The sequence below is a fragment of the Streptomyces sp. NPDC047049 genome (assembly GCF_040643995.1).
Lineage (GTDB): Bacteria > Actinomycetota > Actinomycetes > Streptomycetales > Streptomycetaceae > Streptomyces > Streptomyces mooreae.
Map to the genome: position 1 here is coordinate 1 of NZ_JBEYVM010000014.1, position 57,225 is coordinate 57,225.

Sequence of the window (57,225 nt, forward strand, 5' to 3'; positions counted from 1 at the left end):
ACATTCCGAACCCGGAAGCTAAGCCTTTCAGCGCCGATGGTACTGCAGGGGGGACCCTGTGGGAGAGTAGGACGCCGCCGAACAAATTTTGATAAAGCCCCTCGGGAATGACACTTCCCGAGGGGCTTTCTCGCGTTCTGGGGCCGTTCGGCTCTGCCCCCCGCCCTGGAGGCCCACCGGTTCAGCGCGAGGCGCTGGTCTTCATCAGGCTCATCAAGGGCCGGGCCGCCTGCGTACCCAGTGGCTGAGACGGAAAGCCCCCGAACGGCGCTTTCTCCGGCGGCCCCCGAATACCCAGTCCAGCGTGCTGAGCACCGCGCTTACCGCCGACCGGCACGATGGCAGTCAGTGCGCACCGCCAGGGTCGCCCTGATCATTCCACTAAAGGCTGTCCCGTAAGTCGATGTTGGCCTCGGGCATGCTGGCGGTCGTTGCCGCGCTGGAGCGAGTCCGGGATGGGGAGCCTGAGTGCTTGAGCTGCGCTGTGAAGCTGTGCGGTGGGTGGACGACGAGCCGTTCCCCGGCATCGTCGAGGTCCGGTTCATCGATGCTGCGGGACAGTCCTGGTCGCTGATCGACAAGTGCGTGATGTTCGCGCAGTTCGGTGAGCTGACCCCCGATTCCGACTACCCCGTCGAGGTCACGGTGGCGTGCGTGGTCCAGGGCGACGCCGAGGCGATGGCCGGGGACGGGGGCGTGACGGTCTCCACCTCGCCGCACGGCGTCACGACGCTGGACGGATGTGAGGAGTTCACGGTGAGGTGGGACCAGCTCATCCGCTGAGTGCGAGGTTGTGGAGCCGCGCGACGCCGAGCATGGCGTGGTGCACCTCGGTTCCGCGTAGGCGACAGTCGCGGAGGATCTTCCAGCTCTTCATCCGCGAGAAGACGTGTTCGACCCGGGCGCGGGCCCTGCGGTGGACGGCGTTGTCGGTTTCCTGCTCGGGGTGAAGTGTTCCTGGCCGCGACGGCGTCGGTGCGGGATGAGCGCCCCGGTGCCCTGGTAGCCGCCGTCGGCCAGGACCGGTGCGTCCCGGCAGGCACGGTCGACGCCCGACTCGGTGAAGGCTCGGCATTCGTTGCGGTTGCCGGGCAGCGGCAGGCCGACCGCGACCACAAGTCGGCTGTTGCCGTCGATCACGACCTGCTGGTCGGTGGAGTAGCGGTAGTTCTTGCTGGAGGCTGCGATCGTACGATCCCGGGTCGGCACGAGGGTGCCGTCGACGATCAGCACGGTGTCCTGCCGCGGACGGCGTGCGGGTGAGATCGCCGGCAACGGCGCGAGGTGGTCCAGCACCCGGTCCGCGGCGGACTTCGAAATCCCGAACAGCGGCGCAACCTGCCGCAACGTCAGGTTGGTCCGCCAGTAGGTGGCCACAAACAGCACCCGATCGTCCAGGCCGAGCCGCCACGGCCGGCCGCGCTGGACGTCACCACCACGTCGGCGGACCAACGCGACCAGCTTGCGGAACTGCGACTCGCTCAGTCCTGAGAACGGCTCGATCCACATCGGATCACTCGCCGAGATCACCCCACCCATGACGGAACCAACGCGGAACCACGCCAGCAGTTACGGGACGACCTTTAGGCCCGCATATCGGGCAGGCTCTCGGTGACGGCTTGCGCGTAGTCAGCGAGGAGATGCGTCAAACGGTCATGCTGAGCGGAGAGTTGGTCATACTCGTCGATCTCCGCCGGTGTCCAGCGCGCCCCGGTGTCTTCCAACTCCGACATACGCAGTCTGGCCATGGCAGCACTGACGACTGCCCGGGTCACGTGCAATAGGCGGTCCGCGGTTTCGCTCGGGGCGCGGACGAGGAGGGCGTCGAGTTCGCTGCCGAGGCCGGGAAGCGCCGGGATGCCGAGCTCAAGCCAGCAGTCTCCCCAGAGACGACGGCGCCGCGCCTCCGGATCGTCGTCGTCCACCACTTCGACAGCGCCTGTGTCGTTCCGTCGAATGGACAGGCCGGAGCGGGCTGCCAGGTCGGTGATCATGGTGGCGAGGTCATCGCCGTTGCCGGGGACCGCGCCCGGCTGGGGTGCGCCCAGAAAGGAGCCCAGCTCCAGCAGCTTCCGCGCCTGCTCGTCCACGCCAGGCAGGACCGCCAGGTCGTCTTCGAGCATCAGGGTGTCCGGTGCGGCCGCGCCCAGGCGTGCGTATGGCATGGGTGTCCCGTGGACCGCGGATTTCCATGCCGTCACGGCTGTGTCCACCCACCAGCAGACGAATTCATGCGCGGCGTCCCGGTGTGCCTTCGCGCACCGGATGGCCAGCCCCAGACGGACGGAGAGGAGCGTGTACTCCGCGTCGTACTGCGATCCCTGGCCGTTGGCGTGCTGCTGGATGCCGGCTTCGTTGAGCTCGTTCAGCCCCTCCATGCGTTGCTGCTCGGCTTGCGACTCCTTGAGGAGGACGGCTGAGCAACGTGCCAACGCGGACAAGGCTTCGTCGATCTCAGGCGCGGTCATGGCCTTTGCTGGGGCCGGCCTGGGGGTGGGGAACGAGGGGTGGCCACTCACGTCGGACTCCTGGAGGGTGAGGAGGTGAAGGGCGAGGGGGCTCTTGGAGGCTCTCTCAGTAACGGATATCAGCGGACAGTAGTCGTGGGGGCGACAGGGCGTAACCGAAATGGCGCAAGATGAGGTGCGCCCCCACGTCGGGTGCGGGTCGGAGCCTTCTCGGCCTGCGTGAGCAGTGTGAGACAGCGCTGAATACCAGGCCATGCAGCAAGGTTTGAAGTGGGGTGACCCGGCTACCTCCTATGAATGTCGGCGGCGCGGCCGATTGCTCCCACCGGGGGCATTGGAGCTGCTGTTCGGGGACGGGGCGTGGTGCCGACCGAGGCAGCGGAATGCGCCGGCTCAACGCACGGGCGAGGCTGGTGCGCCGTCGAGGGTGCGCTGGCCGACTGCCTGGTGGAGGATGGTGGTTGCGTTGTCGCTTCGGCGTCGGCGTCGGCGAGCACGGTGGTGAGCGCAGTGGTGCGCGGCTCCCAGGCGGGGCGCCACGGACGCGCTCGGTGTGCGCCGGCACTGTCTCTTGGAGGCGGTGGGCGAAGCGGCGCTCCTTTGGGGGACCGATCACGGCATCTCCGGGTCAGGAACGGGTCGCCGATGTACTCCTGGAGGATCCGACCACCGCCGGGCCGGACTGGGTGGCGCGCGGTCACTGACCACGGGCTGACCGGGTGGTGTCCCTGATGCCCCTGTGGTCACCGGCACGGCTGTCAGTGCCGCCAGGTACCCTCGGACACATCGTCAACGCGGCCCGACGGGCTTCCGCTCCACCGCGGTGGAGTCTCGAAGGACACGCCCCCACCCGCACGAGTCATTTCGTGCTGCCTGGGGGAAGTCCTTGCTGTTCCGCGCGTCCGCGAAAACGGTCGCTGTCATGGCACTCGACGGTTCGCTGTTCCCGCACCCCACCGACCAGTTCGTCCACATGCACGGCTACCGGCCCACCACCTCGGAGGTGCGTTCCTGGGAGCGCAGCATCCCCGTTCTGGCCACCGCGCTCAACGACGCGGGCCTGGGGGACGTGGAGGTCATGCTGGAGTACGCACTTCCGCTGAACAGTAAACGCGCCGACGTCGTGCTCGCCGGAGTGCATCCGGTGACAGGGGAATCGTCATACGTCGTAGTGGAGCTGAAGCAGTGGAGCCAGGCCGTACCTGATGAGGACGACCCGGTTCTGTGCCGTATCGACGCGTACGCACATCCGGTCCTCAACCCCATAGAGCAGGTACGGCGCTACTGCGAGTACCTGGTGAACTTCAATGGGGCGGTGGCCGAGCACCCCGGCCGTATCAGCGGAGTGGCGTTTCTCCACAACGCCACCGAGGCCGGCGTCAGTGGTCTGCGCGCGATAGGGCTCGACGACCGCAGTCAGCTGTTCACCGGTGATCGGCGGGGAGAATTCCTGGATCACCTCCGCGCCAGGCTCAGCGACAAGCACCCGGGCGCCGGCGCCGCCGACGAACTGCAGGCGGGTAAGACCGTCCCCTCGAAGCAGTTGATGGCAGTCGCGGCCCAAGAGGTACGTGAACGTGAGCAGTTCGTCCTTCTCGACGAACAACAGGTCGCGTACCGATGCGTGCTCAACGCTGTGCGCAGGGCGAAGCGGTCCGACCACAAGGAGATCGTGGTCGTCACCGGCGGTCCTGGCACGGGTAAGAGCATCATCGCGCTTTCCCTGCTCGGCGAGCTGTACCGGCAGGGCGTTCCGGCCCTGCACGCCACTGGTTCCCAGTCCTTCACCAAGACGATGCGGAAGGTCGCGGGTGCCCGTAAGCGCGAGGTGCAGGAGCTGTTCAAGTACTTCAACAGCTTCATGGCCACAGAGGACAACAGCCTCGATGTCCTGATCTGTGACGAGGCCCACCGCATCCGTGAGACCTCCGCCAATCGCTACACGCCCGCGGCCCGCCGCACCGGCAGGCGGCAGATCGACGAACTCATCGACGTCGCCCATGTCCCCGTCTTCCTCCTGGACGAGCACCAGGTGGTGCGACCCGGCGAGATGGGCACCTTGGAGGAAATCAAGGCGGTTGCGGCAGCCAGGGGCCTGGACTGCCAGGTCGTGCCGCTGGAGAGCCAGTTCCGTTGCGGCGGCAGCGATGCCTATCTGCGCTGGGTAGTGCGGCTACTCGGCCTGGAGCCCGGCGGCCCGGTGCCGTGGGAGCCGGACGATCGCATGCGGCTGCTGGTCGCCGACAGTCCGCGCGAGATGGAAGCCTTCCTCGACGCCCGCCGGAACCAGAACAACAGCGCCCGTATGTCCGCCGGCTACTGCTGGCGTTGGTCCCCGGAACCCAGGCCCGGCGCTCCACTGCCGGCTGACGTCGTCATCGGAGACTGGGCCCGCCCCTGGAACCTGCGAGGCGACCGCTCCGTGTCCGGCGCGCCTCCGTCCGCCCTGTGGGCCACTGATCCTGCGGGCTTCGGACAGATCGGCTGCGTCTACACCGCTCAGGGCTTCGAATACGACTGGTCCGGTGTCATCATCGGCCCAGACCTGGTCTGGCGCGGCGACCGATGGGTCACGGACCGCACGGCGTCCAAGGACCCGGTCTTCAAGAAGTCCACCCCGGAGTCCGATGTGGACCGACTCATCCGCAACACCTACAAGGTGCTGCTGACCCGAGGAATGATCGGCACGATCGTTTACTCACCGGATCCGGAGACCCGGGAGAAGCTGCGGGGACTGGTGGGTGGCTGTCTGGAACGGGAACACACCGTGGGCTGAACGCAGGACGGCAAGCCTGGCAGGAGAGGGCCGAAAAGGGCCCTCTCGCTCGGCATCGCGGCGTATGCCGACCCACTACCCGGAGCCCTCGGGATCTGCATGCCCTCTGGGGTACTCGGCGCTCCATGACTTCCGCTTGCCACCGGGCATCGCCGGCCTCACGCAGCTGGTAGAAGGCCCCTTGCGGCCACCGTCCAGAACAGGCCTCACGCCCCTGACGGCGTGATCCGGCCACAATGCCTGCGGTCATGGCCGACAGCGGTGCCCAGTTTCCCGGTAAGCGGCCGCATCCCTAAGATTTCCGGTACCGGTTGCGGCCCGACGGGCTTCCCACGAGGACATGCCCCCACCCGCACGAGTCACTCGTGCCCAGGGGGAACCACCTCGTGTCGATGCTGCTGCTGAAGTTGGCGGCTGAAGATTTGCTTACGTTGAATGCAAGGCGTTGTATGGTGCCGCATCTCGCCGCCCGATGGCGACACTTCCGTGGGGCCGAGGCCTCGCTGACGGAACGTTCCGCGTGGGCGGAAAGCCTGGTGAGCCTTGCCAATGACCTGGTCGCCGCCGGTCGCGGGAAGGTGGAGATGATCGTCGAGTGCGCTGCCACGCTCGACGAGGCCGAACGGCCGGGTGAGCCCCGACTCATCGATGTCGTTCTCGTGGGCCATCATCCGCAGGAGCGTCGACTGTCCGTACAACTGGTCGAGCTGAAGCGTTGGTCGATGGTGACCAGGGTGGAAGAGGCCACCGCGGAGCTGGTGCACGTACCGGGGATGGGCAGGAAGAAACACCCTGCCGTCCAGCTGCGTGAATATTACGAGGCTTTCACGAGCAGCAGTGGGCCGCTGAACGGGCTCGAATTCGAATGCGGCGGATTCGCTTACCTGCACAACGCCACCGAGGCGTCCGTGCGGGCGCTGATCGACGTGGATGCGCCGACCGGCGCCTATGCGCAGGTGTACACGAACGACCGGCGCGAAGAGCTGCTGTGCGATCTCCGGAGGAACTTCGCAGAGGAAGGAGGCGCCTCCGCGGCCGAGATGCTCCTGCGGAGCATGGGGCTGCGCAACACGCCTCTGCTTGATGCCATGATTCGTTCCCGTGGAGACGACACCGTCTTCACGCTGCGCGGTCGGCAGAAGACGGTCGCTGACCAGATCCTGGAAACCGCTGGTCAAGCCCTCCCGGACCCGCAGCGTCCCGCCCTCGTCCCGGACGAACGGCGTGTGGTCTTCTTGGTGACCGGTGGCGCCGGCACCGGCAAAAGCGCCATCGGCCTTCAGATCAAAGCGGAGTTGGAGGCCCAGGGCCGGACGGTCAAGTATGCCAGCGGCAGCAGGGCGTTCAACGGCGCGATCCAGGAACACGTTGGCTACGGCGACCGGCAGTTCAGGGAGAGCTTCACCTACTTCAGCAGCTTCGTCACCCCGCCGGACCCGCCACTGGACGTGCTGCTCTGCGATGAAGCGCACCGCCTGCGGGACCGCTCGACCAACCGTTTCTGGAAGCCCGAACAGCAGGGCACCCAACCGCAGGTGGACGAGCTTCTCGACGCCTCCCGCCTGACGGTGTTCTTCCTGGACGAGGGCCAGTCCGTGCGGCCGAATGAGGTGGGCACCGTCGGTCTGATCGAGGACGCGGCGGAACGACACGACGCACGACTCGTGCGATACGGCCTCCAGGAGCAGTTCCGGTGCGGTGGCAGCGACGCCTACATCCGCTGGGTGCGCGCCGCCCTCGGGGTGACGGATGGCGCGCCGGAGCAGTGGACACCGGACGGTCTGATGCACGTCGAAGTGGCGGATACCCCGGAGGAACTCGAACGCATCATTCGCTCCGAAGCCCTGGCCGGCGCCTCCGCACGCATGGTTGCGGGCTACTGCTGGCCCTGGACGAAGCCGCTCGGCAAGGAGAAACGGTTGGAGGCCGACGTCCGTATCGGTGACTGGCACAGGGCGTGGAACGCGGACAGTGACACGTTCTGCCAGAACGACGCACCGCCGTCGAAGATCTGGTCCGTGCATGAGAACGGCCTCGACCAGATCGGATGTGTCTACACGGCACAGGGCCTCGAGTGGGACTGGTGCGGCGTGATCATGGGTGAGGACATGGTGCGCCGCGACGGCCGATGGGTGTTCCGCCGGGGCAAGGAGCGCAAGGGCCTGGAACCGGGCGTCAAGCGCGTTGACGTACCCGGCTCGTTCGACCCGAAGGTGAGAGCCGGAAGTGTCGATGACGAGGAGTTCGCCAGGCTCGTGCGACATGCCTACCACGTGCTGATGACCCGGGCCAGCCGTGCGACCGTGCTCTACTCCACGGATGAGGAGACGCGGGCCTACCTGAAGGAACTCGTCGGTGAGCTCCAGATCCACGGGCTGCGCCCCACCTGGGAGAACCTGCCGTCTGAGGCACGCATTCCGCACCTGCCGCGGCCCCGGAGGGGAAGGCGATCCCGCAGGAATCGGAGCAGGCCGGGTACACAGGAGTCGGATCTGCGGCTGTTCTGACTGACCAAGTCGACAATGCGGAGTGGCGGGCTCTCCGGGCCCGCCACATGCCTGTGTCAGAAGAACAGGCCAGCTGCCGCGGTCAGGGCCGCCACCACGAAATTGGCGATGACACTGACAGCGACGTCGACCAGGATCTCGCGAACCCGGTTACGACGTGCAGGCTTGTACTCAACGGGGTTCATGTGTCACCACTCCTTGGCATGAGCTGGAAGCGGCAGGGATCGCCCTACCGGGCATCCGCACTCACACCACGTTCAGTACGCGGTGGAAACCACTCGTCAGTCACAGCCGAGGATCGGACCGAACACCGCCGACGTACCCTCCGGGAAGGTGCGCAGCATGAACAACATTAGTACAGACGTGTGTTGAGCGTGATGGATTCCTGGCCGTCGTCCGGCCGGGATCACGTCGTCTGATGGAGCCACCATGGCCCGCTTGCGCGCAACCCACTGATCCGGCAAGTCTCTTCTTCCGTCCAGGGTTTCGCTGAGGATCAGGAAGAGGACCATGTTGCTTCCGGCGTGGGCCAGGCTCGCGACCCAGACGCTGCCGCTGCGCTGGTACAGCCACATGAGAATGATCTCCTGGAGCTGGAAGGACAGGGCCCACACCGCCAGGCCGATCTCCACATTCGTGAACTCGACGTAGCCGCTGAAGGCCAGCGGAAAGTGCCACACGACTCATATCAGCCCTGGGGCGATGATGGACGGCACCGTACGGCCGCCGAAAAGGCGCGGTTCGAGGTAGCTCGTTCAGCAGAATTCCTCGCCCGTGGTTGGCGAGCACGGGCGTTTTTCTTTCGTCTTTTCGAGAGGGAGACAGGTGGGGGAGGGCCCGCCACCCGGGTTCGGAGTGCGGCCCTTGCGGGGGTTTTCTTCTTCCTATCAATTTTTTTGTGGCGGACTCTCAACTCAACTCTCACATCAGGCGGAGGGGCTTCGCATCGCTGTCGAGAGCGAATGCTGGGTCCCCCTAGCTCGGGGTGCGTTCTGGCGCTTTCGGGGGAGGCGGCCGGGGGAGGTGCCGGGGTACGGTCCGGCCGTGGATAAATCAATTCGCCCGCTTTCGTGCGGGGCTGGGTTCCGGCACTGGGTGTATGCGGTCCTTGGCGCGGCCTTGAGCCTGCCGCCGCTGACGGCGGCGCTGCTGTTCGCGCCGCCGAGGTGGTCGGCGGGGCTGCGGGTGCTGGGCTTCGTGTGTGCGTTCGCCGTGGTGACGGTGGCCATGGGCGCGCCGCTGTCGGCCAGGCGCGCGAGCGTGCGGCTGGCCAACGGGCTGTTGGGGGCCGGTCTGCCCGCGCCGGTGGACACGACGGCGCCGCGCTGGGTCAACCGGCTGCGCACCGCGGTGTGGCTGGTGCCGCACATGGTGCTCGGTGGGATGGTGACAGCAGTCTCGTGCCTTGCAGTGTTCGGAGCCGTGGCGTTTCCCTCGGTCTGGCTGGGCCGTGAGGAGCGCATGACCGTCTTCGGATTGTCCCTTTGGATCGGGGAGGGCTGGCGGGGCATGTGGACGTTGTTGCCGGCCGTGGGATGTCTGGCGCTTGCGGCCGGGGTCACGCTCGGCGGCGCGGTGCTCCTTCGACGGCTCGCGCCGGTGCTCCTCGGCCATCGGCCCGGCGAGCGGCTGGCCGCCGCCGAGGAGCGGATGAACCTGTTGGCACAACGGAATCGGCTGGCACAGGAGTTGCACGACTCGATCGGCCACACCCTGACGGCGTCCACGATTCAGGCGGCGGTGGCCGTGGAGCTGATGGACAGTGACCCGGCGGGAGCCAGGCGCGCCCTGACCAGCATTGAGGAGACATCACGGGCCGCCATGGACGATCTTGATCACGTGCTTGGCATGCTGCGGGAGGAACGGCCGTCCACAGTGCCCCGGCCGACCCTCGCGGATCTCGATGCTCTGGTGGAGCGAGTCCGTGGAGCCGGCGCGCAATTGACAGTGCAGGTTCAGGGCGACCTGGCCCGGGTGCCGACCACGGTGTCGAGGGAGGCGTACCGGGTCGTCCAGGAGGGGCTGACCAATGCGCTGCGCCACGGGGGCAAAGCCGGGATCCGGCTGCGTACGACGGTGGCGGGCGGGTGGCTGGAGCTGGAGCTGACCAATCCGGTCGGTTCGGGGACACCTCCGCGGCAGCGGACCGGGGGGCAGGGGGGCCAGGGAGTGCAGGGGATCGAGGACCGGGTGCGGTTGATGAGGGGGACTACGCACGCCGGGGTACTGGAGAACGGTTGCAGCGACGGCAGGGCCTGCAGCAACGGCGGCGACTGCGGGAACTGTGGCGGCTGTTGGGGTGGTCGGGACGCGGGGGAGGCGCGGTGGCGGCTCTTGGTCCGGATACCGCTACGGTCGGCGTCATGAACGCCTCCACAGTGCCGGGCCCGGATGCTGACCCGCCCGTGACCGTGCTCGTCGTGGACGACGATGAACTGACCCGCACCGGCTTGCGGACGCTGCTGTCGGCCAAGCCCGACGTGGATGTTGTGGGGGAGGCCGACGACGGCGCCGAGGTGGTTGCCGCGGTGACCCGGCTGCGACCGGACGTGGTGCTGATGGATGTGCGCATGCCGCTGGTGGACGGGATCGAGGCCACCCGGCGGCTGCGGGCGCTGCCCGACCCGCCGAAGGTCGTGGTGATCACCACGTTCGAGAACGACGAGTACGTCTGGGACGCCCTGCGGGCCGGAGCCAGCGGGTTCATCCGCAAGCGCGCCCCGTCACAGCAGATTGCGCACGCCATCCGGTTGGTGGCGGCCGGGGACTCGGTGCTGTTCCCGGACGCGGTCCGCCGGATGGCCGCGGTGCGGCCCGTTCGACGAGACGCCTCTCTGACCACCGCGCTTACCGGCCGCGAGACAGAGACGCTGCGTCTGATGGCACGCGGGCTGTCCAACCAGGACATCGCTGCCCGGCTGGTGGTGAGCTTGGAGACCGTGAAGACGCATGTGGGCAACGTGCTCGCCAAGTTGGGCGTCGGCAATCGCACCCAGGCGGTTGTCCTGGCCTTCGAAACGGGGGTGGCTGATCCCGGGGGGATGGACTGATTCGGATCAGCCCCTCACGCCGGCCAGGCCCCGACAGCCCGCAACGTCGGTTCGTCCAACGCCATCTCGTCTCCTGTGTTCCTCCTTGGTTGTTCCTCTCAGGTGGTTCTCGACTGTTTCTGTTTCGGTGGCAGGACTTGGCAAGGTGGCGTCGTTCCGGTCGTTTCCTGGCGGTCTTGTCAGGGTGGTGGGCAAGGGCTCCGTCAAGGCGACTCGTACCGCGAAGGCTGTGCGTCGTCAGGGATTGCGGACTACCTGGTCCATCGCCGTGCGGTGGTGGAGGATCGACGACCGGCCCGGCTGGTGCTTTGGCGTCGGGGCAGGTGGGGTGGGACTGGGTGGCGGTTCCGCTGTGCATGTTGCTCGTCGTCCCGTGCTTGTTTTTCGGGCTGAATCCGAGGTTGCCAGGCCCGGTTTTCGGTGCCCTGGTCGTGGTCGCCGAATTCGGTACGTGGAGGGACTGCTGCTGCAGGGGCGCCGGAGCGTGCCGACGCCCAAGGGCACTGGGGGCCGGGCCCTGGCCTGCACAGGGTCCTGGACGCTCACCGTGCGGGGACCGGAAGCGGCGATGGCCGACTCGGTGGCGCGGCCTTGGGGACCAGATGTACCGAGAGGCCCGTCCTGCCTGCCGTAGGCGGTGGAACCGAGGGGTGACGGGCGCCGGGGCAGGGCGCCGAGTCGGCTGAACAGGGCCTCGGGTCGGACGAGCGGAAGATGACGCCGTGCCATTGCGAAAGCTTCTGAGTGGGAAGGTGATCTCGTCCGGCACGTACCCGGGGTCGGCACCTAAGCTTTTACGTATGTCATTCTCCTCTGGTCAGCCCGCCACGCGGTGGCTGCGCACCTACCGGCCGGTGGCCGCCCCGCGGCTGCGGCTCGTCTGCTTCCCGCACGCCGGCGGCTCGGCGAGTTTCTACCGCTCCTGGCCGCAGAAGTTCCCGGCTGATTGGGAAGTGAGCGCGGTGTGCTATCCGGGTCGTGAGGAGCGCATCGCGGAACCCGGCATTACGAGCATGGCGGAGCTTGCCGGTCGGGTGGCCGACGAGCTGGCACCTCAGATGACACTCCGCACGGTATTTTTCGGTCACAGCATGGGCGCCTCCGTGGCGCATGAGGTTGCTGCACTGCTCGCCGGGCGCGGGGCGGGACCGGCGGCGCTCCTCGTCTCCAGCCGGGCCGCTCCCCATCTCCTGCGTCGCCTCAGCGACGGGGACCTCACCGATGAGAAGTTGCTCGCCACGGTCGGCCGGCACGGCGGACCGGGGGCGGAGCTCCTGCAAGACCCGGAGATGCGTGAGCTGTTCATGCCGCCGATCCGGGCGGATTACCGGCTGCTCGAAGCGTATGTGGCGGAGCCGAAGGCTCCTGCTGTGGACATCCCCGTCGTTACCTACTTCGGGACGGATGACCCCCAGCCGGCTCCCGACGAAGTACGGGCATGGGCAGAGCTGACCTCGGCCCGTTGTGAGGCGCGCGCGTTTCCCGGGGGGCATTTCTACCTCGTCCCTCACGAAGCCGAGTTGGTCCGCGACATCCGTGAGCGGCTCGTCGCCCTCGGGTGCGGCACGGCGTGACGTCGGCGCAGCCTGCTTGCCCGGCCGAAGGCCGCGGCGCTACGTGATGTGACCTGACCTGACGTGATGAGACCTGACGTGACGTGGTGAGACGTGACCTGATGGGACTCGACGTGATGTGACATGACATGACGTGACGTGCTGAACAGGTACTGCAACGGGCTCTCCATGAAGGGACGTTGAGCGGAATGCCCGTGAACGGGGAAGCTGTTGCGCACTGCCGCGCAGGCATCACCTCCTCAGCAGGTACCGCCTCCCTCGGGCCGGTGGGCGCCCTCCTCTCGCGTCCGCCCACTGGCCGGGCGCTGCGGGCATCCGTAACCGGGCGAGCATCCGCATCCGGGCCGGCACCCGCATCCGGGCGGGCACCGACATCTGGATGGCCTCGGGGACTCCGAACGGGACGAAGGAGGAGGAGAAGGGGGGCGCGACGAAGGGTGGGACGCTTCCGACGCCGCGCGGGGGCCGACCATTTGTCGAAGACGGCCCGCGCCCCTTTTGCCGATCAATGACGCCGAACGGGTGCCGGGGCCCGTTTCACCCACTGTTTTGGATACAGGTCTCGGGGCAGCAGAGCACTGTCGGGATGACCGACATGCTGAAAGAGAGTCCGTCACTGTTCCCTCCCTCTTTGGCAGAGGGTGAAACGGAGACGGAGTAAAGCCTGCTATCGCGTCGCGTCGAAGGGATTTCGCATGAGTTCCAGTGTCTGGGGATATCTTCCCGACTCCGGGTACCGGGCGGGCACGACCCTGGTGGGATACAGCGTCGAAGCCGTTGACGGGAGTATCGGCAAGGTCGACAAGCATTCCGATGAGGTGGATTCCGCACACCTCGTCGTCGACACCGGCCCCTGGATCCTCGGGAGGCGCATCGTGCTGCCGGCCGGCACGGTGACCGGCATCGACCGGGAAGAGGAGAAGGTCTATGTCGGCCGCACCAGGCAAGAGATCAAGGACGCGCCCGCCTTTGAAGGGGACGAGCATGTGAGCAGCCCTGACTACCTCCATCAGGTGGGTGTATATTTCGGTGGATTTCCTGTTGTGTGAGGCATGCTCGGAGCCGAAAGGGCCGGCCGTCGCCGGGGTGGCCGGCCCGCCACTGGCTCCACTGGCTCCTCCTCCGGGGCAGTCACCCATCCCGCGTCGTGGAGGTGGGGCATAAATCTTCGAATACGGGGCAGCCGTCGGAGAACCCTCTCGTCGAAGTAGCCTTCTACGCGGCCCTCGGGTGGGGCGGCGGTGGAACTCCACGGCGTGGAGATGGGTCAGGCGGGAGGTGAGAGGTGTGACGGGTGCGCAGCAGGCCCCGGTGTGCGAAGCGGCGGAGGCTCGGGACCAGGTCCAGGAGCTACTGAGCGCTCACCGTCCGGCCATCGGTGAAATTTCCATGATCGACGCCTTGCTGGTCACCTCGGAATTGGTCACCAACGCGCAGCGCCATGGAGACGGGCTTTCCGGCTTCTCCGCCCGAATCGTGGCCGATCGCCTGGAAGTGACCGTCGCCGATCGCAGTCGTCGGCAACCTGCCACGGCCGTCGGGCGGGAAAAATTTGCGGTCGGTGGATATGGATGGCCGATGATTCAGCAACTTACCGACTGCGTCATCATTATTCCCACCTCGGGCGGTAAGGCCATTACGGTGAGCATTCCCCTCACCTTCGCCTCGCCCGGCCCGCTGATGTCCTCTCCGGTGTGACACCCCGCCGGGCATCCCACTTCGTGTGCCGCGCGGCGCGGCACACGGCACGCGCGACCATTGCGCCTTGCGTCCCTACCCGCCGTGGCGTCGGAAACGGGGCCTGAGAGTATTGCCGTCCTGCCGTGCGGGAGAACTGCCCCGGCCGGCCGTCCCCGCCTGGCCGGCGGGACGAGGGAGATGGCGCCGTCGGCACGGCGCGGTGCATTGAGGTGGAAGACGTGATGCGGGGAGTACCTGCAAGAGCGGCCGACGCACGCAATTTTGTGCACGACCTGCTGCACAATGCAGGCATCCCGGTCGATGACCTGGCCCTTGTCGATGCCCTCCTGGTGACCACGGAACTGGTCACCAATGCCCAGCGGCACGGCGGCGGGCTCATCGGGTTCACCGCGCGGATCGTCGAAGGGCATCTGGAGCTGACGGTCGAGGACCGAAGCGAGGACTGCCCCATCACTGTCGCCCCTCGTGACCCTGGCGCCACGGGCGGATACGGCTGGCCCCTGGTGCAACGGCTGGCCCGCACCATCGACATCGCCCTGACCGAGACCGGCAAGACCATCCGTGTGACTCTGCACCTCTGACGTCCATGGAGCCCGGCACGGCAGTACGGCGGATATCCGCACCGGGCACGGCCTTCATCCGCACCGGGCAGTCGCCCCGCGCCCGTCAGTCGCCCCGCGCCCGGCAGGGGCCCGCGCGCCCGACAGGGCGATCCGGTCATCCGCAACCGCCACGACTCATGAATGAGTTCGGCCGGGGCATACGCGAGTTCAGCAGCTCATGCCTACTGGAGGGAGAGGATGATTATGGGTATCGGCGGATGCATCGGGTTGATCGCGGTGGGCGCCATCTTGACGTTCGCCGTGGACTGGCACCTGTCCGGCGTCAATCTCGACCTGGTCGGGCTCATCATGATGGTCGTCGGAGTGATTGGCCTGGCGGCCTATGTGAGCATCCTCAAGCGGCGACGCGTCCAGCCGCCGTCCCCAGGAGCTCCGGTGGTCGACGTCGAGGAGACCCGTACCTACCGGTGAACGACCCGTCGGCGTAGAACTGCGTAAAACGATGTCAACAGGCCCGGCGGTGCTTATCGGTGAACGACGGGGGCCGCTGTAATCGGACACGTCCCAAGGATCTCAGGAGCCGGAGGAGGCCCCGGAAGACCCCCTGAGCCCTGGGAAAAGTCTCCAGCAGCTCTCCGCTCTCCGCCCTCCGCACGCCCGGGCCTGCCCGCACCCCGTCCGTGGCCACCCCTGCCGTGGAGCAGCAGCGGGCAGAGCGCCGTATGGCCGAGAAAGGCAGTTGATGGAAGACCACCACACGGCCCACACGGCGGGCGCAGACATGGAGGTGGACGTGGACCTGGACGTGGACACAGCGTTCGTCCCGCAGTTGGCGAGCCTTCTCGCGTCGGAGCGGAATTCCGGCATAACGAAGGGCCGGCGGAACGCCGTTGACGGCGCCGCGCCGCCCAACGCTCTCTCCGCGGGAGTCCGTAGGTGGACGACCACGGCGACGGGTGTGTGACGCGTGAGCGACCGTCAAACACCGGCGGACCGGGCCGCGAGCGAGCGCTATCTCCCCATTGCTGAACACGGGATGATCGGCGATCTGCGGACAGCCGCGCTGGTCGGGACCGACGGCGGGATCAGCTGGTTCTGTGCCCCGCGATTCGATTCGCCCAGCATCTTCGGCTCGCTGCTCGACGCGCAGAACGGCGGCCACTGGCGCATCAGCCCCGTCGGGGAGGTGGCCAAGCGGCAGCAGTACTACTTTCCCGACACCAACATACTGATGACACGGATGCTGACCGAGAACGGCATCGTCGAAATCCAGGACTTCATGCCGATACGGGCAGAGGGCGACCGGCATCACCGGCAGCGGCTGGTGCGACGCGTGGTCAGTGTGCGGGGCAGCGCGCGTATACGAGCGGTCATTGCACCCCGGATGAACTACGGCCGGGATCCGCACAAGGTGGAATCCCAACCGCACGGTGTGCGTTTTACCAGCGAGGCACGGGAACTCTCGCTCCAGGCCAGTGTGAGCCTCCACGCCGAGGGGCAGGACGCGGTCAGCGAATTCGACCTGACAGAAGGCCAGTCGGCCCTCTTCGTGCTGGAGTCCACCGAACCCACCCGCGCCGAGCCGACCGTCGACCTGGTCGACGCGCCGGCGGCCGAGGAACTGTTCCAGTCCACCGTACGGTTCTGGCGCCAGTGGCTGAGCCAGTCCACCTACACCGGCCGCTGGCGCGAAATGGTGCACCGCTCCGCGCTGACACTCAAACTCCTGACCCACGAGCCCACCGGCGCCATTGTCGCCGCGCCGACCCTCGGGCTCCCCGAACAGGTCGGTGGTGAAAGGAATTGGGACTATCGCTACGTCTGGATACGCGACGCGGCCTTTTCCCTCCACGCCCTGCTGCGGCTGGGATTCACCCGTGAAGCACAGGCCTTCATCAGCTGGCTCACCGAGTGTTTGCGCAAGCCCCGCGACGGGGACCGCGGCCCGCTACGGGTGCTCTATTCCATCGATGGAGACGCCGCGCTGCCCGAGCAGGTCCTCGATCACTGGGAGGGCTACCGCGGGTCTGCTCCCGTCCGTGTGGGGAACGGCGCGGCGGACCAGCTTCAGCTGGACATCTACGGTGAACTGTTCGACTCCATCTATCTGTTCAACAAGCACGGCGACGGCATTTCCCACGAGAGCTGGATGGATCTGTGCACCATCCTCGACTGGCTCCTGGAGCACTGGGACGGTCCCGATGCGGGAATCTGGGAGACCCGCGCCGGACAGCAGCGCCATACCTATTCACGGGTGATGTGCTGGGTAGCGGTGGAGCGCATGATCAGAATGGCCCGCCAGCGCGGTTTGCCGGGTGACGTGGGGCGCTGGATGTCGGAACGCGACAAGATCTACCACCAGATCATGAACGAAGGCTGGAGCACCCAGGATCAGACCTTTGTCCAACGCCTCAGCGGCGACCCGGAACAGCCACCCGAGAGCATCTTGGACGCGTCGCTCCTGGTGCTGCCGATGGTCAAATTCCTGTCGCCCAAGGACCCGCGATTCCGCTCCACCGTGCACGCGATCGGCAAGGGTCTCGTCACGGACAGCCTGGTATTCCGCTATGACCCGAAGGAGTCTCCCGACGGCCTGGACGGAACCGAGGGGACCTTTTCGATCTGCTCGTTCTGGTGGGTCGAGGCACTGGCTCGCACGGGCCGGACCGACGAGGCCAGGGTGGCACTGGAGAAGATGTTCACCTACGCCAACCACCTCGGGCTGTATGCGGAGCAGATCGGAATGACGGGCGACCACCTGGGGAATTTCCCCCAGGCATTCACCCACCTCGCGCTGATCAGTGCGGCCACGAGCCTGGACGGTTTCATGGGGTGAAGCCGCTGTCCGCCGGTGGGCCGGACCTGCACCCACCGGCGGACAGTGCCTGGCGACCGGTGCGTGGGGCTGGCACGATGAGCGCCCATGAATGACCAAGAGACCGTTGAGGACCGCGCTTTACGTTTGGTCACCGAGCGTTTCCCGCACGCTGCGGGCGCCCTGCTCGGAGGGTCCGCTGCTCAGGGCCGGGCGACCCCGACCAGCGATCTGGACATCGCCGTCCTCCTCCCGGACTCGGACACCAGCCGCCGGGAAGTGATCCGTCACGACGGATTCCTGGCCGAGTTGTTCCTGCACACCGTCGCGGACATACCCGCGTTCCTCGCATGGGACAGAGCTCGCCGCCGGGGCACGGTCCTTTTCCTCTATGACCAAGGCCTGCTGCTGACCGACCCCCATGGCCATGTGGCCCGAACGCGCGAAAGGGCCCGAGCGGTCATCGCGACCGGACCTCCCCCGCTCACTCCGGAAGAGTGGGAACGCGGTCGCTACATCCTCACCTGTTACCTGGACGATCTTGCCGACGCCCCACCGGCCAACCGGTACGAACAGCTTTCCCTGGCCGACCACGCCCTGCGCGAGGCGGCGCACCTGGTCACCGCTTACCACGGTGCATGGACGGGGATCGGCAAATGGCTGCCCCGCAGACTGCTGAGCGCGGACCCGGCGCGAGGAAGGGCTTTGTTGGACGGCCATCAGGCCGTCGCCGAACACGCCGACCCGAGGCCCATGGTGACTGCGGTACAACAGGTACTCGATCTGATCGGTGGAGCGTTGCGGGAGGGATACAGGCAGCGCTGGGGCACCTGATCCGGCCGATGGGGCAGCGGAATTTCCGGCCGGCGTGTGCTACTCGGACAGGAAAATTCGCGGATGGCTCCTCCGGTACACCGGCTGCGCCACTCCGCGGGGTGATTGTGCGGCCGGCATGCATACGAACCGCAGCCTCGGGAAATGGGCGTGCTCAAACGACCTGAATTCCGGAGGTGAATCATGAACGCGGTTTTCGAGGACGTATCGGACAGGGAGCTGCAGAGGGCCTGTGACGGGCTGTCGCCGCGCGCCGGAGAAAATTCCACCACGCTTCCTCCCATCGAGGATGCCAGGAGCGTTGCTCCCCATGACGCCAAGGCTTTGTCGCCGCTGTTCTTCGATCGGCTCGGGGAACTCGAAGAAGGCACTCCCGAGTATCAGTACACCCGCAATACGCTCATCGAGATGAACCTTTCCTTGGTGCGCTATGCGGCCTCGCGGTACAGAAGTCACGGTGACCAGCTCGAGGACATCGTCCAGGTGGGCACGGTCGGTCTGATCAAGGCCATCGACCGGTTCGACCGCTCACGCCGCACGGAGTTCGCGGCCTTCGCCATCCCCCACATCCTCGGGGAGATCAAGCGGTTCTTCCGCGACACCAGCTGGGCCGTCCACGTCCCCCGGCGCCTGCAGGAGCTCCGCGCCGATCTGACCCGGGCGACGGAGGAGCTGTCGGTGCTCCTGGACCGGGAACCCACCGTCAAAGAGCTGGCCGGGCATCTGCAGCTCACCGAAGAGGAGGTCATCGAGGGCATCACGGCCTCCAATGGCTACTCGGCCATCTCCTTGAACGTGTCCTGCGACGGCGATGCGGGGCCGGACGGTGGCGGTCCCTCGTTCGCCGACGTCCTTGCCGCCGCCGACCCCGCCACGGAGCACGTCGAGGACCGGTGCACCCTGGCCGCACTCCTGAAGCTGCTCAGCGACCGCGACCGCCTCATCATCCAGCTGCGCTTCGGCCAGGAGATGACGCAGGCCCAGATCGGAGCCGTACTCGGCGTCTCCCAGATGCACGTCTCGCGTCTGCTTGCCCGCATCGTCAAGCAGCTCCGCAAGGGAATGCTCAGCCAGAGGTGATGCCGGCCCGGTCCGGTCCGATGCCGGCAGCGAAATCAGCGAAAAGGAGGAGGGCATCCGGATGTAGTGGTGGGGCCGGGATATCCGGACGTGCGGGAGGGCCACCGCGTAAAAGCAGTGGCCCTCCCGCGTGGAGCGTGCCTGGTTACTTCTTGAAGGCGTCCTTGGCCTTCTCCTTCGCTCCGCGGAGATCTCCCCGGGATTCCTTCGCGGAGCCCTCGGCGGTGGCGCTCTCGTTACCGACCGCGCGTCCCGCTTCCTTCTTGACCTTTCCGATGGTCTGCTCGGCGATGGCCTTGACCTTTTCGCTGGCGCTCATTGTGAGGTCCTTCCGTTGGCGGCCCTTGTCGCGTGCCCCCGCCCTGCCCCGCCAAACGACGGAGTTGGAGTACGGGGGCGGCGGGATACGCCGGGATACGGCCGGATACGGGGATCCGTCGGCTCCTGCGGGGGTCCGCGGCGCCACGCGCCTCGTGCGCCTGGACGTTGAGAGGATCTGATTCCGGTTCGCAGGCATGCAGGCATGAGATCGGGGTAGGCGCCCGCTGCAGCGTCCGCGGGTGCCGGGCGCGCGGGAAGGCGAGATGACCACCATCGTGAGCGGGACCACGACCGGGCAGCGGGACGCCGACACGGACTCCGTACTGCCGGAGGTGACGCAACCGCAGAAGGTGGCCCCGCGCGACGCAAAGGAGTTGTCGAAGCAGTTCTTCGAGCGGCTTCAGGTCCTCGAGGAGGGGACGCACGAGTACCAGTACGCCCGTAACACCCTCATCGAGATGAACATGTCGATGGTGCGCTATGTCGCCCGTCGCTACCGCAACCGCGGCGATGACATGGAAGACGTCATCCAGGTGGGCACGATCGGTCTGATCAAGGCCATCGACCGGTTCGAGCTCTCGCGTGAAGTGGAGTTCTCCACCTTCGCCGTTCCCTACATCCTCGGGGAGATCAAGCGGTTCTTCCGCGACACCGGCTGGGCGGTCCACGTGCCCCGCCGCCTCCAGGAACTGCGCAGCGACCTGGCCAAGGCCAAGGAGCACCTTGCTGCCACCCTCGACCGCGACCCCACCGTCCGTGAACTGGCCGCCCATCTCGACCTGTCGGAGGACGAGGTCATCGAGGGCATCGTCGCCGCCAACGGCTACACCGCCGGCTCGCTCGACACCCCCGCCGACCCGGACCCGTCCGAGCAGCGCCGCACCCTCGTCGATGTGCTGGGGGACAACGACCCGGCGCTGGAAGCCGTCGAAGACCTGCATGTGCTGGCTCCGCTGCTCGAGACGCTCGACGCACGTGAACGGCGCCTGATCGAGCTGCGCTTCGGCCAGGAGATGACCCAGTCGCAGATCGGTGCCGAGCTCGGGGTCTCCCAGATGCATGTCTCCCGGCTGCTCACCCGTACGCTGTCCAAGCTCCGCGCCGGAATGTTCACCGAGCGTTGATTCCAGTGCCTTTAGCGCGCCCTCTCCTGTGTCCTCGCTTGTGCCTGTGGCTGTGCCAGTGCCCGTGACCGCGGCATGGCGGGCGGTTGTGCGGCAGCCGTAGGGGAGAGGGCGCGCGGCCACGTCGGCCGCCTTCCTGGGGGCTCCTCATACCTGAGAGCTATGCGCCAATGGTTCTTGAAGGTGATGTCGTGACCGGCTGTAAAAACTAGGGTGGTTCTCGGTCGGGGCAAGGAGCGGGGGAACGGCGGCTATGCGCGCTGCGAGGTGGGGGAGGGGGCCCCTGCGGGAGAGCCTGCCATGCCGTCCCGGCCACTCCACCCTCCATGGCGACGATCTTGGCTCGATGCCCTTCGGAACCGCGTCCGGGCCGGTCGGCGTTGCCCCGTGCACAAGGCCCAGCTTCGGCGCCGCACCGCCTTCGCCGTCGCCCCGGTCTCTTCGCCGCCCCGGGCGGCCCCTGCGTCCGTCATGGTGCAAAGAGCGCCGCTCACCGTCTTTCGGCGAGCGGAGTACGCGCCTCCACCGATCCGCCACGAGGCGGTATGACGCGCCTGCCCCTTGTCTGCGGCGTCCCCCGCGTCCTTCCCTCCCCCGGTGCGTCCTCCTGCGTCCCCCGCGCCTTTTGCGTGTCCCGCCCCCTTGCGGCCCCAGCACGCCTGGCATCTCCCGCATCAGTGTCCGTTGTCATCAGTACGCAATATCCCGGTGGAGGAAAAATGGAAGCCATAACTGTCGAGCACGTCAGCGGTCTGTATGCGAAGTACCAGGACGACCTGCGGGTGGTGCGTGACGCGCAGCGGAAGTTTCTCCGGGACCGTGGAAAGTCGATGAAGGCGCAGCTCGACGACTACGAGGCGGAGATCACGTATCTGCTCCTCCGCGAGGTGCGCCCCGAAGTCGTGGTGGAGGTCGGGACCTTCTACGGCTGGTCCACGATGTGGATCCTCAGCGCCCTCCGTGACAACGGGATCGGCCATCTGCACTCGTTCGACATCGTCGACAACGTGGTACGCAATGTGCCGGCCGAACTCTCCGCGGACCGCTGGACGTTCACGAAGGGCGACATCCAGCAGCACCCGGAGAAGGTCCCAGCCGAGGTGGACTACCTCTTCATCGACGCGGACCACGGGTCTCGTTTTGCCCACTGGTACATCGAGAACCTGTTCCCCGCCGTCCCTCCGCGGACGCCCACCAGCGTCCACGACGTCTTCCACGGCCGGCGCCCCAAGCCGTTCAGTGAAGGGTCGGTCATCGTGAAGTGGCTGGCCGAGCAGAACATCGAGTTCTTCACGCCGTCCACGGCCAAGGCGCCTCAGGTGACCCAGCAACTGGCCGCTGTCAAGAAGGAATTGGGGCTCGACGAGCCGGTACGGGACAGCGACCACAACCCGATGATCTTCTTCACGCTTCCGTAGGGGGGGCCTCGGCGACCTCTCTTGGTACGTACGGCATACCGCGTACGTACCTGTGGTGGCGGCTTCGGCCGCCGCCACACTCCCCCGCCGGCGAACCACATCGCCTGAGCGCCTTACGTTTCTGGCCCTTTGCCCTCACTCATTGTCCTTCGCCCTCCGCCCTTCGATCTTCGTCCTGTTTGTGCCTTGCCGGCCGCGCCTGCACCCCGCACTGTCATGGGGCCAGCATTGGATCAAGCCAAGGTCTGACGATGAATGAACCCGGCACTGCGATACGCACCGAACTGGAACGATTCATTCAGACGCGGGAGTTCAGCTGTCTCGGCGCACGCGCCGCAGTGAAGCGCCGCGCCCTCACGCACCGGCACTACCGAAGAATGGGCGACGAGGCCTCGGCGGCGGAAAATCACCGCGACCTCGTGGAGTACGTCGAGGCGGTCCGTCCGCTGCTGTCCGGTCAGAGTTTCCGTACGTTCGTCGCGACATTCGACGAGCCGGGAATGGTGGACGAACGCGCCTACGAGGAGCTCATCTGGCGACATCTGCAACTCATGCACGACCTCGACAGCCGGACCTTCGGCCTGGACAAGGGCGCGTCCTCCGACCCCGACCGGCCCAATTTCGGCTTCCACGCGGGCGGGCACGCCTTCTTCGTCGTGGGGATGCACCCCGGTTCGTCCCGGGCGAGCCGGCGCTTCACGACCTCGGCAATCGCCTTCAATTCCCTCGCCCAGTTCATGTTCCTCGGCGAGAATTTCTACTCGATGCAGGACGCGATCCGCAGGCGCGAAGCCAAGAACAACGGATCCGTCAATCCGAGTTTCACCGAGTACGAATACGAGCAGCCTGCGCGGCACTTCTCCGGCCGGTTCACGGAGGAGGACTGGAAGTGCCCTTATACCTCGCGGCACGCACCGGCTACCGAGGACTTCACCGAGGGGCTTCTCCAGCACGGGCGATGAGTTCGCGCAGGGGCCCCGGTCCACAGGCCGTCCCTCACCGCGGCGGTCAGATGCCAGTCAGGCGACGGCCGGCTGAACGGTCAGGGTTCCTGCGGTGGTGTCGATCGTGGCCTGGGTGCCGAGTGGGAGGGTCGGAGGGTGCGGACCGTGTCCGGCGGGGAGCCCGCCGAGGACAGGAACGCCCAGGCGGGTCAGCCGGTCGCGCAGGACGTCGGCGACGCCCCACCCTCCCGGCGCCGGAGCATCCGAGCCCTGGTCGAAGCCGAGGAACTGGCCGAGCGCAACACCGCGCAGGCCGTTCAGGGCTCCGGTGCGGGTCAGCTGGGTCAGCGCGCGGTCGACCTCCCCCAACCCTGTGCCCTTCCGGTGTTCGAGAAAGAGGACCGCCCCTTCCAGGCTCGGCAGGCCGGCTCCGGCCTCGGTGCGGATCGCGTCGAGATTGCCGCCGAGCAGGACGCCGGTCGCGGTGCCGTCGACGGTGACCGCCGCGCTGGCCTCGCGGGCGTCTCGCTGGAGGGTGACGGGGGCGGTGGTCATCAGCGCACGCCGGAGCGCGTCGGCCGATGCCGGCCCGGACCATTCGTCGCGCCAGTTGGCGAACGGGCCGTGCAGGGACGCGAGACGGCATCGTGCCCACAGGGTGAGGTGGAGGTGGGTGAGGTCACTGAAGCCCACGACGATCTTCGGATCGCGTCGCAGCGCGTCGGTATCCAGGTCGTCGACGATGCGGTAGGTGCCTTTGCCACCCCGGGCGGCGATCACGGCGCGGACTCCCGGGTCGGCGAACGCGGAGTTCAGGTCGAAGGCGCGGTCCTCGTCCCGGCCGGCCAGGTATCCCCATCGGTCGAAGACGTGCTCACCCACCTCGACCCGGAGTCCCCATGACGTCAGGAGTTCGACGCCACGGGCTACTCCCTCGCGGCTGGGCGGACTGGCCGGGGAGACGATCCGCACCCGGTCGCCGGGCCGTAACCGCGGCGGCCGGATGGTCGGTACGGCCCTGCCGGTCTGGGGAGTGCCGAAGGTATGCATGCCGGGACCTTCCTCCGGGGTGTCCGCTCGGGCGGCTCAGTCCGTCTGGTGGGCCGTGCGCGCCGCCTCCACGAAGTCCTCCAGAGCCGCCCAGAAGGGGCGGTAGGCGGCGTTGAAGGCGTCGCGGCGATCGGTGTCGCCGGGCGGGTCGTCCGTGAGGGCCGTGTAGAAGGGGCCCGTCGCCTTCTGGAGGGCGAGCGCGGCCGCGGCGGCCGAGGGCGGTCCTTCCAGCTCGACGACACGGGCGCAGCGCCGGATCTTCGCGTACTCGGCGACCTCGCGGTCCCGCAGCTCGTCGAGTGCGGCGGTACGGGCATCGGAGCCCGGCAGCCGCAGCGTCGCGGAGATCTCCCAGAACAACTCGCCCATCCGGTGGGTCTGTTCGATCAGATCCAGGTAGGCGGTGCGCCGGCTCTCCCGCAGCCGCTCGGCGCGCTGTGAGCGTGCGGAGATCTCGCCCTGAATCCTCGCGGCCTGGGCGCTGCCGCGGCTGGTGACCCAACTGGCGAGCACCGCCGTCCCGCCGGTCACCGCCGCGATCGCCAGAGTCCACCACGTACCGTCGCCCACGGGGCGCACCCTACCGAGCCGCTGTGGCGCTTCTCTTCCCGGGCGCCCCTTCCTGGTCATCCCTTCCGGGGCGTCTCTTCGTCGGACACCCTCCTGAGGCACTGCTTCCGGGGCTCGGTTCACCGCCTCGGTCACCGCGACGACGGGAACTCGCCCGGCGGCACCGCACTCGTGGCGGCATTTCCGCCGAGCACCTTGTTCAGGCTGAACGTCAGCACCGTGTACTGCGTTCCGCCCGCCACCCGCATCGTCCGGAAGGTCGCCCTGTCGTCGAACTTCTCGAAGCGGCACTCGCGGGTGAAGGAGCTCTTCGTGCCGTTCCAGTCCTCGCCGGTGGTGAAGTACACCGTGTAGGAGCCGCTGTTGACGCTGCGTACGGTTGTCTCGGAACCGCTGCGCACGTACACGGAGAACGCCGTCCGGGTGCCGCGGGTCAGCGTCATCACCGCATCGGTGCCGGTGCCGTTCTTGACGGTCAGCCGACCCAGGCCGCCCCGGCTGCCGTCGCGAAGGAACGCACCGTTCGCGAGCCGCCGGTGCCGGGCCCGTTCCGTACGCGGCAGACGCAGTGTGGCGTCGTAGCCCAGCGCGGAGAGCGCGCGCCCGGCCTGCTCGACTCTCTGCGGACCCCCGGCCATACCCAATGCGACGCGCGGTGAGGCGGAACAGCGGCCGCCGCTGCCACGGGCGCTCCGCAGGTCCTGCGCCAGAGCACTCAGCGAGGAGGCGAGTTGACCGTTGCCGGTAAGGGCGTCGTCCGGTGGGGTGGTTGCTTGCAGGACGCGGGCGGCGGTGTCCGCCTTGGCTGCTGCCGTGTCCAGGGCCTTGTTCAGCGGCCCGCCGTCCCGCGCACCGTCGACCGTGCGCAGGGCGCTGTCGAGCGGCCCGAGAGCTTCGGTCAGCGCATGGCGGTAGGCGGCCGGGGCGACGGCCGATGGCGTGCTGGGGGAGTGCGCCGAACCGGTCGCAGAGCTGCCGGTGCCGTCCGCCGGTCCCGTGCCTTCCCCGTCCGGAGGAGAGGAAGAGGAACAGGCCGTAAGCGACAGCGAGAGAGCGAGTGCCGCCGCGCCCAGGACGGCGGCCCGGCTGCTGAAGCGCGGCCTCCGTGGGGGCTGTGCCAGGGGTTGGGCGGGGGCCGTCCGGCTCCTGCCGTGTGCCGGTGGTGCGCCCGTGTCCGCCGCTGTCCCGTTCGTCGTCGTGTGCGCAGAGGTGCACCTCGTCATGAGTCCCCCGATTTCCCCGGTATCCCCCACATCCGGCAACTGCCGAAAGAACAGGCTTCTCCGCCCACAAGTGACTGTCAAGGGCGTTTGCGAGTACGGGAGTTCGGGGGAAATTCCTCGGAATTCATGCTTCCGCACCCGTGCGCGGCCACCTGGCGCGTCTGTAGAGTCCCCTGCCATGGCAGCGCTGAATGATCTTCTCCCGCAGGCGGCCGTACGCCTCGATGTCCGGGTGGCGGACTGGCGGGAAGCGATACGTACGGCGGGTGAGCTGCTGGTGGACACGGGCGCCACCACCGAGGCCTACACCGCGGAGATGATCCGCAATGTCGAGGAGAACGGGCCGTATTTCGTCCTCGCGCCGGGCTTCGCGTTGGCCCATGCCCGTCCCTCGCCCGCCGTGCGCCGGACCGGGATGTCCTGGGTCCGGCTGGCGCAACCGGTGGAGTTCGGTCATGAGTCGAATGACCCGGTGCATCTGGTCGTGGGACTCGCCGCCGAGGACTCCGGGGCGCATACGGCGGCGATGGCCGCACTCGCGCGGTTGCTCGCCGGCCCGGCGACCGCGCAGGCTCTGCAGGACGCGGCCGGTCCGGACGAGCTGTATGCGGTGCTGGCCGGGCCGGAGCGCGAGGGCGGGGCCGATGGCGGTGACCGGTCGCGGGGCGAGGATGCCGTACCGGAGCGGTCCGCACGGGGAGAAACTGTGCGGGAGCAGTCCGTACCCGGCGAGGCCGTACGCGAAGCTGCCGTACGTGAGCAGTCCGATCTCGCCCCGCGGGCGGTACACAAGATCCTCACGGTGTGCGGCAACGGCGTGGGCACCAGTCTGTTCCTGAAGAACACGCTGGAGCAGGTGCTCGACCGCTGGGGCTGGTCCCGCCATGTGACGGTGGAGGCGACCGACACCATCTCGGCCAAGGGCAAGGCGTCCGAGGCCGTCGCGATCCTCACCTCCCGGGAGATCGCCAGGACGCTCGGCGAGGTCGGCGTACCGGTAAAGGTCGTGGCGGACTTCACCAGTGGTCCCGAGGTCGACCGCATCCTCCGCGACACCTATGACGTGTGAGTGCGGCAACTGAGCACGACCAACTGAGCACCGCGACTGAGCACGGCAGCTGAGTACGGCAACTGAGCACGGGAGGACGGACCGCCCCATGGACTGGCTCATATCCCTCGCCACGTTTCTCGTGAACGAGATCCTCAGCCAACCCGCGTACCTGATCGGCCTGATCACGGCAGCCGGTCTGATCGCGCTGAAGAAGACCGCAGGTCAGGTGGTCGGAGGTGCGATCAAGGCGACGCTCGGCTTTCTGCTGATCGGTGCCGGCGCGGGGCTGGTGGTCAGCTCTCTCGGCCCGCTGGGCGGCATGATCCAGGGGGCGACCGGGGCGCATGGGGTGATCCCGACCAACGAGGCGATCGTCGGCATCGCCCAGGCGCAGTTCGGCGCCCGCGTCGCCTGGCTGATGATCCTCGGCTTTGCGGTCGCCTTGATGCTGGCCCGCTTCACCCCACTGCGGTACGTGTTCCTGACCGGCCACCACATGCTGTTCATGGCCACCTTGCTGACCATGGTCCTGGCCACTTCCGGCCGCTCCTCGGTGAGCGTGGTGGTCGTCGGCGGACTGCTGCTGGGCATCCTGCTGGTCGCGATGCCGGCGTTCGCGCACCCCTGGACCAAGCGCATCACCGGCAACAACACCATCGCCATCGGCCACTTCGGCACCGCCGGCTACATCGTCGCGGGCGCCGCCGGGCAACTCGTCGGCAGGCGCAGCCGCAGTACGGAGGACATGAAGCTGCCCGAGGGCCTGCGCTTTCTGCGGGACTCGATGGTCGCCACGGCGCTGTCCATGGTGCTGATCTACGTCATCATGTCGCTGGCCTACCTGGCGCGAGTGGGCCGGGCGACGGCGTTCAAGGCGTTCGCGGCGGGCGGTGGCAGCGCGGCCGGCGACCTCGGAAACTACGTCATGCAGTCCGTCATGCAGGGCCTGCAGTTCGGGATCGCGGTCGCGGTGATCCTCTTCGGCGTCCGGACGATCCTGGGCGAACTGGTCCCCGCGTTCCAGGGCATCGCCGGCAAGCTCGTACCGGGCGCGGTGCCGTCCCTGGACGCCCCGATCGTCTTCCCGTACGCGCAGAACGCGGTGCTCATCGGCTTTCTCGCCAGCTTCGCCGGCGGCCTGGTCAGCCTCGCCCTGCTGACCTGGGTGGGCCATCCGGCGCTCGGTCTCGCACTGGTCCTGCCCGGGCTCGTACCGCACTTCTTCACCGGGGGAGCGGCCGGTGTGTACGGCAACGCCACCGGTGGCCGGCGCGGTGCGGCGGTGGGCGCCTTCCTGAACGGTGTGCTGATCACGTTCCTGCCCGCGCTGCTGCTCAAGGTGCTCGGTGCGTTCGGCAAGGAGAACACCACGTTCGGCGATGCCGACTTCGGCTGGTTCGGCACTCTGACCGGCAACGCCGCCAAGGCGGGCGCCACCGGCGGCATCCTCCTGATGCTGGCCCTGGGCGCCGTACTCCTGGGGGCGGCGATCTTCTTCCAGAAGCGGGTCGTGGACACCGGCTGGGACCCGGGCGCCCGCCGCGATGCCTTCCTGCCGGGCGCGGCATCCGCGGCAACCACGTCATCCGGCACGGCTGGGGCCGCGGCCGCGGCGCCGGCCCCGGTCCCCGGGCATGCGAAGATCGCGCCGCCGGCGGGGGCACCGGCCCCGCCACCGCCACCCGCGACCGGCTGAGCCGGGCGGACCGTACCGGCACGGGCTCCCCGTGCGTACGGCACGACACCGCACGGCACGACCACCGCACGGCACAGTCCCACACGGCACGACCACGGCACGGCACAGTCCCACACGGCACGACCACGGCACGGCACAGTCCCACACGGCACGACACGGCACCACGGGGCACGGACCGGCCCGGACCCCGGCGCTGGGCCGTTCGATGCCCGCTCCGCGCGCGTCCGGGGCCCCTGTCTGCCCGCAGAGCTAAAATCCGGAGCATGGCTGCAGGGGAGTTCCCCGGCCCGGCGACCGACGCGCCGGCCGGTGCCCAGCGGCTGATCCGCCGCCGGCGGCCCTTCCTGCCCTGCGCAGGCTCGCCCACCACCTGCACGAGGAGGCGGAGCGCATATGACCTGCGACGACGAAGAACGGCAGGAGCGGTCGTCCGGCCCCGCCCCGGACGAGACCGCCCCCGACGCGGTGACCTGCCGGGCTCTGCGCTACGCCTTCGGTGAGACCAAGGCCGTGGACGGCGTCGACCTCTCCGTCCGCCCCGGCGAGGTCTTCGGCCTGCTCGGTCCGAACGGCGCGGGCAAGACCACCGCGATCCGCTGTATCACCACCCTCCTGCCCGTCCCCTCCGGCATGGTGCGGGTCTTCGGGCACGACGCGGCGAGGGAGCGGATGGCGGTGCGCCGGCTGCTGGGGTACGTACCGCAGCAGCTGTCCGCGGATGCCGGGCTGACCGGCCGCGAGAACGTCGCCCTGTTCGCCCGGGTCTTCGATGTCCCGCGCCGTGAGCGCGCCGCACGCGTCACCCAGGCACTGGAGGCCGTCGGTCTCACCGACGCGGCCGGCCGGCTCGCGAAGACGTACTCCGGCGGCATGATCCGTCGCCTCGAACTCGCCCAGGCCCTGGTCAGCGCGCCCCGCCTGCTGATGCTCGACGAGCCGACGATCGGCCTCGACCCGATCGCCCGCACCAGCGTCTGGGAGCACATCAACGCCGTACGGGCCGCCACCGGCATGACCGTCCTGGTGACCACGCACTACATGGACGAGGCCGACCAGTACTGCGACCGCCTCGCCCTGATGCACCGCGGCCGGATCCGCGCCCTCGGTACCCCCGACGAGCTCCGGTCCGCCCTGCGTGCCCGCCGCCGTGCGGCCGCGGCCTCGCCCACCGCCCCCACGGCAACGAGCCCTTCGGCCGCCCCCGCACCGCCGGCTGCCGCCGCATCGGACTCGTCCTCCTCGTCCCCTTCCTCCTCTTCCCCCTCCTCCTCTTCCCCCTCTCCCTCATCGGCCCCCTCGGGCTCGTCCGATGCCGTGCCGACGCTGGAGGACGTCTTCCGGGACGTCGCCGGCAGCGGTCTCGACGAGCAGTCAGGAGACTTCCGAGATGTCCGAAGCACCCGCCGCACCGCACACCGCGTCGGCTGAACCGGCCACCGGTCCCGGCCGTCTGGACCTGCTGCTGGTACCGCCGCGTGCCCGCACCGGCTGGCGGGTGCTGCCCGCCAGAGTCGTCGCCATGTGCGTGGTCGAACTGCAGAAGCTGCGCCACGACCGGACGGAGCTCTACACCCGCGCCGTCCAGCCCGCCCTGTGGCTGCTGGTCTTCGGCGAGACCTTCACCCGTATCAAGGCCATCCCGACCGGCGGCACCCCGTACATCGACTATCTGGCGCCCGGCATCATCGCCCAGTCGGCCATGTTCATCGCGATCTTCTACGGCATCATGATCATCTGGGAGCGGGACGCCGGCATCCTCACCAAGCTGCTGGTGACACCGACCCCACGCTCCGCTCTGATCGCCGGGAAGGCCTTCGCCGCCGGGGTGAAGGCGCTGATCCAGGCCGTCGTGGTGATCGTCATCGCCGCACTGCTCGGGGTGGCCATGACCTGGAACCCCCTACGGCTGCTGGCCGTCGCTGTCGCGGTGATCCTCGGCTCGGCCTTCTTCTCCTGCCTGTCCATGACGATTGCCGGGATCGTGCTCACCCGCGACCGCCTGATGGGTATCGGCCAGGCCATCACCATGCCGTTGTTCTTCGCCTCCAACGCTCTCTACCCGGTGGCGATCATGCCCGGCTGGCTCCAGACGGTCAGCAGGATCAACCCCCTGAGCTATCAGGTCGATGCCCTCCGCGGCCTCCTCCTGGGAACCCACGCCCATCTGGCTCTGGACTTCACCGTCCTGGTGGCCGTCGCCGTCATGGGCATCGCCGCGGCCTCCTCGCTCCTGGGGCGCCTGGCTCGCTGACGCCGCATCACTCGCTCGTCCTATCGCCGTGCTCGTCACCTCACCGCGCTGGTCACGTCATCCCTCCCGTCACTCTCCCCCCACCCTTCCCGTCACTCTCCCCCCACGCCTCCCGTCGCGTCATCGTGTTCGTTGCCGACCGCGCTCCGCCGCGAACTCTCCCCGCGGCCCCGGCGTTACACTCACGCGGGATGCGGTCCCGCGGTCGTGCCGCCGTCCGGACATACCCGGGAGGGGGTGCATCGCCTCCGCCGGTAGGCATGCCTGGCCGACCGACCCACTGCGTCTCCCCGCCGGGGCAGTACATCGTGTTTCTTTTGCCGAGTCGACGACGGTGGGTGCGAGGGTGGAAACGGCGGAGCGGTCGGAACGGGCGGGACGGTCCGACCGGTCGGAGGGGTCGGAACGGACCAGGGGAACGTGGTCATTCCGCATACCCTCGGACCGCCAAGTCTCGGATTTTGGTGCCGCGTTCGGTCGACACCTACCAGGCCCGCGGGCCATGGGGTGGACCGTCACCGCGGTATTTTTTGTGCTGTACACCGTGGTGTCGGTGCTGCGGAACGATCGCATGCTCAATGCCGGCTACGACCTGGGGATATTCGAGCAGGCGATTCGTGCTTATGCGCATGGCCGGGCTCCGATCGTAGAACTCAAGGGACCGGGTTTTCACCTCCTCGGAGACCACTTTCACCCCCTCCTGGTGCTCATCGCCCCCTTCTATCGGCTCTTCCCCAGCGCCGTGACGCTGCTCGTGGTGCAGGCCGCACTGATGGCACTCGCCTGCTTTCCGCTCACCCGCTGGGCACACCGGGCTGTCGGACCGGTCACGGGTCTGGTGGTGGGCTGTGGACTGGGTGCCTCCTGGGGCCTCATCGCGGGAGTCGCCAAGGACTTCCACGAAATATGCTTCGCGGTCCCGCTTCTCGCCTTCAGCGTGACCGCCCTCGGACAGCGTCGCTGGGGGGCGGCGGCAGCGTGGGCGCTCCCGCTGCTCTTGGTGAAAGAGGACCTTGGGCTCACGCTCGCTGCCATCGGCGGCTATATCGCATGGCAGGGGCGGCGCGAGTGGCGGCACGATTCCTCGGAAACGTGGCACGGTTCAAGGGAACGGCGTCAGCAATCCGAGGACCGGTGTCACCAGCCGGCAGAGCGGTGTCGTGATGACGGTGCCCGGATTCACGAGCCCGAGGACCGGGCTCACCACCCTGCGGAGCGGCGACGCTTCCCCGTCCTGCTCGGCGTTGCCGTGGCATTTCTCGGCGTGGCGGGCACAGCGGTGGAAATCCTCGTTCTTCTGCCTGCCATGAATCCCCGCGGTGGCTTCGACTACTGGCACCAGATACCGGGTGAGGCGGCCTCCTCATCGGGGAGCTTCACCGCTCTTGTGTCCGCCGGACTTCATGTGTTCTGGCCGCCGATGAAGTGGCTTCTGCTGTTCATGCTCGCCGCGCCCACCGCATTCTTCGGTCTGCGTTCCCCGCTGACGCTGCTGTGCGTACCCACTCTCGCGTGGCGGCTGCTGGCCGGCAACGAGCACTACTGGCAGCCGAATTTCCATTACAACGCGATCCTGATGCCGCTCGTATTCGCCGGCCTCATCGATGTGCTGCACCGGCGGCCGGATATCGTGCCGCCCCCGGGGCGCCGTAAGGTCCTTGCCTTCTCCGCTGCCTTCACCGCCGTCACGGCCGCGGTCTATCCCCTCCACGACCTGGTCCTCCCCTCGGCCTGGCGGACCCCGGCGCATGTCCGTACGGCGGAGCGGTTGTTGAAGCGCATACCCGACGGGGACACCGTCGCCTCCTCGAACCGCCTGGCGCCGATGCTGACCGGACGAACCACCGTCAGCCTGGTCTGCTTCGGCACCGGCCCCGATCCCGCCGCGCCGACCGGCCTCCCGGCGCGTCCGCCGCGCTGGGTGGTCTCGGACCGCCACGATCCGACCGTCAAAACTCCCTGCCCGGTGGAGCGGACCCACCGCATGATGCGCCTCTACCGTGCCCATGGCTACGTCCAGGTCGCCGAGGAGGACGGGATCACCCTGCTCCGCAGGCGATGACGTCCGGCGTGAGAGATGTTGCTGACGACGGAGTGGAAATGGCTCAGGCGTCCGGAGCGATGAGACTGCGGAGCAGGGGAGTGGCGATCCGCACGATGTCCTCCACGTCCGCCTCGGCCAGGTCGGGCAGGTGCAGCAGATAGCGCTGGGCGGCGACCCCCATCATGATCGCGCTGAACAGTGCGGCACGCAGTCGGGCATCGGGCGCATCGATGGTGGCTGCGATGTGATCGGTGACCTCCGCGGTCATGTGCCGGCGCAGCAGTTCTGCCGCTTCGTCGCTCGTCATGCTCGTCCGCAGGAGTACCGCCATGGGGCCGTCCGGATCCGCCGCCCAGGTGTCCAGCATGCCGCGCAGGCGGTTCTCCACCGTGTGGCCGGGGTCGCTGGTGGTGAGTTCGTCGTGGGGGATCCGCCAGTGGACGGCCTCGCGGAACAGGGCCTGCTTGCTGCCGAAGTACTGGATCACGGAGGACTTGTCCACGTCGGCTTCGGCCGCGATGGCGCGGATGGTCGCGCGCTCGTAGCCGACCTCCGCGAACTTCCGACGTGCGGCCGTCAGGATGCGCCGACGTGTGCGCTCGCCCTTGCGCTCCGGAAGGGCTGCCTCCGCGGCCGGGCCTCCAGAACCGGACGTGTGCCGCGCGGCCTGTCCGGGCGCATTCGTCGCTGCATCGGCGCAGGTCAAAGTCGGTCCCCTTTCCGGTGCCGGTCCTGATGCTACAAGTACCTCCGGACAGTGCCGGGGCCTTGGAAACGGCGGATCGGAAAGCTTCGCAGAGGGACGGCGGATCGGAAAGCTTCGTAGCGGGAAGGGCGGACCGCGAGATTCCGCGGGGGAGGAGCGGACGCCGGCGCACGGGGAGCGTCGGCCCGCACCGCCCTCCCGCTCCGCCTTCCCGCTCCGCCCTCCTGCACCGCCTTCCCGCTCCGGCCTCCTGCACCGCCTTCCCGCTCCGGCCGCTGGAGCCTGTCCCAGCGGCCGGAGCGAGACGGACCGGTCCCGCGGAACCGTCACCGTGGTGGTGTACGGGCGGGAGCCGTCCGGCTCAGGCGGCCAGCGCCGCCGCATCCTCCACCAGCCGGCCGAGGTCCGGCAGAGCGTGGGACCGGCGCTGGAGTCCCTGGGCGCGGGACCGGTAGGAGCGGTCATCGAGAACGTTGCGCAGCGCCGCGGCCAGCGCATCGCGTGTCACGTCCTGGACGTTCATCCGGATACCGACGCCCAACTGCTCGAGCCGGGAGGCATTGTGGGACTGCTCCGCGAACAGCGGTACGGCCACCATGGGGACTCCGGCTGCCAGCGCCTCCCGGGTGCCGTTGAAGCCGGCATGCGTGAGGAATAGATCACTGGACCGGAGCAGCAGTTCCTGCTGGACGAACGAGGTCAGATGGACGTTGTCGCGGCGCGGTCCGTCCCACTGCTTCGGGTCGCGGTCGGCCCCCAGGGCCACGACACCGGTGACCGGCAGCTCTCCGAGGGCCTCGATGATGGTATCCAGCAGCGTGTGGGCGCCGCCGGGAAGCCGGGTAGCGTTCGAGCCGAGAGTGGCGAGGACGAGCGGCCGGTCCGTGTCGAGTCCGGCGATCTCCGGATCGAGACCTCCCTGTGCCGCCCCGGCGGGGACCTGGTAGTAGCGGGCGCTGGGCAGCCTGCTGTCCGTGGGGTAGAAGTCCTCCGGAACGACTCCGGCACGGAAGGCGCGGAACGGGTGCCAGGCGTCGGTGACCGGTGCCAGGCCGAATTTCTCCCGCTGCCGGTTGAGCTCCTCCGTCACGGCGGGGTGGGCGTAGGGCGCCATCGGCCCGATGTCCAGAGCGCCGTGCGGGATGCCGAGGATTTCCGCCGCCAGATAGCCGCCGTACTCGGTCGACTCATGGAGGATCAGGTCCGGTCCCCAGCTCTTCGCCACATCGAGGAGGTCGGGGACGCTGGCCGCGGCAAGGTGCCCGACGAAGGCCGCGGCGAAGAATTCCGGCGCCAGCTCCACGGTCACGGAGCCGGCCTTCTCCATGCCCGGCGGGGGCGGGATGGTGCCGTCCCGTAGTGCCTCGCCCACCGACGGCATATGGGGCAACGTCAGCGCGGTGAGCCCGCGCTCCTCTATGTGCTGCACGACGTCGGCCCCCGTGGCGACGGCCACCTCATGGCCTGCCTTCTGGGCTCTCTCCGCCACCGGCAGTACCAGGGGTGCGAGGTGCGAATAGATTGCCTGTGCGGTGATGAGGATGCGCATGATGCTCGCTCTCCACGAAGCGGTGCAGGCGCCACGGAGTGGGCCTCGCCGCGGGTTTGGCGGCCGACTGCTCAAAAATAAACGCTTGTTGAGAATCTATCACCCGCTTTTCGCGCCACTTCAGGCCGGCCGCCGACGACGCCCCTCGTGCGCCTGGTCCGCGGGTGGGTGGTGCCGTGCGTCGGCCCACGGGAGCCCCGGGCGTGCGACGGGACCATGCGTGAGCACACCGAGCGCCGCCCCGCCGTGGCCGGCGCGGCGCTCGGCTGCTTGGGTGCGCGGCCGGCTTTTGGTTCGCTGCCTAGGGCTGTCCGCGGTGCACGCAGGTGGCCGAGTTGTCCTGGCACCAGCCGCCGGGCGGGTGGTCCATCGCGTAGAAACCTTGCACCAGCCCGATGAGGACGACGATGGAGAACGCGAGGCAGGCGGCAAGCGCCACCCACAGCGCGATCCTCTTGACCGTGCGACGGCCGATGCTCCTGGAAGCAGGCCTCGGAGGCGGGAGCGCCGGTCTCAGAGCCAGTCCCGCCGCTTGAAGACGAAGTACAAACTGGTGCACACGATCGCCATCAGGACGATGGCGAAGGGGTATCCGAACGCCCAGTGCAACTCCGGCATGCGGGCGAAGTTCATGCCGTAGATGGTGCCGACCAGGGTCGGGGCGAAGAGGATCGCCGCCCAGGAGGAGATCTTCTTGATCTCCTCGTTCTGTTCGAAACCGGCCTCGGCCAGGGCCCGCATTTCGGCGTTCTGCTGCTGGTTCACCAGGGTGGCGTTGACGGCGAGGATGTCCTGCAGGGCCTGCCGGAAGCCGTCCACGCGGTCGGTGGTGTGCAGTGCGTGGTCGGCCACGTCGCGCAGGTAGCGGCGCAGTTCCTCGTCGATGGCGTACTTCTCGAAACCCGCGGTCAGGCCCTCCAGCATGCCGTTGAGCGGACGGGTGGCGCGCTGGAACTCGACCACCTCACGGGAGAGTTCGTAGATGCGCCGGGAAACCCGGGGGTCGCCGCCGAAGACCTCGGTCTCGATCTCGTCGATGTCGTTCTGGACGCCGGCGACGACCGGCGCATAGCCGTCGACGACGGCATCGAGGATGGCGTAGAGAACGGCCTCGGGGCCGCGCTTGAGGAGTTCGGGGGTGTCCTCCATGCGTGCGCGTACGGCCGAGAGGTCGGGGGCGCCGCCGTGCCGCACGGTGAGCACGAAGTCGCGGCCCACGAAGACGTGCAGCTCGCCGAAGTCGACCTCCTCCGGATCGTCGAGATAGCGCGCGGCGCGCAGGACGACGAAGAGAGTGCCGCCGTAGCGTTCCAGCTTGGGGCGCTGGTGGGCCTCCAGGGCGTCCTCGACGGCGAGGGGGTGGAGGTCGAACTCCGTCGCCAGGGCGAGAAGTTCGTCGCGGCTGGGGCGGTGCAGGCCGATCCAGGCGAGAGTGCCGGAGGCGGCGCGCTGCTGCCGGAAGGCCTCGGCGAGCGTGTCATGGGTGCTGACCCGGCGGCCGTCACGGTAGAGGACGGCATTGATGATGCTGCCGGCAGCCTCGGCCGGGGGCCCCACCGCCGCGTCGGAATCGTCCGTGGGCCCGGCGGTCGAGGGACCGGCGGGGCGCTTCTTGGCGGGCTTGCGCAGGCCGCGCAGGCCACGCGGCCGACGACCGGGAGGCTCGGACCCCACGACAGCACCAACCTCCGTCACACGGGGATGAACGGGCACACAGAATCTCGACGGAGGATATCTGTCGCGGATGTCGGAACAGGTCATCGGGCATGGTGCAGGATGGACCGGGGCGTGCGCGGCGTGTGTCACGTCCGCCGAGGTTTGTGTGTTTATCCCTAGAATTGCGCGATGCAGATACCGCAGACAGCCAACACTCTCCCGGGCGAGGTGATTCGGTGAACGGCCCCGATGCCACCGACGAGCAGTGGGAAGGGCTGGCCGAAGTCGTCCCGCTCCGCGGCAGCAGTGAGTGGCCCTCCTGGCCCGACCACCGCGCCCTCCCCGAGGAGGAGCCGGCCGAGGAGGCGCGGCGGTTCATCGTCCTTCGCGTCCAGACCTTCGCGGACGCCCGTGAGGTCGCCGAGTACCTGATGGCACAGCTCCCGGTCCTGCTGGACCTCAGCAGCGCCGACGCCGATGTCGCCAAGCGCATCCTGGACTTCTCCAGCGGAGTCGTCTTCGGGCTCGGCAGCGGGATGCACCGCGTGGACACCAATGTCTTCCTGCTGGCGCCGACCGGCACCGAGGTCGCGGAAGAGGTGGCGGGCAGTGTCCCCCGTTCGTAGGAAGAGCTGTTGGGCGTAACGGTTCTCCGGCCGGGCGCTGCGTAGCGTCCCTTCATGCATTCCGACAGTGTGCGACCGGCGGTCACGGAGTTACGGCTGTCCGCCTTCAAGTCCCATCGCGGCGTCACCCTGCCGCTCTCCCCGCTGACCCTGTTGAGCGGAGGGAGCGGCAGCGGCAAGTCCAGTGCGCTGCAGGCGTACGAAATCCTCGCCCGGCTCGGCAGCGGGGAACCGCTCTCACGGGCGGTGGGGGAGGTGGCGGGCAGCCCTGCGGCCTGTGTGCCGGCCGGGGCGCACCCCGACGAACAGGGGCGGCGCGGTTTCCGCATCGGCTGTACGGTCGACGGCCCGGCCGGCCCCGTCAGTCTCGATCTCGCCGTCCAGGCCGAGCCCGAATTGCGGATCGTCGGCGAGCGGTTGACCGGCGGCGGCGAGACGTTGCTGACCACCGCACTCACCGACCCCACCCGTCCGGCCGTCCAGGCTGCCTGGCACACGGCGGGTGCGACTCCCGTGACCCGCGCGCCGCTGCCCGACGACCGGCTGGGCACCTCCCTGCTGCCGCTGCGCGTCGCGGGGAAAACGGCGGGGCAGCGGCTGGTGCTGGCCGCGGCGGAGCAGGTCGTGGTCGCGCTGCGGTCGGCGTTCGTGTGCGACCCGCGGCCGGAGGTCATGCGGGGAGCGGGGGTGGGCGGTACGGGTGTGGCCGGTGAGGGTGGCGGACGGGGTACGGACGGCGAGGGGCCTGGTGCCGGACGTGCCGGACGTGCTGCCGGGGCGCGCGGGGGCGGCGCGGGAGCCGGGCGCGGGAAAGCGGTGAGTGCACCGGGGAGGGCGAGGGGGACCGGCGGGGCGGGCGCTGCCGCAGGAGCTGCGGGGGCCTGGGGTGCGCGGGCGCGCAGGACGAGTGGTGGTGAGGCGGGCGGCTGGGGCCGTGAGGCGGGGGAGCCGCGGGACGAGGGGAGGCTGCGGTCGTCCTGCGACAACCTGCCCATGGTGTTGCAGCGTACGAGCCTGGAGTGTGCGCGGCGGCATGCGGTGCTGGTCGCGGCGGTGCGGGGGGCGTGTGCCGGTCCCGTCGAGGGGCTGCGTGCGGTGCCGTGGCAGCCGGGCGGGACGGGAGGCGGGCCGGCCGGCGCTCCTGCGGAGGCGGGGCGCGGTGGCTCCACGGGGCCGCACGGCGTACAGGGGGCCGGGGGCGCGGCGGGCGCCGCGGGTGTGCGGGCCGTACTGGACCGGGGTGAACTGGGGGAGCTGCCCGTCGAGCAGCTCGGCGATGGTGAGCTGCGGTTTCTCGCCCTGGCACTGGTGCTGCTCACCGGGCCGGACGTACTGGCCATGGATCCGGTCGGGGAGGTCCCGTCGGCCCATCAGCAGATGACGGTGATGGCGGACGGGATGGATCGCTGTATGGACCGCAGGCAGGCCCGTGAGCTGGTGTCGCTGGCCGTGCGGATGACCGAGCGCGGACATGTGCGGTTGCTGGGGACGGTGCGGGATCCCTCGGTCGCCGACGGGCTGCCCGGCGTACAGGTGCTACACCTGGGGGCATGAGTGAGGATCTTCAGGCGCTGCAGCGACGACTGGCCGAGTTCGCGGCCGCACGGGACTGGCAGCAGTACCACACGCCCAAGAATCTGGCCGCGGCGCTGAGCGTCGAAGCTGCTGAACTCGTTGAGATCTTCCAGTGGTTGACACCGGAGGAATCGGCGAGGGTGATGTCGGATCCGCGGAAGGCCGGCCGGGTCGAGGACGAGGTCGCGGACGTCCTGGCGTATCTGCTGCAGTTCTGCGAGGCGCTGGGGGTCGACGCGGCGGCGGCGCTCGCCGCAAAGATCGAGCGCAATGAGTCGCGGTTCCCTGCGGTCCGTTCGGCGCGGCCGGATCGCCCGCGGGAGGGGGAGGAGTAGGAGGCCGAGCGGGGAGGGTGGGCTTGGCCGGGAGGGCGGGTCGCGCGGGGAGGGGTGGGAAGTCAGAGGTGGGCGGGAACCGGGGGCGGGGCCTCGGTTCCCGCCCGTCGGCGTTCTTGGCTTCCGCCGGCGTTCTTGGCTTCTTCCGGGGCTGGTGCCGGCCTGGTCCCGGTCTCGCCCCGGCCCTGGCGCCGGTCCTGGTTTTGGTTTTGGTCCGGGCGCGGGCACGGGCCAGGGGTCTGGCCGACGCCGCCCCTCCCACCGCCCCGCAGTCGCTGACCATTCCCTGCGGTGCCCTCTTCGGGTATTTCGCGCGACTTGTGCAGGGCGTGTGGAGGGTGGGGGTGCTGAGGCGCGCGGGGAGGGAGGGGGGCGAGGTCGGCCGATGTCACTCTACGGAGTCATGGATCTTTCCACAGGGTCTTGCTTGTCCACAGATTTGCGAATTCCCCTGGCTTTTTTGGGTGTTCACCCTCACTCTGGGTAGTGGAAAGAGTGCAAGGGGCACGCGGATGAGTGATGAGGAGAGGAGGGAGCGGATGGACGCGGTGCGGATCATCGCGGCAAGCCGGCGCGGTCTGGCCGAGGCGCACACGGTGCATGGAGTGATCGTCGAGGCATGGCAGGCGCAGGCCTTGGCGGAGGCGATCGGCAGCCACCTCGCGATATTCGGGCCGTACGAAGTGCGGTCCAGAGCCCGAGGGCTGGGCGACGCGGGCGGGCGGTTCAGCGGGGGACTGCTGTGCCCGGCATCGGCCACCGGTGGGCTGCGGGCGGCTCAGCTGTCCGAAGTGCGGGACGTCAAGGAGGCGCTGACGGGCCTGTGCCGACTGCTGCGGGAAGTGTGCGAAGCGCTGGTGAGCGTGGTGCTGCTCGCTGACGAGGAGGGAATGTACTGGACGTGCGTCGAGGCGATGGACACGGCCGACGAAGCGCGAGACCGCGTGGCCGGGATACTGGAGAAGCTGGAGGTGCGCGACCGGAACCCTGCCTGAAGCAGAAGTAGACCAGTGTCACTGCACGCCCACCGTCCACTGCCCTTCCTTCCTTCCCCTTCGTGCTTCCTCGGCCGGTCGCCGTTTGCCGCCGCGCCGACCTGAGAGCCGGGGCCACCCCGACACCTCGTCGCCCGTTCCGCGCGGTGTCCGTATCGCCCAGATCGTTCCGGCCGCCCGCATCGTTCCTCGTCGCCTGCCCTCTTCCTCGTCGCCATCGTCGGTGCCGTCAAGGGGCGGGCCCACCTGATCCGGCTCGCCCCGGTCGGCGGAACAACCGGCCCGCGGATCAAGTAGCCGGCGCAACAATCGCCTGGTGCAACAACCCGCCCGTGCATCAACCGACCGGTGCATCAACCGACCGGTGCATCAATGCGCCTCCGACGGTTGGTTCGCCGTACGGAGCGCAGGATGGAGGTATGGAGCTACGCATTTTCACCGAGCCCCAGCAAGGGGCTTCCTACGACAGTCTTCTGAAGGTCGCCAAGGCTGCTGAGGACCTTGCCTTCGACGCGTTTTTCCGTTCGGATCATTATCTCCGCATGGGCAATGCCGACGGGCTGCCCGGACCGACGGACGCCTGGATCACCCTGGCGGGTCTGGCCCGTGAAACCAAGCGCATCCGTCTCGGGACGCTCATGACGGCGGGCACCTTCCGGTTGCCGGGTGTGCTGGCCATCCAGGTGGCGCAGGTCGATCAGATGTCCGGCGGCCGGGTGGAACTCGGCCTCGGTGCCGGCTGGTTCGAGGAGGAGCACAAGGCTTACGGCATTCCGTTCCCCAAGGAGAAGTTCGCACGGCTGGAAGAACAGCTGGCGATTGTCACCGGCCTGTGGGCCACCGACGGAGGAAAGGAGTTCAGCTACGACGGGACCTATTACCAGCTGGAGAATTCGCCCGCGCTGCCCAAGCCCGTCCAGGGCAAGGTGCCGGTGCTGATCGGCGGACACGGTGCCAGGCGTACACCGCGGCTGGCGGCACAGTACGCCGATGAGTTCAACATCCCCTTTGCCTCGCTCGAAGACAGCGAGCGCCAGTTCGGACGGGTGCGGGCGGCCGCTGAAGCCGCCGGGCGCAAGGGCGATGAGCTGGTGTACTCCAACGCCCTCGTGGCCTGCGTCGGCAGGAGCGATGCCGAGGTGGCGCGACGGGCCGCGGCCATCGGGAGGAACGTGGATGAACTGAAGGCCAACGGCCTTGCGGGCTCACCCGCCGAGGTCGTCGACAAGATCGGGCGGTATGCCGGCATCGGGGCGTCCCGTGTCTACCTGCAGATGCTGGACCTGGATGATCTCGACCACCTCGAGCTGATCTCCGCGCAGGTGCAGACCCAGCTGACCTGACGGCCGAGCGGGCGTGGTCGGGCGGCGCCGCCGGAAAACCGGTATGGATCGTGGCGTACTACGGCAATACTCGGACGCGTGTTCCTGACGATAACCACCACCGGCAGCGCCGACCGTCCCGCGACCGACCTCGGATTCCTGCTGCACAAGCACCCTGACAAGGCGCAGCAGTTCTCGACGTCGCACGGCACCGCGCACGTCCTCTATCCCGAGGCCGACGCTCAGCGGTGCACGGCCGCACTGCTGTTGGAGGTCGATCCGATCGCCCTGGTGCGCCGGAGCCGTGGGAAGGGGCGCGGCGGTGCTCCGGATTCGGCGCTGGGACAGTATGTGAACGACCGGCCGTACGCGGCCTCGTCGCTGCTGGCGGTGGCGCTGAGAAGCGTCTTCGCGAGCGCGATGAAGGGGCAGTGCACGGCGCGGCCCGACCTGGTCATGCGCACGATGCCGCTGCGTATCGAGGTGCCGGTGCTGCCCGCCCGGGGTGGTGCGACGCTGGTGCGCAAGCTGTTCGAGCCGCTGGGATGGACGGTGCAGGCCGAGCCCCTGCCGCTGGACGAGACGTTCCCGGAGTGGGGTGACTCGCGCTACGTACGGCTCGTCCTGGAAGGGGAGAGCACTCTCGCCGGGGCGCTGCGGCATTTGTATGTGCTGCTCCCGGTGCTGGACGACGCCAAGCACTACTGGGTCGCGCCGGATGAGGTCGACAAGCTGCTGCGGGCCGGCGAGGGCTGGCTGGAGGGCCACCCGGAGCAGCGGGTGATCGTCGGACGCTACCTCGCGCGCCGCTGGTCGCTCACGCGTCAGGCCATGGAGCGGCTGGAGCTGGAGCGGCTGGCCGAGTCGGACGACATGGCCGCCGAGGTGATCGACAACGCGGTGGACGAGGAGGCGGACACGGAGGAGAAGCCGGTGCCGCTCGCCGTGCGGCGGCGGGAGGCGATTCTCGCGGTGCTGCGCTCGGCCAAGGCGGCGCGGGTGCTCGATCTGGGCTGCGGGCCGGGGCAGTTGGTCGGTGCGCTGCTCAAGGAAGGGCAGTTCACCGAGATCGTCGGTGTGGACGTGTCGATGCGTGCGTTGCACGAGGCGCGGCGCAGGCTGCGGCTGGACCGTATGCCCGAGCGGCAGTCGGAGCGCGTACGCCTCGTACAGGGGTCGCTGGCGTACACCGACGGCAGGCTGAAGGGCTATGACGCGGCGGTGCTCAGCGAGGTCGTCGAGCATGTCGATCCGGCGAGGCTGCCGGCGCTGGAGTATGCGGTGTTCGGGTCGGCCCGGCCGCGGACCGTCGTGGTGACGACGCCGAACGTGGAGTACAACGTGCGCTGGGAATCGCTGCCGGCCGGCCAGGCCCGGCATGCGGACCATCGCTTCGAGTGGACACGGGAGGAGTTCCGGCAGTGGGCGGGGAAGGCCGCCGCCCGGCACGGCTACGAGGTGAGCTTTGCCCCGGTGGGTCCGGACGATCCCGAGGTCGGCCCGCCCACCCAGCTCGCGCACTTCCGCATCCACGGTGAAGGCGCCGACAACGGCCAAGGCGTCGGTAATCGTGAACGCAGCGGTAACCGTGAAAGCAGCGGTAACCGTGAAGACAGCAGCACGTCGGCGACCGGGAAGGAGGTCGGGGAATGACGGAGGACGGCCGTACGGAGTACGGAGACGAAGAGCGGCACGCGCAGCACGCGCGCGAGGACCGGCAGAGGGACAGGGCCCAGCGGGAGCGCGGGCCCCAGTCGCCGCCTCGGTCCGGGCCGGAGCCGACGCCGGGGCCGGAGCCGTGGCCCGAGCCCGAGCCGCGGCCCGGGCCGGCGGGGCGCACGCTTGCCGTGCCCGACCTCTCGCTCGTGGTGCTGGTCGGAGCCACCGGGTCCGGAAAGTCGACCTTTGCCGCCCGGCACTTCCGGCCGACCGAAGTCCTCTCCTCCGACTTCTGCCGGGGGCTGGTCAGCGACGACGAGAACGACCAGAGCGCCAGTGGCGATGCGTTCGAGGTGCTGCACTTCATCGCGGCCAAGCGGCTGGCCGCCGGGCGGCTGACGGTCGTGGACGCGACCAATGTGCAGTCCGAGGCGCGCGCCCAGCTCGTGCGGCTGGCCCGGGAGCATGACGTACTCCCGGTGGCGATCGTCCTGGACGTACCGGAGCAGGTCTGCGCCGCACGCAACGCCGCGCGCGCCGACCGGGCCGGGCTGCCCCGCCGGGTCATCCAGCGCCACCAGCGTGAACTGCGCCGTTCGCTGCGGCATCTGGAGCGCGAGGGCTTCCGCAAGGTGCACGTCCTGCGGGGGCCGGAGGAGGTGGAGTCCGCCGAGGTCGTCACGGAGCGGCGGTTCAACGACCTGCGGCACCTCACCGGCCCGTTCGACATCATCGGCGACATCCACGGCTGCCGTTCCGAGCTGGAGACCCTGCTCGGCAGGCTGGGCTATGCGCTGGCACGCGACGGACACGGCCGGGCGGTGGACGCCGTACACCCCGAGGGGCGTACCGCGGTCTTCGTCGGCGACCTCGTGGACCGTGGGCCGGACAGCCCCGGAGTGCTGCGTCTGGTGATGGGCATGGTGGGGGCCGGGCATGCGCTGTGCGTGCCGGGCAACCACGAGAACAAGCTCGGCCGCTACCTCAAGGGCCGCAAGGTCCAGCCCACCCATGGGCTCGCCGAGACCATCGAGCAGCTGGAGAAGGAGGACTCCGCCTTCCGCGCCGAGGTCGGGGAGTTCATCCGCGGTCTGGTCAGCCACTACGTCCTGGACGGCGGCGGCCTCGTGGTCTGCCACGCCGGGCTGCCGGAGAAGTACCACGGCCGGACGTCCGGCCGGGTGCGCTCCTTCGCGCTGTACGGCGACACCACCGGCGAGACCGATGAGTTCGGCCTGCCGGTGCGCTACCCGTGGGCCGAGGACTACCGCGGCCGTGCCGCCGTCGTCTACGGCCACACCCCCACCCCGCGCGCCAACTGGCTCAACAACACCCTCTGCCTGGACACCGGCTGTGTCTTCGGCGGTGCGATGACCGCGCTGCGCTGGCCGGAGCGCGAGCTGGTGGACGTCCCTGCGGAGCGGGTCTGGTACGAGCCCGCGAAGCCGCTCGCCGCCGAGGCGCCCGGCGGGGCGGACGGCCGCCCGCTCGACCTCAACGATGTGGCGGGACGGCGGATCGTGGAGACCCGGTACATGGGCCGGCTCGCGGTCAGGGAGGAGAACGCCGCGGCCGCACTGGAGGTGATGAGCCGCTTCGCGATCGACCCGCGGCTGCTGCCGTACCTCCCGCCGACCATGGCGCCGTGTGCGACCTCGGCGGAGGACGGCTACCTGGAGCACCCAGCGGAGGCGTTCGCCGGGTACCGCGCGGACGGGGTGCGGGAAGTGGTGTGCGAGGAGAAGCACATGGGCTCCCGTGCCGTGGTCCTGGTATGCCGGGACGAGACGGTGGCCGAGGCATTCCCCCACGGCCCCGAAGGCAGCCACGGCACCCCCGCCGGGGTGCCGAAGGGGGTGCCGGGCGCCCTGTACACCCGCACCGGCCGGCCGTTCTTCGACGACCCGGAGACGGCCGGGCGCATCCTGCGGCGGATCCGGGACTGTGTCGAAGAGGCGGGGCTGTGGGCGGAGCTGGAGACCGACTGGCTGCTGCTGGACGCCGAGTTGATGCCGTGGTCGCTGAAGGCGACCGGTCTGCTGCGCAAGCAGTTCGCCGCCGTGGGTGCGGCGTCCGGAGCGGCGTTCCCCGGCGTGCTCGGCGCACTGGAGGCGGCGGCCGCCCGGGGGGTCGAGGTGTCCGCGCTGCTCGCCCGGCAGCGGGACCGGGCCCTGGACGCTGCCGCCTTCACCCAGGCGTACCGGCGCTACTGCTGGCGCGTGGGGGCGGAGCCGGCACAGGCGGCCGGTCAGGCGTCCGTCCAGGCCTCGGCCTCGGTCTCGGATGCGAGCGAGGCACCGCACCCCGGGCGGCCCGGTGTGCCGGACGGTATCCGGCTCGCGCCGTTCCAGATACTCGCGGTGCGGGGCCGCAGCCTCGCCGCGCTGCCCCACACCGACCAGCTGGCGCTGATCGACCGGATCATCGCGGCGGAGGCCGTGGTGACGGCCCGGGAGGACGGCGCGGCGGCCGACGGCGACCCGCAGCGACCGGGTCTGCTCGCCGCGACCCGGCGGATCATCGTCGACACCGAGGACGAGTCGTCGGTCGCGGCCGGCACCGCCTGGTGGCTGCGGCTGACCGCCGACGGGGGCGAGGGCATGGTCGTCAAGCCGGTTCAGGCTCTGATACGGCAGGGCGACGGACGGCTCGTCCAGCCGGGCGTCAAGTGCCGTGGCCGCGAATACCTGCGGATCATCTACGGGCCGGAGTACACCCGCCCGGACAACCTCGCGCGCCTGCGCATCCGTCACCTGGGCCACAAGCGTTCGCTGGCCCTGCGCGAGTACGCACTGGGTCTGGAAGCGCTCGACCGGCTGGCGGACGGCGAACCGCTGTGGCGGGTGCACGAGGCGGTCTTCGCGGTGCTCGCGCTGGAGTCGGAGCCGGTGGACCCGCGGTTGTAGGCCGGAGGACCCGAGGCTGCGGACGGGCCGAGGCGGCGTACGGGCCCCGGGGGAGGAGTGCCCTCGGCCGCGCCCCGGCCCGTCACGCCGCCCGCCGCCGCGTGCCCCGGGCGCCCCGACATCCGCCGACTCCCTCCGCCGGGCCGTCCGAGCGGCCAAGATGGGTGGATGGGATTCCAAGTCGACTCCGAGGCCGGGCGGCTGCGCCGGGTCATCCTGCACCGCCCCGATCTGGAGCTGAAGCGGCTCACGCCCTCCAACAAGGACGCCTTGCTCTTCGACGACGTGCTGTGGGTGCGCCGGGCGCGGGCCGAGCACGACGGGTTCGCCGACGTGCTGCGCGACCGGGGGGTGGAGGTGCACCTCTTCGGGGACCTGCTCGCCGAGAGCCTGCAGATCCCCGCGGCGCGGAAGCTGGTCCTCGACCGGGTCTTCGACGAGAAGGAGTACGGGCCGCTGGCCACCGACCACCTGCGGTCGGCCTTCGACGAGCTGCCGGTGCCGGAGCTGGTGGAAGCGCTGGTCGGCGGCATGACCAAGCGTGAGTTCCTGGAACGGCATGCCGAGCCGACCTCGGTGCGCTTCCATGTGATGGATCTCGACGACTTCCTGCTGGGCCCGCTGCCCAACCACCTCTTCACCCGCGACACCTCCGCCTGGATCTACGACGGCGTGTCGATCAACTCGATGCGCTGGCCCGCCCGGCAGCGCGAGACCGTGCACTACGAGGCGATCTACCGTCACCACCCGCTCTTCCGCGACCAGGACTTCCATGTCTGGTCGGAGGGGCAGGCGGACTTCCCCTCGACCATCGAGGGCGGCGACGTCCTGGTGATGGGCAGTGGCGCGGTGCTGATCGGCATGAGTGAACGCACCACTCCGCAGGCCGTGGAGCTGCTGGCGCGGGGGCTGTTCGCGGCGGGTTCGGCGCGCACGATCGTGGCGCTCGACATGCCCAAGCGCCGGGCCTTCATGCATCTCGACACCGTCATGACCATGATCGACGGGGATACCTTCACCCAGTACGAGGGGCTGGGGATGCTCCGCTCGTACACCATCGAACCGGGCTCGGGCGACCAGGACCTCAAGGTCACCGATCATCCGCCGGAGCATATGCACCGCGCCATAGCGGCTGCGCTGGGCCTGTCCGGCATCCGGGTGCTGACCGCGACCCAGGACGTGCACTCGGCGGAGCGCGAGCAGTGGGACGACGGCTGCAATGTGCTGGCGGTGGAGCCGGGTGTGGTGGTGGCGTACGAGCGCAATGTCACCACCAACACCTTCCTCCGCAAGCGCGGCATCGAGGTGATCACGATTCCGGGGAGCGAGCTGGGGCGCGGACGCGGAGGGCCGCGCTGTATGAGCTGTCCGGTGGCGAGGGACGCGGTGCCGGGGGCAGCCTGGGCGTGAACCCGGATCCGTTCGGCAAGGCATGACCCCGGAGCCGTCCGGGGAGTGTGACCCGGTGTATCCCTTCCGTGGGCGTCCCTTTCGTGGACGTCCTTCCGTGGGCGCCCTTCCGTGGGGCGTGGCCCTGGTCCATGGGAGAGGCGTCGGCCGTACCGGACCGATGGCTCCGCATAGGGATGCGTGGGTACGTATATAATTCCAGGGTCGAGTCCGTTCCCACTGCCGCAGACCAGGAGCCCACCCATGGCGATAGACCTCACCGGCCGCCACTTCCTCAAGGAGCTGGACTTCAGCGCCGAGGAATTCTGCCGACTGATCGACCTGGCGGCCGAGCTGAAAGCGGCCAAGCGCGCCGGTACCGAGGTCCCGCGTCTCCAGGGCCGGAACATCGCCCTGATCTTCGAGAAGACCTCCACCCGGACCCGCTGCGCCTTCGAGGTCGCTGCCGCGGATCAGGGCGCCTCGACCACCTACCTGGACCCGTCCGGTTCGCAGATCGGGCACAAGGAGTCGGTGAAGGACACCGCCCGGGTCCTCGGCCGGATGTTCGACGGTATCGAATTCCGCGGGAGCCGCCAGTCCGACGTCGAGGAGCTGGCCGCCTACGCCGGGGTGCCGGTCTTCAACGGGCTGACCGACGACTGGCACCCGACCCAGATGCTCGCCGATGTGCTCACCATGGTCGAGCACGGCCGGGGGCGCCCCCTGGCCGAGACCGCCTTCGCCTACCTCGGCGACGCCCGCAACAACATGGGTAACTCCTACCTCGTCACCGGGGCCCTGCTGGGCATGGACGTGCGGATCGTCGCGCCCCGGCAGCTCTGGCCCGACGAGACGGTGGTCGCCCGTGCGCAGGTGCTCGCCGAGACCAGCGGCGCCCGCCTCACGCTCACCGAGGACGTGACCGAGGGCGTGCGCGGCGCGGACTTCGTGACGACCGACGTCTGGGTCTCCATGGGTGAGCCGAAGGAGGTGTGGGACGAGCGGATCGCGCTGCTCGCCCCGTACGCGGTCACGATGGAGGTACTGCGCGCGACCGGCAAGCCGGAGGTGAAGTTCCTGCACTGTCTGCCCGCGTACCACGACCTCGGTACCGCGGTCGGCCGGGAGATCCACGCCCGGCACGGGCTGTCGTCGCTGGAGGTCACCGACGAGGTCTTCGAGTCCGCGCACTCCGTCGTCTTCGACGAGGCGGAGAACCGGCTGCACACGATCAAGGCGGTGCTGGTCGCGACGCTCGGCCGGTAGGGCCGGGCCGGCGGGCCACCGGGCGGGGCCGAGGCCGGCCGCGGTGTCAGCGCCGGCCGCGGGGTCAGCGGCGGCGTGAGCGCTGCAGCTCGGGGAGGGTGAACCAGACGGCCTTGCCGCGGGGTGTGGGGCGGCAGCCGGAGGCGGAGCTGAGGAACCGGATCAGCAGCAGTCCACGGCCGCGGTCGTGGCCCTCGCCCTCCCCCTCGCCCGTATCCGCTTTCGCTCTCTCGTCCGCGGCAGCGCAGACATCGCCGCCGTTGCTCTCGGCGCCGTCGGTCCTCCCGACGGCGTCCCCCGCCCCCTCGTGGCCCTCTTCGTGTCCCTCCTCGTGATGCCCGGCTGGCTCGGTGCCGTCGGTCTCGTCGTGGTGCCCGGCTGGCTCGGTGCCGTCCGTCTCGTCGGGGTGCCCGGCCTGCCCGCCGCGCTCCGTGCGCTGCATCGGGAACGGGCCCTCACCGGTGGGGTGACCATCGGCCGTGCGAGGGTCTACCGCCCCGCGAGGACCCTCCGCCGTGCCCGGCCCGTCCGCCCCGCCCGGCGTCCCCACCGTGACCGGAACGTCCAGCCCCGGCAGGGGCAGCGGGCCGCCCAGCCCCCGGACGAGGAGGGGATCGCTGTCGTGCACCTCGATCCGGCAGCCGGCCGGCCGCAGCTCCACCACCAGCTCGATGGGGTCCGTATCGCAGGTGTGCTTCAGGGCATTGGCGACGAGTTCGGCGGTCAGCAGCTGTGCGGTGGTGCGGTCGGCCGTGGCTCTGAGGTCCTGCAGGGCGGTCCTGACCATCGCGCGGGCGATGGGGACGGCCGTCGCGCCGCGCGGCAGCGTGATGCGCCAGGTCGAGGGTGCGGGCGGTTCCAGCATGTGCTGTCCGTTCCGTTCGCAAAATGCCGGGCCGGATACCTGAGGCCGGAGGGGACACGTCCACGGTAGGAAGCGCGCGGGCGGAGGGAGCAGGGGCGAGCGACCGGAAAGGGCACGACCTAAGTCATACGGCGGCCGGGACCTTCGACCGGTGGCGACCCCCGTTACACGATGCCGCCATGAGACGAGGACGCGATGACGTCCCGACGCGCGCCGATATCGCGTCCTCGTGACGACAGTCACCAACCGGTGATAACTTCGACAAGGCATCCGGAACACCATCCACCCGGCCGGTCGGCCAAAGGGGGCAGGCAGCCCGATGAGTCCGTTCGCAGGATCAGCCCGCAGTACAGACACCTGGCAACACCTCCGCGTGACCAGGCAGGACGGGATCGCCACCGTCACGCTGGCGCGCCCGGACAAGCTCAATGCGCTCACCTTCGAGGCCTACGCCGACCTCCGCGATCTGCTCGCCGAGCTGTCCAGGGAGCGTTCCGTACGTGCCCTGGTGCTCGCGGGACAGGGACGCGGCTTCTGCTCCGGCGGCGACGTCGAGGAGATCATCGGCGCCACCCTGGGCATGGACACCGCCCGGCTCCTGGACTTCAACCGGATGACCGGCCAGGTCGTACGGGCGGTGCGGGAGTGTCCGTTCCCGGTGATCGCGGCGGTGCACGGGGTCGCGGCCGGGGCGGGCGCGGTGCTCGCGCTGGCCGCGGACTTCCGCGTCGCCGACCCGTCCGCCCGTTTCGCCTTCCTCTTCACCAAGGTCGGCCTCTCCGGCGGTGACATGGGCGCGGCCTATCTGCTGCCCCGGGTGATCGGCCTCGGCCACGCCACCCGCCTGCTGATGCTCGGCGACGCCGTCCGGGCCCCCGAGGCCGAACGGCTCGGCCTGATCAGTGAGCTGGCCGACGAGGGCCGGGCCGACGAGGCGGCCGCCGCGCTCGCCCGACGGCTCGCCGAGGGACCCGCGCTGGCACACGCCCAGACCAAGGCGCTGCTCACCGCGGAACTCGACATGCCGCTGGCCGCCGCCGTCGAAATGGACGCCGCCACCCAGGCGCTGCTGATGAACAGCGCCGACTACGCGGAATTCCACGCCGCCTTCACCGAGAAGCGGACGCCCAAGTGGCAGGGGAAATAGCCATGCGGGTCGCCGTCATCGGCGGGGGACCGGGCGGGCTGTACGCCGCGGTCCTCCTCAAGCGCCTCGACCCCACCCGCGAGATCACCGTCTGGGAGCGCAACGCGCCCGACGACACCTTCGGCTTCGGCGTGGTGCTCTCCGACGAGACCCTGGGCGGTATCGAGCACGCCGACCCGGAGGTCTACCGCGCCCTCCAGGCGGAGTTCGTCCGCTGGGACGACATCGACATCGTGCACCGCGGCCGCACCCTGACCTCCGGCGGCCACGGCTTCGCCGCGCTGGGGCGGCGCCGGCTGCTGGCCGTGCTCCACCGGCGCTGCCGCGAACTCGGCGTCGACCTGCGCTTCCGCAGCGAGGCCCCGCCCGCCGCCGAGCTGGCCCGCGGCTACGACCTGGTGATCGCCGCCGACGGGGTGCACAGCGCGACCCGCACCGCGCACGCCGAGGTCTTCGGCCCGCAGCTGACCACCCACCGCTGCCGCTACATCTGGCTCGCCGCCGACTTCGCCTTCGACGCCTTCCGCTTCGAGATCGCCGAGACCGAGCACGGCGTCGTACAGCTCCATGCCTACCCCTTCGCCGGCCCCTCGCCCGCCCCGCGCCACCCCGGGGCACCGCCCTCCGGGACGGCGGAAGGCACCCTCGGGGCCAGCACGGTCATCGTCGAGATGCGCGAGGAGGTCTGGCGGGCGGCCGGACTCGACCGCTGTGACGAGCGCGAGCCGGCGGAGTGGTGCGCCAAGGTCTTCACCGACGCGCTGCGCGGCCGGTCGCTGCGCTCCAACAACTCCAGCTGGATCGCCTTCCGTACGGTCGTCAACGAATGCTGGTCGCACGGCAACACGGTGTTGCTCGGCGACGCCGCGCACACCGCGCACTTCTCCATCGGCTCCGGCACCAAGCTCGCCGTCGAGGACGCCCTGGCGCTGGCGGCCTGCCTCCAGGAACAGCCCGACACCGCCCGTGCCCTGGCCGCCTACGAGGAGGAGCGCCGCCCGGTGGTCGCCTCCACCCAGCGCGCCGCCCGCGCCAGCCTCGCCTGGTTCGAGGAGCTGGCCACCTACCTCGACCAGCCGCCCCACCAGTTCGCCTTCAACCTCCTCACCCGCAGCCGCCGCGTCACCCACGACAACCTGCGGCTGCGCGACCCCGGCTTCGTCGCCGCCGTCGAACACGAGGCGGGCACCCCCTCCGCCACGCCCCCGATGTTCACGCCGTTCCGGCTGGGGGAGCTGACCCTGCGCAACCGCGTCGTGGTCTCCCCGATGGACATGTACTCCGCCGCGGACGGCGACGGCACCCCCGGTGACTTCCACCTCGTCCACCTCGGGGCCCGCGCGCTGGGCGGTGCCGGGCTGGTGATGACGGAGATGGTGTGTGTCAGCCCCGAGGGCCGGATCACACCGGGCTGTACGGGGCTGTACGCGCCGGAACACGAGACGGCCTGGCGCCGGGTCACCGACTTCGTCCACACCTCGGCGCCCGGCACCGCCATCGGCGTCCAGCTCGGCCACTCCGGCCGCAAGGGCTCGACCCGGCTGATGTGGGAGGGCATCGACCAGCCGCTCCAGGACGGCAACTGGCCCTTGGTGGCGCCCTCCGCGCTGCCTTACCGGGCCGGCGTCAACCAGATCCCGCATGCCTTGTCGGCGGACGGGCTGCACACCGTCCGCGAGCAGTTCGTCCGCGCGGCGGAGTCGGCCGCCCGGGCGGGCTTCGACCTTCTCGAACTCCACTGCGCCCACGGCTACCTGCTCTCCGGCTTCCTCTCCCCGCTCACCAACCACCGCACCGACGCCTATGGCGGCGATCTCACCGGCCGGCTGCGCTTCCCGCTGGAGGTCTTCGACGCGGTGCGCGCCGTCTGGCCGGCCGGCCGTCCGATGACGGTCCGGATCTCCGCCACCGACTGGGCGGCCGGCGGCACCACCGCGGACGACGCGGTGGCGATCGCACGGGCCTTCGCCGAGCACGGCGCCGACGCCATCGATGTGTCCACCGGACAGGTCGTCCCCGACGAGCGCCCCGACTACGGCCGCTCCTACCAGACTCCGTTCGCCGACCGGATCCGCAACACCCTCGGTGTGCCGGTCATCGCGGTCGGTGCCCTCTCCTCCTGGGACGACGTCAACTCCCTGGTGCTGGCGGGGCGCGCGGACCTGTGCGCCCTGGCCCGACCGCATCTGTACGACCCGCACTGGACGCTGCACGCGGCCGCCGAGCAGGGGTACGCGGGGCCGGGCGCCGTCTGGCCGCTGCCCTACCAGGCGGGCAGCCGCACCCCGCCCACCGGACGTACCGATGCGCCGAAGCCCCGCCTCACGCTGCGGTGACGGGGAGGCACGGGCAGCGGGGGCGGGGCCGTTCCGGGGGCGGTCAGGGCGTCGGTACGCAGGTGATCTGCGCCGAGACCACCGGCTTGTCGTGCTGTTCGACGGTGACCTCGACCTGCCGTCGCTCGCCGTCGGCGTGGTCCGTGGTGCGCGCCGCCACCCAGGTCGGCGCATCGAGTTCGGCGTAGCGCTCGAAGGCACAGTCCATCGAGGCGGGCACGGTGAAGCCGGGTGTTGCCGCCTGCGCGGCCTGCCGGGCGGCCTCGACGATCAGCATGCCGGGCGCGTGGTCCACGGGGTGGTCGAAGAGCACCGGGTGTGAGGTGTCCACCCGCAGCTGCCAGCGGTCGGGGCGGTCGGTGGGGGAGAGCACCACATCGCGGTCGTGTTCCCGGGCGACCAGCTGCGGGGCGACGGCTTCCGGCAGCGGCAGTTTCCGGGAGTTGGCGAGGGCCAGATCGCTGTATTCGCCGCGCAGCCGGCGGTAGACGGCCGGGCTGTGACAGGAGTAGATGAGCGTCGCGGAGGCCAGGTCGGCGCCGTCGCACACGATCCGGAAGTCCTGGTGGACGCTGACCAGCCGGCTGCCGCGGCGGACCAGGTCGTGGTCGGTGACGTGCAGCGTGACCTCGGCCGGATGGTCCGCGGCGCGCAGCGCCCGCGGCGCGAGGTCATAGCGGACCCGCTGCCAGATGATCGGGTGGTCCAGGGGCACCTGGTACGCGACATGGCTCAGTAATATCCCGGCCTGCCGGACGGTCTCTATCAGCAGCACCGGGTCGTGCAGCCCGTGGGCCGGACCGTAGAAGGTGTGGGCCCGCGGCCACTGGGCGCTGACCACCCAGCCGTCGTCGTCGCGCCGCCAGTTGGTCAGGAAGACCTCGGACACGGCGGCGCGGTGGACGTACTCGCGCGGCACGGTCATGGTGAGCTCCGACGGTTGGATCCCGTCGGCGAACCGGCCTCCGAGGTCGTGGTGCTGATCGCGTGAGTACGGCGTGAGCGTGGCGCCGGCCATAGGCCTTCCTTTCTGTGTGTGGCTCTCAACGCCCTGACGGGCCGAGCCTCGGTGATGACAGCCCGACCATAAAATACGGCCCAAGCGGTTTGTTTTTCGGCCCCCGAACGAGTCCTGCTCCGCCGGGGTGACGGGGGCAGGGCCTCAGGCCGGGACCTTCACGCTGCGGCCGTGCGGATCCAGGTGCCCCAGCGCGCCCGGCGACGCCAGACCCGGCAGGGTGTGCTTCCACAGGGCCGTGACGCGCTCGGGGAGGTCGGCGCGGTTGGTCGCGGCCCGTGAGAACAACTGCACTCCCATGTACGCGGAGACGAAGAACTCGGCCGCCCGGTCCGGGGCCACGCCCGCCAGCAGCTCGCCGTTGTCGCGGGCCTCGGTGAACATCGTCGTGATGATGTCGATCCAGGCCTGGTACGGCACGAGCGGGTCCTCGCTGAACGTCGTCTCGACCGCGATCCGGGTGCCGGCCTGCAGCAACGGGTCACTGCGCAGGGCCAGCGCCACCTGATGGGTGAAGTCGATGGCGTCCTGCAGCCGGGACTCGCTGACTTGTGGAAGGAACGGATCCGTCTGCTCCGTTATCACCGCCCGGGCCAGTGCGTCCTTGGACGTGAAGTGGAAGTACACCGCTCCCTTGGTGACCCCGGCGCGCTGGATGATCTCGGCCATCGTGGCGGCCTGGTATCCGCGGCTGCCGATGACATGAGCCGCTGCTTCGAGGACGGCGCGTCGGGTGCGCACTGCGCGTTCCTGCTTGACCACCGATCATCCTCCGTATGCTCTCTTGGAGTTGTTGTGCCTGAGTGCGACCCGCTGCCCGTGGCCGCGCAGTCTATTTCCGCATCATAAAGAAGCCAACCATGCGGTATTGAATTGCGTGGAACGGGCGGGAAGTCCGAAGGGCGCGATCCGGCGTCGCGAACCGCTGCGATGCCGTCGAGCACTACGAGCGCGAGGAGCCGTCCGATGCCCCCCACCGTCGTCCCCGCCATACCCGCCGTGCACCGCGAGGTCCGGCTCGCCGAGCGCCCCGACGGTGCACTGACCACAGGTCACTTCACCGTCGCCGAGGTCCCGGTGCCCGAGCCCGCGCCGGGGCAGGTACTGGTGCGTACCCGCCTGATGGCGGTGACCGCGGCGATGCGGACGCAGATGGCCGGAATGCGGCTGCCCATGGCCTCATTTGTGCCGGGTGAGGCGCTGTGGGGCTCGGCGGTCGGTGAGGTGGTGGCGGCCCCCGGCGGCGGCTTCACACCCGGCGAACTGGTCCATCATCCGTACGGCTGGCGCGAGTTCGCTGCCGTCGACACCTCGCGCGTCCGGCGGCTGGCGGCGGACGAACTGCCGACTGTGGCCGCGCACCTCTCGCAGGGGGCGACGGCCTGGGGTGCGCTGCGCCTCGCCGCCGAGGTGCGGCCGGGGGACACGGTCTTCGTCACCGGGGCGGCGGGCGGTGTGGGCAGCCTGGCCGGGCAGCTGGCGCGGCGGATGGGCGCCGGGCGGGTCGTCGGCAGCACCGGCTCGGAGCGCAAGGCGGCCCGGCTGCGGGCCGAGCTGGGGTACGACGACACGATCGTGCGCGGCGCCGCGCCGATCGAACGCCAGCTGCGCCGGGCGGCGCCGGGCGGCATCGATGTGCTGCTGGACACCGTGGGCGGCGAACAGCTCACGGCGGCACTTGCCATGGCACGCCCCGATGCGCGGTTCGCGCTGGTCGGCGCCCTCTCCAGCCAGCTGGACGGGGGTCTGGGTGACGCCGCCCCGGTGGAGCTGGACGCGGGACTGATCATCACCCGCCGGGTGCTCCTGCGGGGCTTCGGCCTGCACGCGCATCCGGACCTGCCGCAGGAGTGGACGAAGGAGTTCGGCCAGGGCCTGCGGGAGGGCTCCCTGGTCTTCCCGCATGCCCTTCTGAAGGGGATCGAGCAGGCGCCGCGGGCGCTGTGCGAACTCACCCAGGGGCGTCATATCGGGGCCGTGCTGGTCGAGTTGTGAGACCGGGGCGCGAGGGCCGGACGGGTCGGCGGGCAGCGGCCCCGCGGCCGGTCCGGGTCAGCCGGCCGCGCTGATCTGTGTCGGTGCCGGGAGGCCGGCGGCGGGAACCTGTCCTGGCGCGGCCGGCAGCAGCGCCCACAGCCCGACCACGGCCTCGCGCTCCCACCACGTCCGGTCCTCGCTGCCCAGGTGGAGCAGTCCCACCACGAGCGAGGTCAACAGCTGTGCCGTGCGCCGCGGTTCGGTGTCCGACGCATGCGGTCCGACCGGCCCGCCGGTCCCGCAGGTCACTGCCTTGTCGAGGAAGAGCGCGTACCAGCGCTGCTCCAGGGCGTAGATGCCGAGCCCCGGCGCGGTCTCCGGACGCAACCGCAGCCCGGCGCGCAGCACGGCGTCCGACTGCACCCGCCCGAACAGCTCGACGGTGAAGTCCCTTACGGCGACGGCCAGTGGTTCCGGTGAGCGGGTGAAGACGTCCTCGATCTCCTGGAGGGTCGCGAGCGCCGCGTCCCGCACCGCGAGCGTGAGGTCGTCCTTGGAGGTGAAGTGGAAGTAGAGCGCTCCCTTGCTCAGCCTGGCCCGCCGGCTGATCTCGACCATGCCCGCGGCGGGTACCCCCTTCTCCAGGAAGGTCTCTGCGGCCGAGCGGATGAGTGCCTGGCGGCTCTGGATGGCGCGATGCTGGGTGGGCACGGTGTCCGTCCCGTCTCTAGTACGGCTGCGAGCTCAATGCAGTCTACATAGAAAACCAACCATGCGGTTCTGTATGCTACGGGTGATTGGCCTGAACTGGCGGGCCCTGACGCAAAGTCAGCGT

Annotated in this window: 47 protein-coding genes, 1 rRNA gene and 3 pseudogenes; 34 read left to right on the forward strand and 17 right to left on the reverse strand. The window is 69.4% G+C overall.

Annotation, left to right across the window (positions count from 1 at the left end; genetic code table 11):
* Both rrf and ABZ851_RS26075 read left to right on the forward strand, forming a co-directional pair.
* A 5S ribosomal RNA gene (rrf, locus tag ABZ851_RS26070) occupies positions 1 to 83 on the forward strand; the annotation flags it as partial.
* 385 nt (positions 84 to 468) lie between these two features.
* Positions 469 to 783 carry a hypothetical protein gene (locus tag ABZ851_RS26075; protein WP_361132044.1) on the forward strand — a complete coding sequence of 105 codons (315 nt, stop codon included), beginning with the start codon at positions 469 to 471 and terminating at the stop codon, positions 781 to 783.
* Here the strand turns inward: ABZ851_RS26075 and ABZ851_RS26080 are convergent.
* Both ABZ851_RS26080 and ABZ851_RS26085 read right to left on the reverse strand, forming a co-directional pair.
* Positions 773 to 1,539: pseudogene (locus ABZ851_RS26080) on the reverse strand (transposase). The gene ABZ851_RS26075 and the pseudogene ABZ851_RS26080 overlap by 11 nt on opposite strands.
* A 44-nt stretch (positions 1,540 to 1,583) precedes the next feature.
* A complete protein-coding gene (locus ABZ851_RS26085; RefSeq protein ID WP_361132047.1) occupies positions 1,584 to 2,468 on the reverse strand; it encodes a hypothetical protein in 885 nt (294 codons plus the stop codon).
* An 886-nt stretch (positions 2,469 to 3,354) separates the two neighbouring features.
* On the opposite strand from ABZ851_RS26085, the gene ABZ851_RS26090 reads away from it, so the two are divergent.
* Positions 3,355 to 5,244, forward strand: a complete 1,890-nt coding sequence (locus ABZ851_RS26090; RefSeq protein ID WP_361132050.1) for a DUF2075 domain-containing protein — start codon at positions 3,355 to 3,357, stop codon at positions 5,242 to 5,244.
* Between the two features lie 392 nt (positions 5,245 to 5,636).
* Entirely contained in the window at positions 5,637 to 7,751 is a 2,115-nt protein-coding gene (locus tag ABZ851_RS26095) for a DUF2075 domain-containing protein (protein ID WP_361132399.1), read from the forward strand.
* Positions 7,752 to 7,807: 56 nt separating this feature from the next.
* Here the strand turns inward: ABZ851_RS26095 and ABZ851_RS26100 are convergent, their stop codons facing one another.
* Both ABZ851_RS26100 and ABZ851_RS26105 read right to left on the reverse strand, forming a co-directional pair.
* Positions 7,808 to 7,936 carry a DUF6408 family protein gene (locus ABZ851_RS26100; protein WP_336052767.1) on the reverse strand — a complete coding sequence of 43 codons (129 nt, stop codon included), beginning with the start codon at positions 7,934 to 7,936 and terminating at the stop codon, positions 7,808 to 7,810.
* Between the two features lie 96 nt (positions 7,937 to 8,032).
* Positions 8,033 to 8,431 (reverse strand): hypothetical protein, encoded by a 399-nt coding sequence (locus ABZ851_RS26105; protein WP_361132053.1) that lies wholly within the window; start codon positions 8,429 to 8,431, stop codon positions 8,033 to 8,035.
* Between the two features lie 343 nt (positions 8,432 to 8,774).
* Between ABZ851_RS26105 and ABZ851_RS26110 the strand changes: the two genes are divergently transcribed.
* The 10 genes from ABZ851_RS26110 (at position 8,775) to ABZ851_RS26155 (ending at position 19,368) form a co-directional block, all read left to right on the forward strand.
* On the forward strand, positions 8,775 to 10,118 hold the full coding sequence (locus tag ABZ851_RS26110; protein WP_361132056.1) for a histidine kinase: 1,344 nt from the start codon (positions 8,775 to 8,777) through the stop codon (positions 10,116 to 10,118).
* The gene (locus tag ABZ851_RS26115; protein ID WP_336052771.1) at positions 10,115 to 10,801 is read left to right on the forward strand and encodes a response regulator transcription factor; all 687 of its coding nucleotides are present in this window, start codon (positions 10,115 to 10,117) and stop codon (positions 10,799 to 10,801) included. The genes ABZ851_RS26110 and ABZ851_RS26115 overlap by 4 nt, the downstream gene beginning before the upstream one ends.
* 800 nt (positions 10,802 to 11,601) lie before the next feature.
* Positions 11,602 to 12,375 carry an alpha/beta fold hydrolase gene (locus ABZ851_RS26120; protein ID WP_361132059.1) on the forward strand — a complete coding sequence of 258 codons (774 nt, stop codon included), beginning with the start codon at positions 11,602 to 11,604 and terminating at the stop codon, positions 12,373 to 12,375.
* A 695-nt stretch (positions 12,376 to 13,070) separates the two neighbouring features.
* A complete protein-coding gene (locus ABZ851_RS26125) occupies positions 13,071 to 13,424 on the forward strand; it encodes a PRC-barrel domain containing protein (RefSeq protein ID WP_361132062.1) in 354 nt (117 codons plus the stop codon).
* A gap of 238 nt (positions 13,425 to 13,662) precedes the next feature.
* The gene (locus ABZ851_RS26130; protein WP_361132064.1) at positions 13,663 to 14,073 is read left to right on the forward strand and encodes an ATP-binding protein; all 411 of its coding nucleotides are present in this window, start codon (positions 13,663 to 13,665) and stop codon (positions 14,071 to 14,073) included.
* 224 nt (positions 14,074 to 14,297) lie between these two features.
* Complete coding sequence (locus tag ABZ851_RS26135; RefSeq protein ID WP_361132066.1) at positions 14,298 to 14,657, forward strand: ATP-binding protein; 360 nt, start codon at positions 14,298 to 14,300, stop codon at positions 14,655 to 14,657.
* Between the two features lie 225 nt (positions 14,658 to 14,882).
* Positions 14,883 to 15,110 (forward strand): DUF6458 family protein, encoded by a 228-nt coding sequence (locus tag ABZ851_RS26140; RefSeq protein WP_336052840.1) that lies wholly within the window; start codon positions 14,883 to 14,885, stop codon positions 15,108 to 15,110.
* Positions 15,111 to 15,606: 496 nt separating this feature from the next.
* Complete coding sequence (locus ABZ851_RS26145) at positions 15,607 to 17,475, forward strand: glycoside hydrolase family 15 protein (RefSeq protein WP_361132069.1); 1,869 nt, start codon at positions 15,607 to 15,609, stop codon at positions 17,473 to 17,475.
* 87 nt (positions 17,476 to 17,562) lie between these two features.
* Positions 17,563 to 18,288, forward strand: coding sequence for a nucleotidyltransferase domain-containing protein (locus ABZ851_RS26150; RefSeq protein WP_361132072.1), 726 nt, complete (start codon positions 17,563 to 17,565; stop codon positions 18,286 to 18,288).
* Positions 18,289 to 18,471: 183 nt separating this feature from the next.
* Positions 18,472 to 19,368, forward strand: coding sequence for a SigB/SigF/SigG family RNA polymerase sigma factor (locus tag ABZ851_RS26155; protein WP_361132075.1), 897 nt, complete (start codon positions 18,472 to 18,474; stop codon positions 19,366 to 19,368).
* A gap of 145 nt (positions 19,369 to 19,513) precedes the next feature.
* Here ABZ851_RS26155 and ABZ851_RS26160 read toward each other — a convergent pair whose 3' ends face one another.
* Positions 19,514 to 19,687: a CsbD family protein gene (locus ABZ851_RS26160; RefSeq protein WP_311624534.1), complete on the reverse strand. Its 174-nt coding sequence runs from the start codon at positions 19,685 to 19,687 to the stop codon at positions 19,514 to 19,516.
* Between the two features lie 265 nt (positions 19,688 to 19,952).
* Here ABZ851_RS26160 and ABZ851_RS26165 point away from each other — a divergent pair, with 265 nt between their 5' ends.
* The 3 genes from ABZ851_RS26165 (at position 19,953) to gntA (ending at position 23,193) form a co-directional block, all read left to right on the forward strand.
* Positions 19,953 to 20,813: an RNA polymerase sigma factor SigF gene (locus ABZ851_RS26165; RefSeq protein WP_088800481.1), complete on the forward strand. Its 861-nt coding sequence runs from the start codon at positions 19,953 to 19,955 to the stop codon at positions 20,811 to 20,813.
* A 719-nt stretch (positions 20,814 to 21,532) separates the two neighbouring features.
* On the forward strand, positions 21,533 to 22,231 hold the full coding sequence (locus ABZ851_RS26170) for a class I SAM-dependent methyltransferase (protein WP_361132080.1): 699 nt from the start codon (positions 21,533 to 21,535) through the stop codon (positions 22,229 to 22,231).
* A 251-nt stretch (positions 22,232 to 22,482) separates the two neighbouring features.
* Complete coding sequence (gene gntA, locus ABZ851_RS26175) at positions 22,483 to 23,193, forward strand: guanitoxin biosynthesis heme-dependent pre-guanitoxin N-hydroxylase GntA (RefSeq protein WP_361132083.1); 711 nt, start codon at positions 22,483 to 22,485, stop codon at positions 23,191 to 23,193.
* A gap of 57 nt (positions 23,194 to 23,250) precedes the next feature.
* Here the strand turns inward: gntA and ABZ851_RS26180 are convergent, their stop codons facing one another.
* The 3 genes from ABZ851_RS26180 to ABZ851_RS26190 all read right to left on the reverse strand — a co-directional run bounded on the left by ABZ851_RS26180 (position 23,251) and on the right by ABZ851_RS26190 (position 26,018).
* Positions 23,251 to 24,225 carry an LD-carboxypeptidase gene (locus ABZ851_RS26180; RefSeq protein WP_361132086.1) on the reverse strand — a complete coding sequence of 325 codons (975 nt, stop codon included), beginning with the start codon at positions 24,223 to 24,225 and terminating at the stop codon, positions 23,251 to 23,253.
* A gap of 36 nt (positions 24,226 to 24,261) precedes the next feature.
* Positions 24,262 to 24,795 (reverse strand): hypothetical protein, encoded by a 534-nt coding sequence (locus ABZ851_RS26185; protein WP_361132089.1) that lies wholly within the window; start codon positions 24,793 to 24,795, stop codon positions 24,262 to 24,264.
* A 131-nt stretch (positions 24,796 to 24,926) separates the two neighbouring features.
* Positions 24,927 to 26,018, reverse strand: coding sequence for a hypothetical protein (locus tag ABZ851_RS26190; RefSeq protein ID WP_361132092.1), 1,092 nt, complete (start codon positions 26,016 to 26,018; stop codon positions 24,927 to 24,929).
* Positions 26,019 to 26,196: 178 nt separating this feature from the next.
* Here ABZ851_RS26190 and ABZ851_RS26195 point away from each other — a divergent pair, with 178 nt between their 5' ends.
* The 5 genes from ABZ851_RS26195 to ABZ851_RS26215 all read left to right on the forward strand — a co-directional run bounded on the left by ABZ851_RS26195 (position 26,197) and on the right by ABZ851_RS26215 (position 33,078).
* The gene (locus ABZ851_RS26195; RefSeq protein WP_361132095.1) at positions 26,197 to 27,087 is read left to right on the forward strand and encodes a PTS sugar transporter subunit IIA; all 891 of its coding nucleotides are present in this window, start codon (positions 26,197 to 26,199) and stop codon (positions 27,085 to 27,087) included.
* Between the two features lie 88 nt (positions 27,088 to 27,175).
* Positions 27,176 to 28,765, forward strand: coding sequence for a PTS ascorbate transporter subunit IIC (locus ABZ851_RS26200; protein WP_361132098.1), 1,590 nt, complete (start codon positions 27,176 to 27,178; stop codon positions 28,763 to 28,765).
* A gap of 393 nt (positions 28,766 to 29,158) precedes the next feature.
* On the forward strand, positions 29,159 to 30,193 hold the full coding sequence (locus ABZ851_RS26205) for an ATP-binding cassette domain-containing protein (protein WP_361132101.1): 1,035 nt from the start codon (positions 29,159 to 29,161) through the stop codon (positions 30,191 to 30,193).
* Entirely contained in the window at positions 30,153 to 31,016 is an 864-nt protein-coding gene (locus tag ABZ851_RS26210; protein ID WP_361132104.1) for an ABC transporter permease, read from the forward strand. The genes ABZ851_RS26205 and ABZ851_RS26210 overlap by 41 nt, the downstream gene beginning before the upstream one ends.
* 502 nt (positions 31,017 to 31,518) lie before the next feature.
* Entirely contained in the window at positions 31,519 to 33,078 is a 1,560-nt protein-coding gene (locus tag ABZ851_RS26215; protein WP_361132107.1) for a DUF2079 domain-containing protein, read from the forward strand.
* 43 nt (positions 33,079 to 33,121) lie between these two features.
* On the opposite strand, the gene ABZ851_RS26220 is transcribed toward ABZ851_RS26215, so the two are convergent.
* The 4 genes from ABZ851_RS26220 to ABZ851_RS26235 form a co-directional block, all read right to left on the reverse strand.
* Positions 33,122 to 33,766 (reverse strand): TetR family transcriptional regulator, encoded by a 645-nt coding sequence (locus tag ABZ851_RS26220; RefSeq protein ID WP_361132110.1) that lies wholly within the window; start codon positions 33,764 to 33,766, stop codon positions 33,122 to 33,124.
* Between the two features lie 361 nt (positions 33,767 to 34,127).
* A complete protein-coding gene (locus tag ABZ851_RS26225; protein ID WP_361132113.1) occupies positions 34,128 to 35,315 on the reverse strand; it encodes a glycosyltransferase in 1,188 nt (395 codons plus the stop codon).
* Positions 35,316 to 35,616: 301 nt separating this feature from the next.
* Complete coding sequence (locus ABZ851_RS26230) at positions 35,617 to 35,754, reverse strand: hypothetical protein (RefSeq protein WP_361132116.1); 138 nt, start codon at positions 35,752 to 35,754, stop codon at positions 35,617 to 35,619.
* Positions 35,755 to 35,828: 74 nt separating this feature from the next.
* Positions 35,829 to 36,989, reverse strand: a complete 1,161-nt coding sequence (locus ABZ851_RS26235) for a magnesium and cobalt transport protein CorA (protein WP_361132119.1) — start codon at positions 36,987 to 36,989, stop codon at positions 35,829 to 35,831.
* A gap of 218 nt (positions 36,990 to 37,207) precedes the next feature.
* Here ABZ851_RS26235 and ABZ851_RS26240 point away from each other — a divergent pair, with 218 nt between their 5' ends.
* From ABZ851_RS26240 to argF, 9 genes are all read left to right on the forward strand, one after another.
* A complete protein-coding gene (locus ABZ851_RS26240; RefSeq protein WP_088800495.1) occupies positions 37,208 to 37,597 on the forward strand; it encodes a cell division protein SepF in 390 nt (129 codons plus the stop codon).
* 54 nt (positions 37,598 to 37,651) lie between these two features.
* Entirely contained in the window at positions 37,652 to 39,151 is a 1,500-nt protein-coding gene (locus ABZ851_RS26245) for a biotin transporter BioY (protein ID WP_361132122.1), read from the forward strand.
* Entirely contained in the window at positions 39,148 to 39,507 is a 360-nt protein-coding gene (locus tag ABZ851_RS26250; protein ID WP_088800497.1) for a nucleotide pyrophosphohydrolase, read from the forward strand. Before ABZ851_RS26245 ends, ABZ851_RS26250 begins: the two co-directional genes overlap by 4 nt.
* Before the next feature lie 539 nt (positions 39,508 to 40,046).
* Complete coding sequence (locus ABZ851_RS26255) at positions 40,047 to 40,502, forward strand: DUF6099 family protein (RefSeq protein WP_361132402.1); 456 nt, start codon at positions 40,047 to 40,049, stop codon at positions 40,500 to 40,502.
* A 419-nt stretch (positions 40,503 to 40,921) separates the two neighbouring features.
* On the forward strand, positions 40,922 to 41,845 hold the full coding sequence (locus ABZ851_RS26260; protein ID WP_361132125.1) for an LLM class F420-dependent oxidoreductase: 924 nt from the start codon (positions 40,922 to 40,924) through the stop codon (positions 41,843 to 41,845).
* A gap of 78 nt (positions 41,846 to 41,923) precedes the next feature.
* Positions 41,924 to 43,477 (forward strand): 3' terminal RNA ribose 2'-O-methyltransferase Hen1, encoded by a 1,554-nt coding sequence (locus ABZ851_RS26265; RefSeq protein ID WP_361132128.1) that lies wholly within the window; start codon positions 41,924 to 41,926, stop codon positions 43,475 to 43,477.
* Complete coding sequence (locus tag ABZ851_RS26270; RefSeq protein ID WP_361132131.1) at positions 43,474 to 46,389, forward strand: polynucleotide kinase-phosphatase; 2,916 nt, start codon at positions 43,474 to 43,476, stop codon at positions 46,387 to 46,389. The genes ABZ851_RS26265 and ABZ851_RS26270 overlap by 4 nt, the downstream gene beginning before the upstream one ends.
* A 168-nt stretch (positions 46,390 to 46,557) precedes the next feature.
* The gene (locus tag ABZ851_RS26275; RefSeq protein WP_336052803.1) at positions 46,558 to 47,799 is read left to right on the forward strand and encodes an arginine deiminase; all 1,242 of its coding nucleotides are present in this window, start codon (positions 46,558 to 46,560) and stop codon (positions 47,797 to 47,799) included.
* Between the two features lie 243 nt (positions 47,800 to 48,042).
* Positions 48,043 to 49,047, forward strand: a complete 1,005-nt coding sequence (gene argF / locus ABZ851_RS26280; RefSeq protein ID WP_361132134.1) for an ornithine carbamoyltransferase — start codon at positions 48,043 to 48,045, stop codon at positions 49,045 to 49,047.
* 64 nt (positions 49,048 to 49,111) lie between these two features.
* On the opposite strand, the pseudogene ABZ851_RS26285 reads toward argF, so the two are convergent.
* Both ABZ851_RS26285 and ABZ851_RS26290 read right to left on the reverse strand, forming a co-directional pair.
* Positions 49,112 to 49,234 (reverse strand): annotated as a pseudogene (locus tag ABZ851_RS26285) (ATP-binding protein); the annotation flags it as partial.
* Between the two features lie 423 nt (positions 49,235 to 49,657).
* Positions 49,658 to 49,912, reverse strand: a pseudogene (locus tag ABZ851_RS26290) (ATP-binding protein); the annotation flags it as partial.
* A gap of 319 nt (positions 49,913 to 50,231) precedes the next feature.
* Here ABZ851_RS26290 and ABZ851_RS26295 point away from each other — a divergent pair.
* Together ABZ851_RS26295 and ABZ851_RS26300 are read left to right on the forward strand one after the other, a co-directional pair.
* Positions 50,232 to 51,059 carry an enoyl-CoA hydratase family protein gene (locus ABZ851_RS26295; RefSeq protein WP_361132137.1) on the forward strand — a complete coding sequence of 276 codons (828 nt, stop codon included), beginning with the start codon at positions 50,232 to 50,234 and terminating at the stop codon, positions 51,057 to 51,059.
* A gap of 2 nt (positions 51,060 to 51,061) precedes the next feature.
* Positions 51,062 to 53,395 (forward strand): bifunctional salicylyl-CoA 5-hydroxylase/oxidoreductase, encoded by a 2,334-nt coding sequence (locus ABZ851_RS26300; protein ID WP_361132405.1) that lies wholly within the window; start codon positions 51,062 to 51,064, stop codon positions 53,393 to 53,395.
* Between the two features lie 43 nt (positions 53,396 to 53,438).
* On the opposite strand, the gene ABZ851_RS26305 is transcribed toward ABZ851_RS26300, so the two are convergent.
* A complete protein-coding gene (locus tag ABZ851_RS26305) occupies positions 53,439 to 54,413 on the reverse strand; it encodes a ScbA/BarX family gamma-butyrolactone biosynthesis protein (RefSeq protein ID WP_361132140.1) in 975 nt (324 codons plus the stop codon).
* Positions 54,414 to 54,557: 144 nt separating this feature from the next.
* Positions 54,558 to 55,154 (reverse strand): ScbR family autoregulator-binding transcription factor, encoded by a 597-nt coding sequence (locus tag ABZ851_RS26310; protein WP_336052809.1) that lies wholly within the window; start codon positions 55,152 to 55,154, stop codon positions 54,558 to 54,560.
* 225 nt (positions 55,155 to 55,379) lie between these two features.
* On the opposite strand from ABZ851_RS26310, the gene ABZ851_RS26315 reads away from it, so the two are divergent.
* Positions 55,380 to 56,408 carry an NADP-dependent oxidoreductase gene (locus ABZ851_RS26315; RefSeq protein ID WP_361132143.1) on the forward strand — a complete coding sequence of 343 codons (1,029 nt, stop codon included), beginning with the start codon at positions 55,380 to 55,382 and terminating at the stop codon, positions 56,406 to 56,408.
* Positions 56,409 to 56,465: 57 nt separating this feature from the next.
* Here ABZ851_RS26315 and ABZ851_RS26320 read toward each other — a convergent pair whose 3' ends face one another.
* Positions 56,466 to 57,101 carry a TetR/AcrR family transcriptional regulator gene (locus tag ABZ851_RS26320; protein WP_361132146.1) on the reverse strand — a complete coding sequence of 212 codons (636 nt, stop codon included), beginning with the start codon at positions 57,099 to 57,101 and terminating at the stop codon, positions 56,466 to 56,468.
* Between the last annotated feature and the right edge of the window lie 124 nt (positions 57,102 to 57,225).

Excerpts from the sequence above, each read along its gene's own strand:
- ABZ851_RS26085 (WP_361132047.1), bottom strand. The coding sequence starts at position 2,468 with ATGACCGCGCCTGAGATCGACGAAGCCTTGTCCGCGTTGGCACGTTGC.
- ABZ851_RS26095 (WP_361132399.1), top strand. The coding sequence starts at position 5,637 with ATGCTGCTGCTGAAGTTGGCGGCTGAAGATTTGCTTACGTTGAATGCA.
- ABZ851_RS26100 (WP_336052767.1), bottom strand. The coding sequence starts at position 7,936 with ATGAACCCCGTTGAGTACAAGCCTGCACGTCGTAACCGGGTTCGCGAG.
- ABZ851_RS26115 (WP_336052771.1), top strand. The coding sequence starts at position 10,115 with ATGAACGCCTCCACAGTGCCGGGCCCGGATGCTGACCCGCCCGTGACC.
- ABZ851_RS26120 (WP_361132059.1), top strand. The coding sequence starts at position 11,602 with ATGTCATTCTCCTCTGGTCAGCCCGCCACGCGGTGGCTGCGCACCTAC.
- ABZ851_RS26125 (WP_361132062.1), top strand. The coding sequence starts at position 13,071 with ATGAGTTCCAGTGTCTGGGGATATCTTCCCGACTCCGGGTACCGGGCG.
- ABZ851_RS26135 (WP_361132066.1), top strand. The coding sequence starts at position 14,298 with ATGCGGGGAGTACCTGCAAGAGCGGCCGACGCACGCAATTTTGTGCAC.
- ABZ851_RS26140 (WP_336052840.1), top strand. The coding sequence starts at position 14,883 with ATGGGTATCGGCGGATGCATCGGGTTGATCGCGGTGGGCGCCATCTTG.
- ABZ851_RS26150 (WP_361132072.1), top strand. The coding sequence starts at position 17,563 with ATGAATGACCAAGAGACCGTTGAGGACCGCGCTTTACGTTTGGTCACC.
- ABZ851_RS26155 (WP_361132075.1), top strand. The coding sequence starts at position 18,472 with ATGAACGCGGTTTTCGAGGACGTATCGGACAGGGAGCTGCAGAGGGCC.
- ABZ851_RS26160 (WP_311624534.1), bottom strand. The coding sequence starts at position 19,687 with ATGAGCGCCAGCGAAAAGGTCAAGGCCATCGCCGAGCAGACCATCGGA.
- ABZ851_RS26165 (WP_088800481.1), top strand. The coding sequence starts at position 19,953 with ATGACCACCATCGTGAGCGGGACCACGACCGGGCAGCGGGACGCCGAC.
- ABZ851_RS26170 (WP_361132080.1), top strand. The coding sequence starts at position 21,533 with ATGGAAGCCATAACTGTCGAGCACGTCAGCGGTCTGTATGCGAAGTAC.
- gntA (WP_361132083.1), top strand. The coding sequence starts at position 22,483 with ATGAATGAACCCGGCACTGCGATACGCACCGAACTGGAACGATTCATT.
- ABZ851_RS26180 (WP_361132086.1), bottom strand. The coding sequence starts at position 24,225 with ATGCATACCTTCGGCACTCCCCAGACCGGCAGGGCCGTACCGACCATC.
- ABZ851_RS26190 (WP_361132092.1), bottom strand. The coding sequence starts at position 26,018 with ATGACGAGGTGCACCTCTGCGCACACGACGACGAACGGGACAGCGGCG.
- ABZ851_RS26195 (WP_361132095.1), top strand. The coding sequence starts at position 26,197 with ATGGCAGCGCTGAATGATCTTCTCCCGCAGGCGGCCGTACGCCTCGAT.
- ABZ851_RS26200 (WP_361132098.1), top strand. The coding sequence starts at position 27,176 with ATGGACTGGCTCATATCCCTCGCCACGTTTCTCGTGAACGAGATCCTC.
- ABZ851_RS26205 (WP_361132101.1), top strand. The coding sequence starts at position 29,159 with ATGACCTGCGACGACGAAGAACGGCAGGAGCGGTCGTCCGGCCCCGCC.
- ABZ851_RS26210 (WP_361132104.1), top strand. The coding sequence starts at position 30,153 with ATGTCCGAAGCACCCGCCGCACCGCACACCGCGTCGGCTGAACCGGCC.
- ABZ851_RS26215 (WP_361132107.1), top strand. The coding sequence starts at position 31,519 with ATGGGGTGGACCGTCACCGCGGTATTTTTTGTGCTGTACACCGTGGTG.
- ABZ851_RS26225 (WP_361132113.1), bottom strand. The coding sequence starts at position 35,315 with ATGCGCATCCTCATCACCGCACAGGCAATCTATTCGCACCTCGCACCC.
- ABZ851_RS26245 (WP_361132122.1), top strand. The coding sequence starts at position 37,652 with ATGCATTCCGACAGTGTGCGACCGGCGGTCACGGAGTTACGGCTGTCC.
- ABZ851_RS26250 (WP_088800497.1), top strand. The coding sequence starts at position 39,148 with ATGAGTGAGGATCTTCAGGCGCTGCAGCGACGACTGGCCGAGTTCGCG.
- ABZ851_RS26255 (WP_361132402.1), top strand. The coding sequence starts at position 40,047 with ATGGACGCGGTGCGGATCATCGCGGCAAGCCGGCGCGGTCTGGCCGAG.
- ABZ851_RS26260 (WP_361132125.1), top strand. The coding sequence starts at position 40,922 with ATGGAGCTACGCATTTTCACCGAGCCCCAGCAAGGGGCTTCCTACGAC.
- ABZ851_RS26270 (WP_361132131.1), top strand. The coding sequence starts at position 43,474 with ATGACGGAGGACGGCCGTACGGAGTACGGAGACGAAGAGCGGCACGCG.
- ABZ851_RS26275 (WP_336052803.1), top strand. The coding sequence starts at position 46,558 with ATGGGATTCCAAGTCGACTCCGAGGCCGGGCGGCTGCGCCGGGTCATC.
- argF (WP_361132134.1), top strand. The coding sequence starts at position 48,043 with ATGGCGATAGACCTCACCGGCCGCCACTTCCTCAAGGAGCTGGACTTC.
- ABZ851_RS26295 (WP_361132137.1), top strand. The coding sequence starts at position 50,232 with ATGAGTCCGTTCGCAGGATCAGCCCGCAGTACAGACACCTGGCAACAC.
- ABZ851_RS26300 (WP_361132405.1), top strand. The coding sequence starts at position 51,062 with ATGCGGGTCGCCGTCATCGGCGGGGGACCGGGCGGGCTGTACGCCGCG.
- ABZ851_RS26305 (WP_361132140.1), bottom strand. The coding sequence starts at position 54,413 with ATGGCCGGCGCCACGCTCACGCCGTACTCACGCGATCAGCACCACGAC.
- ABZ851_RS26315 (WP_361132143.1), top strand. The coding sequence starts at position 55,380 with ATGCCCCCCACCGTCGTCCCCGCCATACCCGCCGTGCACCGCGAGGTC.